Origin of the sequence: Elioraea sp., from assembly GCF_022842375.1 — a bacterium.
GTDB lineage: Bacteria > Pseudomonadota > Alphaproteobacteria > Acetobacterales > Acetobacteraceae > Elioraea_A.
In genome coordinates this window covers 1-56,482 of sequence record NZ_JALHPR010000014.1, presented here as the reverse complement: position 1 = coordinate 56,482, position 56,482 = coordinate 1, and the positions used below count along the sequence as shown (strand labels likewise).

The window sequence follows — 56,482 nt, the reverse complement described above, 5'->3', positions numbered from 1 at the left end:
TCGCCGCCCCCGTCGACGGCACGGTCGCGCGCGTCGACGTTGCGGCCGGCGACCAGGTCGAGGAGGGGATGGAACTCGTGAAACTGGAGGCCGCTACAGCATCCGCCCCAGGATGATCTTCTGCACGTCCGACGTGCCCTCGTAGATCTGGCAGACGCGCACGTCGCGATAGATGCGCTCGACGGGATAATCGGCGAGGTATCCGTAGCCGCCGAGCGTCTGGATCGCCGCCGAGCACACCGCTTCCGCCACCTCGGAGGCGAACAGCTTCGCCATGCAGGCGGCTTCCAGCGCAGGTTCGCCGGCATCCTTCAGGCGGCAGGCGTGGTGGGTGAGCTGCCGTGCGGCCTCGAGCTTCGTCCTGGCCTCGACCAGGCGGAACTGCACCGCCTGGTGGCGGATGATCGGCTCGCCGAACGACTGCCGCTCCTTGGCGTAGGCGATGGCGTAGTCGAGCGCGGCGCGGGCCATGCCGAGGCTCTGCGCGGCGATCCCGATGCGGCCCGCCTCGAGCGTCGACAGCGCGATGCGATAGCCTTCGCCGGGCGCACCGATCATCGCATCCCCAGGCACCATCATGCTCTCGAAATGGAGCGAGCACGTATCGGACGCGTGCTGGCCGAGCTTCTCCTCCGTGCGCGCGACCACGAAGCCCTTCGCATCGGTCGGAACGATGAAGCAGGAGATTCCCTTCTTGCCGGCGGCGGGATCGGTTACGGCAAACAGCACGCACACCTTCGCGATGCGTCCGTTCGAGATGAACTGCTTCGCCCCGTCGATCACCCAGCCGCCATCCGTTCGAACCGCCCGCGTGCGCAGCGCCGAGGCGTCCGAGCCCGCCTGGGGTTCGGTGAGCGCGAAACAGGAGATAGCCTCGCCCGATGCCATCGGGCGCAGCCAGTGCTCCTTCTGTGCCTCGGTACCGAAACGTTCCAGGATCAGGCAGGTTGGGGAATTGTGCACGGAAAGCACGGTGGAGACCGAGCCGTCGCCGGCCGCGATTTCCTCGAGCGCCATGGCGTAGGTGAGATAGTCGAGCCCCGCGCCGCCCCAGTCGGGAGAGACGGTCGCGCCGAGGAAGCCGAGCGCGCCAAGCTCCTCCAGGATCTCGGGCTCCACCGCACCGGCGCGGGCCCGCGCGTCGGCGCCGGGCGCGAGCTTCTCGGCAGCGAAGGCCCGGGCAGTCTCGACCACCATGGTGCGCGTATCGGCGATATCAGCCGGGGTGCGATCAAGCATCGTCGTCTCCGTCCCTTTTCCGTTGTTGTTTCCCGGAACCGAGTTGCAGTCTAGAGCAGTTCGACGGCCACCGCCGTCGCTTCTCCCCCGCCGATGCAGACAGCCGCAACCCCGCGCTTCAGCCCCTCGCGCCGGAGGGCGGCGAGCAGCGTGACGAGGATGCGCGCCCCCGAGGCGCCGATCGGGTGGCCCACGGCGCAGGCCCCACCGCGGATGTTCACCTTCTCGGGAGGGAGGCCGAGCGCGCGTTCCGCCGCAAGCACCACCACCGCGAAGGCCTCGTTGATCTCGAACAGGTCGACATCGTCGATCGTCCAGCCAGCGCGGTCGAGCACCTTGCGGATCGCCTCGACCGGCGCGGTGGTGAACCAGGCAGGCGCCTGGGCGTGGGTTGCCATGGCGATGATGCGTGCGAGCGGGCGAAGGCCGCGCGCCTCCGCATCCTCCTCGCGCGCGAGAACGAGGGCGGCCGCGCCATCGCTGATCGAGGAGGAGTTTGCCGCCGTCACCGTGCCGCCGTCGCGGAAGGCGGCGCGCAGCGTCGGGATCTTGGCCGGATCGGCCCGGCGCGGCTGTTCGTCGAGCGAAACGAGGATGTCGCCCTTGCGGCCGGGGACGGAGATCGGCGCGATCTCGTCGGCCAGCGCGCCGTTGCCGCCTGCTGCGAGAGCGCGCTCGAGGCTGCGTGTCGCGAATGCGTCCTGGTCGGCCCGCGAGATGCCGAGGGAGGCGGCGGTGTCCTCGGCGAAGGTGCCCATCAGCCGGCCGGGGGCATACGCGTCCTCGAGCCCGTCGAGCGCCATGTGGTCGAGCACCTGGCCGTGGCCGAACTTCATGCCGCCGCGCGCTTTCGGCAGCAGGTAGGGCGCGTTGCTCATGCTCTCCATCCCGCCGGCGACGAGGATGCCGTCGTCGCCCGCCGCAAGCGCTTGGGCAGCGTTCATCACCGCCTGCATGCCGCTGCCGCACATCTTGTTCAGCGTGGTGCAGGGAACCGCCTCACCGAGGCCGGCGGCGAAGGCAGCCTGGCGTGCCGGCGCCTGGCCGATGCCGGCGGAGAGGACGTTGCCCATCGTGACACCCGTCACCTGGTCGGCCTGCACACGGGCGCGGGAGAGGGCGGCGGCGATCGCGTGCCCGCCGAGTTTCGGTGCCGCGAGCGGCGAAAGCTCGCCGAGCAGGCCGCCGATCGGGGTGCGCGCGGCACCAAGGATGACGATGGGGGATGACATGCGGTGTTCCTTCACTCAGCGGCCAGCGCCTGGTGCGGCGCGGCAAGGCGATCGAGAAGCGCGCGGCGGGCGGGTTCGGCCTTCGCGTGGCTCGCCTGCTTCACCGGGCCGAAGCCGCGCACCGAGAACGGGTGCCGAGCCAGCGCTGTTGCCGCGTCGCGCGTGGCGGGTGAGAGGGACGCGATCGCCTGCTCCATGTCGGCCTCGTAGCGGGCGATCATCTCGCGTTCCAGCCTGCGGTCATCCTGCCGTGCGAAGAGGTCGAGCGCGGTGCCGCGCAGCACCTTGCCGCGCGCGAGCAGGCGGAACATCGGCAGCATCAGCCAGCCGGGCAGCGCGATCTTGCGGCGGCGGCCCGTGGCGGGCTCGGTGCCGAGCCAGGGCAGTGGCGGGGAAAGGTGGAACCTCGGCGACCCGCCCTCGGTGGTCGCCGCAAGGTCCGCCAGGAAATCAGGGTCGGTGTGCAGGCGCGCGACCTCGTACTCGTCCTTGACCGCAAGCACGTGGAAATAGCCCTCAGCGACCGCCCGCGCGAACGGCCCCGCAGCGCCGAGGGCGGTGGCTTCGGCTGACGCCGCACGGCCCACGAGCGCGCGATAGCGTTGCGAGAGACGATCGTTCTGGTAGCGGGTGAGTTCCGCGCAGCGATCCTCGACGAAGGGATCGAGCGTGGCGGGCGTCGTCGTGCGCGACAGCACGGCATCGGCGAGGGTGGGGTCGGCGGCGAGTGCACGGCCCCAGAGAAAGGCGCGGTGGTTGACGGCCACCGCAGTGCCGTTGAGCGCGATCGCCTCGGTGAGTGCTGCTTCGCCGACGGGGACGAGCCCGCGCTGCCAGGCCGCACCCAGCAGCAGCGTGTTCATTGCCATCGCATCGCCGAACAGCGCCTCGGCCACCTGTGCTGCCTCGATCCACGCGGCTTCGGTCGCGGCGGCGGCAAGGGCCGTGCGGTGGCCGCTGGCATCGAGCGTGACGTCGGGGTCACGCACGAAGGCAGCAACGGCGGGAAGGGCCGCATTGCCGACGACGGCACCGTTGCGCGAAACGCGGCTGATCACGTCGCGCCCCGCAGCGACCGCAAGGTCGCCGGCAAGCAGCAGGTCGGCGCGGCCAACCGGCACGCGGGCAACGTCGAGCATCGTGTCATCGGGCGCGATCTGCACGTGGGCCACGACCGCGCCGTTCTTCTGCGCAAGCCCGGTGAAGTCGAGCGTGCGCACCGAACGCCCCTCGATATGCGCTGCCATCGCAACGACGGCACCCGTGGTGACGATGCCGCCGCCGCCGACGCCGGCGAACAGCGCGCGCCACGGCCTGTCGAGCGCAGGCACATGCGGTGCCGGAACGCGGTCGGCAAGCGAGGCCTCGAGTTCGGCGAGGTGCGGGGCGGGCACGTGCCGGCGTGCGCCCTCGACCGTCACGAAGGAGGGGCAGAACCCCTTGAGGCACGAGAGATCGGTGTTGCAGGCGGAAGGGGAAACGCGGCGCTTGCGACCGAAGGGCGTCTCCACGGGCTCGATCGCCACGCAGTTCGACTGCACGGTGCAATCGCCGCAATTCTCGCAGACGCGCGGGTTGATCAGCACCGTGGTGACCGGCGTGGCCATCGCGCCGCGCTTGCGCTTGCGGCGCTTCTCGGTCGCGCAGATCTGGTCGTAGATGATCGCCGAAACGCCGTCATGCTCTCGGAACGATCGCTGCACGGCGTCGAGCTTCTCGCGCGTGTGCCGCTCAACACCTGGGGGAAGGGCGCGCGCGGCGGGAAGGCGTGCGGCATCATCGGCGACGACCGCGATCCGCCGCACGCCCTCGGCGGCGAGCTGGTGGGCAACCTGTGCCACCGTCGGCCCGCCATCGACGGGCTGGCCGCCGGTCATCGCGACCGCGCTGTTGTAGAGGATCTTGTAGGTCATCCGCGTGCCGGCTGCCACGGCCTGGCGGATCGCAAGAAGGCCTGAATGCTGGTAGGTGCCGTCGCCCATGTTCACGAAGAGATGCGGCAGCTCCGTGAACGGCGCGAGGCCGACCCAGGTGGCACCCTCGGCACCCATCTGCGTGACGGTGCGCGCGCGGCCGACCTCGCCGAGCGCCAGGGTGTGACAGCCGATGCCGCCCATCGCGATGCTGCCCTCGGGCACGACGGTCGAGCTGTTGTGCGGGCAGCCGGCGCAGAAGAACGGGGCGCGCTTCAGCGCATCGGCCAGCGCCGGCACGTGCGGTGCGGGGGCGGTGACGGCAACGCCGAGCACCCCGAGCAGCTTTGCGAGCGCACCCGCGACGATCGTCGGATCGAGTTCACCCGCCTCGGGCAGCAGCGGCGCACCGTCGAGCCCCGCCTTGCCGGCAATGGCTGGGCGCGCATCGGCAGGAAGGTTGTAGAGCGCCTCGCGCAACTGGCGTTCGACGATGCTGCGCTTCTCCTCGATCACGATCAGCGCACGCTTGCCTGCGGCGAAGCGGCCGATGCCGTCGGTCTCCAGCGGCCATGACATCGCGACCTTGTAGAGCGCGATGCCGGCTTCCGCCGCGCGCGCTGGCGTGAGCCCGAGATCGTCGAGCGCGCGCAGCACATCGAGATGCGCCTTGCCGGCGGTGACGATGCCGATGCGGGCATCCGCGCGGCCGAACACCAGGCGGTCAAGGTTATTGGCGCGCGCCCAGGCGCGGGCGGCGGGCAGCCGCTCCTCCAGCACGCGGCGTTCGAGCTCCGCCCGCTGTGCCGGCCATTGCAGGCGCGGATCGGCGTTCAGCCCGTGTGGCGGCAGCGCGATGTCTGGTGCGAAGAACGAATGATCCTCAGGCAGAACGAAGGTCGCCGCACCCTCCACCGTCTCGGCGATCGTCTTCATCGCGACCCAGAGGCCGGAGAAGCGGCTCATCGCATAGGCGGCGAGGCCGAGGGGAACGATCTCGTCCACCCCGGCCGGCTGGAAGACGGGGATCATCACGGCCTCGAACACCATGTCGGTCTGGTGCGGCAGGACGGAGGATTGCGCGGCGTGATCGTCACCGGCGAAGGCGACGACGCCGCCATGCCTGGCGGTGCCGAAGGTGTTGACGTGCCGCAGCGCATCGGCGGAGCGATCGACGCCAGGCCCCTTGCCGTACCAGAGGCCGAACACGCCCTGGTGCTTCGCACCTGGGAAGGCGGCCGCCTGCTGCGTGCCCCAGAGCATGGTCGCGGCGAGGTCCTCGTTCAGCCCGGGCTCGAACCGGATGCGGTGGGCGTCGAGCAGCTTCCGCCGCCGCCACAGCTCCTGGTCGACCCCGCCGAGGGGGGAGCCGCGATAGCCGGAGACGAGGCCGGCGGTGTCGAGCCCGGCGGCACGGTCGCGCCGCGCCTGTTCGAGCAGCAGCCGCACGATCGCCTGCGTGCCTGTCATGAGGATGGGCGCGTCGAGCTCGACGAACCGGCTCTCGAGCGTGACCGTATGCCTGCCTGACGTTGCATCCATCGGCGAACGACCTCCCAGCCTCGTGGTCGCGTTTAGGTCAACGATGCTAACCTAACCCAATCATCCCGCTCATGTGGCTGCCAAGTGGCACCGGCGCGCGCAGCATAAAGAGCCTGGCGGGCTTTCGCACGAAACGGTGTTTCGCGCCCTTCACCATACGGCGGGACGTGGCATGATCCATTAACGGTACGAAAGCCCCTGGAGGCGCTGATGACCACGCTCGCGGCGAACTGGACGATCGAGGACGCGCTGGCCGAGGAGGAGCGGGGCTTTTCCGCCGCCAACCCTGCCTCCCGCGCGCGCGCGACGGCGGCCGCCGCCGTCATGCCCGGCGGCAACACGCGGACGGTGCTGCACTACACGCCCTTTCCGCTGGCCTTCGCCAAGGGAGTGGGAGCGACCCTGACCGACCTCGACGGGCACACCTATCGCGACTATCTCGGCGAATACTCCGCCGGCCTGTACGGCCATTCGCCCGGGCCGATCCTCGCGGCGGCGCGCGCGGCGATCTCCGACGGCATCGTGCTCGGCGGTCCGAACATGTACGAGGCGCGCCTGGCCGCGGCGATCGCCGAGCGTTTCCCCTCGGTCGAGCGCATCCGCTTCACCAACAGCGGCACGGAGGCGAACCTGATGGCGCTCGTCACCGCCCGCGCGGCGACGGGGCGCTCACGCATCCTCGGCTTTGCCGGCGGCTATCACGGTGGCGTTCTCGTGTTCAAGCCGGGCATGGCGACGAACGTGCCGTTCGACCTGGCCCTTGCCCGCTACAACGACATCGCCTCCGTCGAGGCGGCGCTCGCGCCTGACCCGGCGGCGTTCGCTGCCGTGATCGTCGAGCCGGTGATGGGCTCTGGCGGGTCGCTGCCGGCGGATGGCGACTTCCTGAGGGCACTGCGCGAGATCACCGCGCGGCACGGCATCGTGCTCATCCTCGACGAGGTGATGACGAGCCGCCTCGGCCCGGGCGGCATGCAGGGGCGGCTTGGCATCCGCCCCGACCTGACCACCTTCGGCAAGTATCTCGGCGGCGGCTTCAGCTTCGGTGCGTTCGGCGGGGCTGACCACCTGATGGGCCGCTACGACCCTTACCGCCCCGACGCACTCTCCCATGCCGGCACGTTCAACAACAACGTCACCTCCATGGCCGCTGGGCTTGCGGGGCTGACGCATCTGTTCACGCCCGCGGCAGCCGAGGCGTTGACGGCGCGCGGCGAGGCGCTGAAGGCAGCGGTGAACCAGGCGGCCGAGGCAGCCGACGCGCCGGTGCGGATGACCGGCTTCGGCTCCATGCTCGGGCTCCACCCGACCGACCGGCCGATCGTGCGGCCCGAGGACGTTCCGGATGCGAAAGCCTCGCGCGCGCTGCTCCATCTCGCACTGCTCGCGCGCGGCATCTACATCGCCCGCCGCGGCTACGTCTCGCTGTCGCTGCCGCAGAACGCGGCTGACGATGCCGCCTTCGCCGCCGCCGTGGCCGATGCCGTGACGGTGCACGGCCGCGTGCTCAGGGAGAACGCGTGATGGACGCGCCCGTGACCGAAGGCATGGCGCGCATTGTCCAGCCAGGCGAGGCACCGGGCTTCTGGCAGCCGGTGCCGGCGAACGGCTATGTCGAATGCCTGCTCGACCCTTCGACCGTCACGTCCGACACGCCGTTCGCGATGGGGCGGCAGACGGTGGATGTCGGTTGCCACGTGCGCGAACACACGCATGACCGGCATGAGGAGATCATCCACTTCATCGCGGGTGAGGCGACGGTGATGCTCGATGGCGTTGCCCACCCCGCCGTTCCCGGCACCACGGTGTTCCTCGGCAAGGGGCGTCGGCACGCCTTCATCAACGCGGGCGATGTGCCGTTCACCTTCGTCTGGTTCCTGATGCCATCGGGGCTCGAGCGGTTCTTCGCCGCGATCGGACGCCCGCGCGAGGCGGGTGAGCCGGCACCCGCGCCGTTCCCCCGGCCGGCCGACGTGGCCGAGATCGAGCGGCGCACCGTGTTCGGCTGGGCCGACCAGACGGTGCAGAAGCCGGGAGCATGACGGGAACTGGTGCCCGGTGAGGGATTTGAACCCCCGACCTTCGGTTTACAAAACCGCTGCACTACCACTGTGCTAACCGGGCTTCCGATCATGTCTCTATGGGGCACCGCAGCCGTTTGCAAGCGCTCCGGCGCAGCCGCGCGGGCGCGGCGCGGCCGCTGAGATGGCGGCGCTCGGCGCATTCCTCCCGATCGCCGCCATCCTGGCGCTGATGCTTGGCGCGCGGTGGGCCGCCGGGCCTGCGGGGCTTGTCGGACTTGCGATCGCGGTGCCGGTTGCGATCCTGGGCTTCGGCTGGCGTGGCCCGGTGGAGGCGGGCGGCCTCGTTCCGGCGCTCATCGGCATCGGTGCCGAGGCAAGCTTCACCGCGCTCACCATCCTCTGGATCGTGCTTCCGGCGCTGTTGTTGCATGAAGTGCAGATGGGCTCCGGGGCGACGGAGACGCTTCGGCGCGCACTCGCCCGTCTGTCCGATGATCCACGCGTGGCCGCGCTGCTGATCGCCTGGTTCTTCGCGCTGTTCGTCGAGGGCGCCGCTGGGTTCGGCACGCCGGTAGCACTTGCAGCGCCGCTGCTGGTCGCCGTGGGGTTCGCGCCCGTCCAGGCAGTGTCGCTCGCGCTCATCGGCCATGCGGTCGGGGTGTCGTTCGGTGCCGTCGGCACGCCGGTGCTGCCGCAACTGGCCGCAACCGGGCTTTCGCCCCGCGCGCTGGCCGGCATGACGGCGGGGCTGCACGCTGTCCTCGGCTGGGCCATGGCGCTGATCGTGTACCGGCTTGCCTCGGCCGCGGGGGGAAAGGCGGGGCTCGTCGCCCCGGCCATTGCCGCTGCCGCCTTCCTGCTTCCCTTTGTCGCGATCGCGGTTCTCGTCGGGCCGGAGTTGCCGACGCTGGGCGGCGCGCTGATCGGCGGGCTCGTGTTCGCGGCATGGGTCCGCCGGCGCGGTGACGCGGTGGGGCAGGCGGCGCCCTCGCGACGCGCCCTTGTCATGGCCGCGCTGCCCTATCTCCTGCTGCTCGCAGCGATCCTTGCGACGCGGCTTCTGCCGCCGCTGCGCGAGGCGCTGGCGGAGCGGACGGTCGCCTGGTCCCTGGCTGGCGGGTTCGGAGGCAGCATCCAGCCGCTCTCCCACCCCGGGACGCTGCTGATGCTCGGGCTTGCCCTGGCGCTGATGCTGCGCGGCGAGCGGCTGGCGGTCGTGACGGACGCGGCGGGGCGGGCAGGACGGCGGGTGCCGGCTGTCCTGCTGGCGCTGCTCGCCATGCTGGGGCTGGCGCGGCTGATGGTCCATGCCGGGCTGGTCGACGTGCTGGCCGATGGCGCCGCCGCCCTGGTTGGCCCGGCCTGGCCGCTTCTGGCGCCGGGGGCGGGCGTGCTCGGTACCTTCGTCACCGGTTCTGCCACCGCCTCGAACATCCTGCTGTCGGATTTCCAGCGCGCGACGGCAGAAGCCCTCGGTCTGCCGCTCCTGCCGCTGACGGCCGCGCAGGGCGTCGGGGCTGCGATCGGCAACATCATCTGCCCGCACAACATCGTCGCCGGCGCCGCGACGGTGGGGCTTGTCGGACGCGACACCGCGCGCGTGCTGCGCATGACGATGCCTGCCGCACTGCTCTACACCGCGCTCGCCGGCGCGCTGGTGGCCGCGCTCATCGCGCTGGGCCGTTTCGGCTGACGCATGCTGGGCCGACGCAGGGGTCAGCCCGGGGGGGGCGCGCCGGCATGCTCGGCCGCGATCGCCTGGAGCGTCATGCCACGGTCGATCCCGCCCATTTGGTCGGCCAGCCCCTCGCGGCGCAGCAGGTCGCGCACCCGCCCGCGCGCCTCGACGATGGCGAAGCGGATGTCGCGCCGCGCCAGCACCTCATGCAGCTTCCTGAGCATCCCCGCGCCGGCCATGTCCATCATCGGCGAGGCGGAGAGGTCACACACCACGAGCCGCGTGCCGCCCACGGGTGCAGCGTCAATATGCGCGAGCACGGCATCGCGCACCACCTCGGCGTTGGTGTAGAGAAGCGACGCCTCGGGCCGGAAGGCGACCATCCCCGGGATCGGCTCGTTCTCCGGATGGCGCGCGATGTCGCCGAAGGTGCTGCTCCCCGGCATGCGCGCGAGGAAAGCCACGTGCGGGCGGCTCGAATAGGCGAGCAGCATCAGGATCGAGGCGAGTGCCGCGAGCAGGATGCCTTGCAAAATCCCGAGCAGCAGGACGCCGACGAGCGCGACGATGGCGGCGGCGAAATCGGACTTGCTCACCCGCCACAGCCGGCGAAGGGCGGTGATGTCGATCAGCCCCGCGACGGCGGTGAGCACGATCGCCGCGAGCGCGGCCTTCGGCAGGTTCGCGAGCAGCCCGGTGAGGAACAGCAACGACAGCGCGAGCGTGGCCGACGCGACGACGAGGGCGATCGGTGTTTTCGCCCCCGCCTGCTCGCTGACGGCCGATTGCGAAAGCCCGCCGGCGACGGGATAGCCATGGCCGAACGCGGCGAACAGGTTCGCCGCGCCGATGCCGAGGAATTCCTGGCGTGGATCGAGCGCGTAGCCGTGCTTCTCCGCGAAGCTCCGCGCCGCGGAGACGCCCTCGATATAGGCGAGCAGCAGGCAGCCGGCCGCGAGCGGGAAAATGCCCTCGACATCGACAAGCCTGATGCCTGGCAGGCCGAGGGCGGGAAGACCGGAGGGGATCGTCCCGGTTACCGCCACACCGTGTGCGGCAAGCCCGAACAGCGCGACGACGAGGATCGACAGGGCCACGACCGCGAGCCCGACGGGCCTGCCCGGCAGCAACCGCGCGCCGGCCACGAGCAGCACGAGCGCGGCTACGCCGAGCGCGAGCGTCAGTGCGCTGACCGAGCCGAGCTGTCCCGCGAGGGCGATGACGCGCGTGATCACCGTATGCCCGCCGCCGGGCACGCCGAACAGCGAGGGCAACTGCGTCAGCGCGATCGTGATGCCCGCGCCTGCCTTGAAGCCGACCAGCACGCTGTCGCTGATGAGCTTGACGAGCGCGCTCAGCCGCAGCGCCCATCCGACCAGGCACAGCAGCGCGACGGCAAAGCCCGCGAGCGTCGCGATCTCGGCCGCGCGCGCCATGTCGCCGCCTGCCATCGCGGCGACATTGGCGCCGACCATCAGAGAGATCGCCGAGGTCGGCCCGACGGCGAGATGCCGCGATGAGCCGAGCAATGCATAGCCGAGCCCGCCCAGCATGTAGCCATAGACGCCCACCTGCGGCGGCAGGCCTGCCAGAGTTGCGTAGGCGAGTGCCACGGGGATCGCATAGGCCGCGAGCGTGATGCCGGCGACGAGGTCTGCCGTGAGCCATGCGGGGCGGTAGCCACGTAGCCATGTGAGCGGTGGGAACAGGCCGGGTCGTCGCGTCGCGTCCGCTGTGGTTTCAGCCAACCCCGGGCCCTCCGCGCGCTGCATCGGTCACGTTACGGGCGACGGCGTTGCCGCGGCATTGTCGCAGATCAATCGCGCGCCCGGCCCTTGGCGGCATTCGTCGCTACGGCGCCACGGTGAAGCCCCGGTATCCCTCGGCCGCGACCGTGTCGCAGACCGCGCGGTAGCGGCCGAGGCCCCCGAGATAGGGCATGAACACGCGCGGCTTGCCCGGCACGTTGGCGCCGAGATACCAGGAGGAGGCCGCCGTCGGGTAGAGCGTGGCGTTTGCCACCTCGGCGACATGCGCGCCCCAGGTGTCGGCCGCGTCCGGCGTCGCCTCGATGCGTGCGAGGCCCTCCGCGCGGAGCCAGGCGATGCAGCCGGCGATCCAGTCGACATGCTGTTCGATCGCCACCGGCATGTTCGTCAGCACCGAGGGGCTGCCCGGGCCGGTGATGGTGAACAGGTTGGGAAAGCCCGGCACGCCGAGGCCGAGATGCGTGCGCGGGCCCTCCGCCCAGGCATCCTTCAGCCGCGTACCGCCGCGTCCGGCGATGTCGATCCTCAGCAGCGGGCCCGTCATCGCGTCGAAGCCGGTGGCGAACACGATGATGTCGAGCGGCACCACCCCCGCACGCGTCTCCACGCCCTCGGCCACGATGCGCGTGATGGGTGTCGCCCGGATATCGACGAGGCGCACGTTGTCGCGGTTGAAGGTCTCGAAATACTCCGTGTCGATCGGTGGGCGCTTGGTCGCGAAGGGGTGGTCGAATGCCGTCAGAGCCGCCGCGGTCGCCGGGTCCTTCACGATGCCGCGGATCTTCTCGCGGATGAAGGCCGAGGCTTCGTCGTTCGCCGCACGGTCCACCATCATGTCGCGGAAGCTCGCGCGGAAGCTGAGGCCGCCCGCGTTCCAGGCCTGTTCGTAGATGGCCCGCCGCTGCTCGTCGCTCACCTCGAACGTGCCGCGATCGGCCGGCACGTACGGGTGGCCGTTGGTGTTGCTGCGCATCCGTGCCTTGAGCGAGGGCCAGGCCTCCTTGATCCGATTGCGGAACGTCTCGTCGAGCGGATGGTTCTGTGCCGGAACGGAATAGTTGGGCGTGCGCTGGAACACGGTGAGGTGGGCTGCCTCTGCCGCGATCACCGGGGCAGCCTGGATGCCCGTGCTGCCCGTGCCGATGAGCCCGACGCGCTTGCCCGTGAAGTCCACCCCCGCCTCGGGCCAGTTTCCGGTGTGAACCCAGGTGCCGCCGAAGTGCTCGAGGCCGGGAATGTCGGGAATGTTGGCGGCGGAGAGGCAGCCGACGGCGGTGATGAGGAAGCGGGCGGCATAGCGCTCGCCCGCCTCGGTCGTCACCAGCCAGCGTGACGCGGCCTCGTCGAAGCGCGCCGCGGTCACGCGCGTGTCGAGGCGGATCGACCGGCGAAGGTCGAACCGGTCGGCGACGTGGTTGAGGTAGCGCAGGATCTCGGGCTGGCGCGGATAGCGTTCCGACCACTGCCACGCGCGCACGAGATCGTCATCGAACTGGAAGCAGTATGACCAGCTCTCGGAATCGCACCGCGCGCCGGGGTAGCGGTTCCAGTACCAGGTGCCGCCGACGCCGCTGGCGGCCTCGAGCGCCACCACGTCGAGGCCCTGGCGGTCACGCAGCAGGTGGATGGCATAGAGCCCGGCGAAGCCAGCGCCGATGATCAGCGCATCAAGGCTGCGCACCTCGCCGTCTGCAGGCGCTGGGGGGAATGTGGCAAGGTCTGGTTCGGTATCCGGCATCGTGCACCTCGGCGGCGTCGCGCATTCGCTCGCGGCATCGTCGCGCCGGGCGCTTCGCGCGTCGAGGGGGATGTCGCGTTCATCCCGCCGGTGGGATTGGCTCGAGCGGGTAGGGCACGCGGCCCTTGGTGAAGGTGATGTGATGGAGGTCGAGCCCGCTGCCGCCGGCGCGGAATCCCTCGATCACGCCTTCGAGATAGTAGGTCCAGATCCTGCGGAAGCGTTCGGTGAAGCGCACGGGGTCGATCGCCACGATGGCATCCCACGAGGCCTCGACATTCGCGAGCCACGCTTCCGCCGTGCGCTGGTAGTGCCAGCCGAGTTCCTCGAGCCGCACGACATGCAGCCCCGCGTCATCGAGCAGGTCGAGCGCGCGCGGCAGGCTCGGCACCGCGCCGCCGGGGAAGATGTACTTGATGGTGAGATACTCGGTCGGGAACTGCGCCATGTAGCTCGTCGTCGAGATCAGGCCGATGCCGCCGGGCTTCAGCGCGGTGGCGATGCCCTCGATCCATGTCTTCTGGCAGGTGTGGCCCGCGTGCTCGTAGACGCCGACGGAGAGGTAGCGGTCATACGCCCCAGGCTCGGCGGCGAGATCGCGGTGATCCTTCTCGACGATCGTCACGCGGCCCGTGAGGCCGCGCGCTGCGATCCGTTCGGCCATGACGCGGTTCTGCTCGGGCACAAGGCCGTAGTTCACGACCTCGACGCCATGATGCTCGGCGGCATGAAGCGCCATCTCGCCCCAGCCCGAGCCGACTTCGACAAGGCGCTGCCCCGGTGCGAGGCGAAGCTTGCGGCAGATTGCCTCGCAGCGGTTCGCCTGCGCCTCGGCGAGCGTGGTCGTCGCGTCGTGCCAGAGCCCTTCTGCGTAGAGGCAGGCCTCGCCCAGCATCAGGTGGAAGAACGCGTGCGGCATCCCGTAATGGTGCCGCGCATTCGCCTGCGCGCGCGCCCTGTCGCGGTTGTCGTCGCGCGCCTCGAGGCGGCGTCGCATGAGTGTGAGCAGGGGGTTGGCCCCGTACCGATACGCGCTGCCATACGCGAGGCGCATCAGAAGCCCTGCGGGCCGCTCGCCGACGAGGTCGATCTCTGCGTCGAACCAGGCCTCGAAGAAGCCGACATAGCCGAGCAGCACGGTATTCCGCTCGGCGCGCGCCGTCCTGAAGACGATGGTCAGCGCCGGCGTGCCGGGGCGGCTCTGCCACGTGCTCGCATCAGCGAACACGGCGCGGAGGATGGTATCCTGGCCGCGTGCGATGCGCTCGAAAAGGGCGCGGAGGATGCGCTTCATCACCGCCTCCTGCACTCCGCGCGAGCATAGGCCGCGGCGGGGGAGGGCGGAAGGGGCAGCAGCGGGCGCGCAGGGGGAGCGCCCGCGCGGGATCAGCCCTTCGGAATGCCGGTCATGCGGGCGAACACGCGGCGCTGCTCGGTGTCGGCGGCCGGCGCGGCGCCGCGCACCTGGCTCTCGCGCACCACGCGCTCATGGCCGTCGGTGGCGTTCTTCACGCGGTACTCGCGATCGCTGCTGTCATTGGGAAGCTGGCGCACGACGGTGTAGACGCCGGGCGGTGCCGCGCCGTCATGGCGGCCATGACCGAGCTCGACGCGCTGGCCGATGGCGAAGCGGTGCTGCGACATGGGATATGATCCTTCGTTATGAAAGCAAAACGGGGCCGGCATTGCTGCCGGCCCCGCTCCAAGCGTCAGGCTGGTCCCTGGAAGCGTAGGACTCAGGCCCGCTTGAGGTTGCCGGCAGAGGTCTTGCCCTGGCCGCCGCGGACGAGCTCGTACTCGAGCTTGTCGCCCTCGCGCGGCTCGGACATGCCCGAGCGCTGGACATCCGAGATGTGCAGGAAGACGTCCTTCGTGCCGTCATCGGGCTGGATGAAGCCGAAGCCCTTGGTTGCGTTGAACCATTTCACTGTGCCAACAGGCATGGTGGTATTCCGTTCATGGTGAGTGCACGGCAACGGTGCCGTGCGACGATCAGGCGTCGAGGGGGAACGGAAACCAGGCTCGGCGCTCGATCATGAGCTTGGAGAGCAGGCCGAACCGATCAGCGTCTGATGACACCGAACATGGGCGCTTCGAGCTGCGAGGGCAAGCCCAATCGGCGCGGGCAACGCAGGGTTGCGCGCGCTCGTCAGGAGATGCCGCCGGCAAAGCCGCGCGTGAGTTCGCGGTGGACGAGGCCGACGAGGCAGCGGATCGGCAGCACGATTGCGGGAGGCGCGCGGCCCGACGGTCGAACGGCGAGGGCACGGCGGGACGCCCCGGGCCCTGCAGCGTGACGCCGCGGCTACCGGCATCGTAACGACTCCATGCGCGCCGGACACGCTCACCTCCCCCGGGCACGCTCACCTCGTCCGTGCGATCGGTACGACAAGAAAACATCGTCACGTTGCCGATGAAGGCAGTCGCGAAGCGGGAAGGGCCGGCAGCATCATGGCGGATGCAGCAGGGGAGAGGCATGATCGGTGCGCGCGACCGTCGGTGGGCGCGCCGCGCTGGTCCGGCCCCACCCACAGGGTGCCGCGGGGTGCTGACATCCGTGCCGCCGTCCGGTTGCTCTCGTCTGAAGCCGGGCTGCGCTACGTCAATGCGGCGACGGCGTGCCTGGGGCCAGGCTGTCCTTGTCAGTGGCCCTGATGAGGAGGCTTTCCGTGACACGAATCCAGACTGCCGCTGCCGCGTTCTGCATCGCCATCGCCGCCGCCCCCTCTGCCGCACCTGCGCAGGTTTCGCCCGGAACACTCACGCCCGGAACGCAGGTCGGCGAGGTGGTCAAGCGACTGTTGGTCAGCCCCGGCGACTGGTTGATGAACTGGCCGGATACGGCGGCACACTACGTCACCGCCAATGCTGCGCTGACCTTCGAGGAGCGCGACGGCGCGCTCATCGTTCTGATCCGCAACCTCCTCAGAAACATCGGTTGCGAGAAGCCCGTGGTTGTCACCGGTGATCGCGTCACGTTCGATGGCTGCATCGAGCGCAATATCAGCCTCCGCTTCACGCCCGACGATCCCGTCTTCCCTTTCCGCGGCGAGAGCCCGCAGCGGTGGTACACGCTCAGGCCGTACTAGACGCCGTCTCGTCTGCCAGCCGCGTACCGACGACGTCGCATGTCCTGCGCCCGTGATCAGGCGCCATGGGCGCCGAACATGGATCGGATGGCACGTGCGTTACTGTGCCGGCCAGCACGGCAGCCAGCCGGCGGCACGCCACTCAGCGCGTGGGGGCGGTCTCGAGGAGGGCGTCGCGCTCCGCCGCGGCAGGCGCGGTGGGCAGGTAGCGCTCGACCAGGTAGAGAGGCCGTGCCTTCACCTCGTTGAAGACGCGGCCGAGATACTCCCCGATCACGCCGAGCGTCATCAGCTGCACCCCGCCCAGGAACAGCACCACCGCCATGACCGACGGATAGCCAGGCACCGGGTTGCCGAAGAGCAGGGTGCGCACGACGATCTGCCCGCCGAACAGGATGGCGAACACCGCGACCGCGAGGCCGAGATAGGTCGCGATCTTGAGCGGCATCACCGTGAACGAGGTGATGCCCTCCAGCGCCAGGTTCCAGAGCTTCCAGTAGTTCCACTTGGTGGTGCCGGCGGCGCGCGGCGCGCGGTCGTACAGCACGGCCTTGGAGGGGAAGCCCACCCAGGCGAACAGCCCCTTCATGAACCGGTGCTGCTCGCGCAGCTTCAGCAGCGCATCGACGGCGCGGCGGCTCATCAGCCGGAAATCGCCGGTGTTGCGCGGGATCTGCACGCGCCCGCCGATGTTCTGCATCAGCCGGTAGAACAGGCTCGCCGTCGCGCGCTTCACGGCAGTCTCGCCCTCGCGCACGCGGCGCTGGGCGTAGACGACGTCGAACCCCTCGCGCCAGCCGGCGACGAGCTCGGGGATCACCTCGGGCGGGTCCTGGAGGTCGACATCGGTCACCACCACCGCGGCACCCCGGGCATGGTCGAGCCCGGCGGTCATGGCGATCTCCTTGCCGAAATTGCGGCTGAGGTTCACCACCGCAACGTTGCCGTTGCGTTCACGAAGCTCCTCGAGGATGGCAAGGCTCCTGTCGCGGGAGCCGTCATTGACGTAGACGACCTCCCACGGCTCGCCGAGCGCGCCCATCACCGTGGCGAGGCGGCCATGGAACTGTGCGACAACCTCCTCCTCGTTGTAGAGGGGGACGACGATGGAGAAGGTCGGCGCGGTGTGTGGGGCGTTGGGCATGGGCAAGGATGTCATGGTGCGTGGAACCAACTCAACATCGGGTCCGTGCAGTCTAGGCCACAATCAGGGCGCTCATGAGGCGGGTCCCCCATGAGGCGGGTCACATGAGGCGTGTCCAGCGGGTGCCGGAGGTGCTGCGGCGCGGGCCTGCCTCGCTGGTGGCGGTCGCGCTTGTGCTCGGCGTGGCGGCGGTGCTGCTCGCTGCCGCTGCCTTCCTGCGTTCCGCCGAGTACGACGAGGGCTACAGCCTGCTGCTGACGGCAGGCACGGTCCGGCCTGACTGGCCAACCGTCCCCTTCCTGGCCGGCGAGGCGCGGGCGATCTACGCCGGCAGCACGAGCCTTCCCGGCATCCTGAGTGCACTCCGCGGCACCGATGTGCACCCGCCGCTCTATTTCTGGCTGCTCTCGCTCTGGCGCGATCTCGTGGGCATGGAGCTGTTCGCCGCCAGGCTGCTGTCGGTCGTGCTCACGCTCGCCGCGCTCGCGCTCGTCGCACCCCTCGCCGTGCGGGCCGGTGCGCCGCCGGTCGCGGCGATGCTGGTCTGCCTGCTGTCCTACGCCTTCGCCTATACCGGCATCATCGCGCGCGGCTTTGCCCTTGCGCAGGTGTTGACGCTCGCCGCCGCCCTGCTCGCGCTCGCCCAGACGCGCGGTGCGGATGGCGCGCGGGCCACGCCGGGCCTCGCTGGGGCCGTGCTGGTCGGTGCCTTCGCCGGGCTCGCGACCATGGCGAACTACCTCGCCCTGTTCTGTGCCGCTGCCGTGCTGGCCTGGCACGCGCTGTTCGTCGGGCTTCGCCGGCCGTGGCATCTGGTGGCGTCCGCCCTGCCGTTTCTCGCCGCCCAGGCGGTGAACCTGCCGCTGTTCCTCGCGCAGGACAGGCGGACGGGACAGTTCCCGCCCTTCAGCATCGAAGGGGCGGCGATGCGCAGCGCGCAGTGGCTCGCGGCCTCGGTGTTCGGCGGCACGCCGCTGCAGGTCGATGCGCCCTTCTCCTGGGCGATCGGGGCCGCCATCGGCCTTCTGCTGCTGCTGCTCGCGGTCGCGATCCTGGCGACGCTGGGCGCAGCGTTGGCCTGGCCCGAGGGGCTGCTCGTGTGGGGTGCGGGCGTCGCACCGGCGATCGGGCTCGTGGCACTCGGGGCGCTGTTCGGCAACCTGCCGTTGGAGCTGCGCTACTACGCCTTCGGCAGCCCGTTCATCGCCATCCTGATCGCCGGCAGCCTTGCCGCCGTGGCCGAGCGGGGCTTTCCCACCGCCGCGCGGGCGCTGCTCGCCGCCATGCTGCTCGCGCAGGCAGCCGGCATCGCCGGCCTCGGCTTCGGGCAGGGAACGATGCAGCCCGCGCGTGCCGTCGCGCGCAATGCCGCACCGCTGCTGGGCGAGGGAACGATCATTGCGGTCGCGCATGGCAACGACGGTGTTGGCATCGCCGGCGCGCTGATCCTCGAACTGCCGGCGGAGGCGCGCGTCCTCGTCATCCGCCGCGGCGACAGTGCCGACAGCATCCGCTCACGCCTTGCCCCTTTCGTCCGCGCGATCATCGTCACGACCGAGGGCGACAGCGACAGCCGCGAGGAGGTGCCGCTGATGCTGGGTGCTGTCGCCGGTGATCCCGCGTGGCGGCTCGCCGGCGAGGGCTATCGTCAGCGCGTCTTCTCGCGCTGAGCCTCGGGCCCGTCCGGCGTATCTCCGGTGACGGACAGGCCGAGCCAGCGCCGCAGCATGACGTAGCCGACGCCGAGCAGCGTGGGGCCGAGGAAGATGCCGATGAGCCCCATCGCGATCAGCCCGCCGAGCACACCGATCAGCATGAGCAGCAGCGGCAGCTTCGCCCCGCGGCTGATCAGGATCGGGCGGAGGAAGTTGTCCACCGTCTGCACCACGCCGGCCATCCAGGCGAGCATGAGGATCGCGGTCAGCGTGTCGCCCGTGGTGTAGATCCAGATGACGACGGGAAGCCACACGGGCAGCGGCCCGATCTGGATGATGCCGAACACGAGGACGGCAACGGCAAGCAGCACCGGGGCGGGCGTTCCCGCCACCGCGAAGCCGATGCCGGCGAGCAGCGCCTGGGCCGCCGCCGTGCCGATCACGCCCGCCGAGACGCCGCGGATGGCGCGCGTGGCGACGGTCAGCGCTTCCGTCCCCTCAGCCCCGCCGAGACGTGCGGCAAGCCGCCCGGCCATGCCCGCCGCTGACGGCCCCTGCGCGTAGAGCACCGCGGTGGCGATCGCGACCAGCACGAATTGCAGCACCGTCGCCCCCACCCCGGTCAGGCTCGCAAGCAGCCAGGTGCCGACGGCGGGCGCGATCCGTGCCGCGACATCGCCCGCCGCACTCGCATCCTCGCCGAGGTGGCGCCAGGTCTCGGCGATCCTCTCGCCCACCAGCGGCAGGCCGGCGACGAAGCCGGGCGCCTCGCGCGGCAGCCGCACGTAGAGGTCACTGGCCATGGCGCGCAGCCGCGGTAGCCCGTCCGTCACCGCATCGACGAGCGAGATCGCCGGCAGCACGACGAGCGCGATCATCGCCAGCGCCAGCAGCGTCGCCACGAGGCCGCGACGGCCCCCGAGTTTAGCCGTGACCCATTCGAGCGGGCGCCACAGCGTCACGACGATGACGGCTGACCAAACCAGTGCAGGGATGAAGGGAGCGACGATGAACAGGCACGCGAACAGCAGCAGGATCGGCAGGCCATAGCCCATCGCCTGCTCGAACTTGGCGATTCGCAGCCGTGCCGGTTCGATCTGGGGCGCTGGATGTCCTTGTGTCGAAGGCGTCTCGCCGTTGCCGCTCATGCCTGCCTCCGCCGCCCGCATGGGCGCGGGCGCGGGATTGGAGCCCGCGCAACCCTCACCTGTCCACGCCTGCCGTTGAGCGGGGCGGCCAGACGCGTCACGTTGCCTGCCATGGCGCTCCAGGAAACCGCCCATTTGCGCGAGGTCGTCGTGTTCCTCGCTGCCGCCGGTACCATGGTGCCGTTGATGCGGCGCCTGCGCGTCAGTCCCGTTCTCGGCTGGCTCGCGGCCGGACTCGTGCTCGGGCCGCACGGCGTTGCCCGATTCGCGGGCGACATGCCCGTTCTCGGCCTCGTCAGCATCGCGGAGTGGAGCGCGATCGAACCGCTGGCGGAGATCGGCGTGCTGTTCCTGCTGTTCTCGATCGGGCTCGAGCTCAGCTTCATCAGGCTCTGGGCAATGCGGCGGCTGGTGTTCGGCCTCGGCGGCGCGCAGGTGCTGGTGTCGGGCGGCGTGATCGCGGCGATCGCCTGGGGCTTCGGCAACGGCCCTGCCGCGGCGATCGTGCTCGGCGCCTGCCTCGCCCTGTCGTCCACCGCCATCGTGATGCAGATGCTGATCGAACAGCGGCGGATCGCGACCGAGCTCGGCCGCAGCACCTTTGCTGTCCTGCTGATGCAGGACCTGGCGGTGGTGCCGATCCTGTTCCTCGTCGGCGTGCTCGGGGCGCGGTCCGGCGGCAACCCGTTCATGTCGCTGCTTGCCTCACTGGCAGCAGGGGCTGCCGTGGTCGCGGCAATCTGGCTCGGCGGGCGGCTTCTGCTGGGCAAGCTCTTCCGCGCCGTCGGCGGTGCGCGAAGCCCCGAACTCTTCATGGCGGTGATGCTGCTGGCTGTCCTGGGCGCTGCCTGGGCGACGGCGGCGGCGGGGCTGTCGACGGCGCTCGGCGCCTTCCTCGCCGGGCTGCTGATCGCGGAAACCGAGTTCCGCCACCAGGTCGAGGCCGATCTGGAACCGTTCAAGGGCCTGCTGCTCGGCATGTTCTTCATGTCCGTCGGCATGACGATCGACCCGGGCGCCGTGCTGGCCGCACCGGTGCTGCTGCCTGCCGCAACGGTCGGGCTGATCGCCGTGAAGGCCGCGGTGATGTTCCCGACATGCCTTGCCTTCGGCCTGCCGCGCGCGATCGCGGCCGAGGCCTCTCTCCTGCTCGGCCAGGGGGGGGAGTTCGCCTTCATCGTCATCGCGCTGGCCCAGCGCCTCGGCCTCGTGCCGGAGGAGACGGCGCAGTTCATGCTGCTGGTCGCGAGCCTGACGATGGCGGCGACGCCCCTGATGGCAGCGCTCGGGCGGCGCCTCGCGGCGTCGATGTCCTCGCCCGGTGCCGTGGCAGCGGCGGCAGAGCCTGACGAGGACCTTGCCGGGCATGTCATCATCGCCGGTTACGGCCGCGTCGGCGAGATGCTCGGGCGGGTGCTGGACGAAGAGGGTGCGCCGTGGATCGCTCTTGACCTCGATGTCGATGCCGTTGCCCGGCATCGCGCCGAGGGGCGGGCGGTGTTCTACGCCGATGCCGCCCGCGCCGAGGTGCTGCGCCGCGCGGGGGCCGGCGGCGCGCGGGCGCTGGTTCTCACCATGGACAGCCACGCGGCGGTGCAGCGGGCGCTGTCGACGGCCAAGCAGGGCTGGCCCGGCCTTGCCGTGATCGCCCGGGCGCGCGACCCCGCGCATGCCGCGCGGCTGACCGAACTCGGCGCGGAGCGTGCGGTTCCGGAGACCGTCGAGGCGGCCCTGGCACTCGCAGGCTCGACGCTCGCCACGCTCGGCATGCCGGACGAGGCAACGGCAGAGGCGCTCGCCCGCGAGAGGGCCCGCCAAGCTTAGGTCGGGTGAGACCACGCTGGGGGCTTGGCGAACCCCCCCTTGCGGCCACATGCTGTATGCCACGCCACACACCCGGGGAGACCGACCATGAAGTTCGGCCTGAGCCAGCCGATGCGCCGTGTCGAGGATCCGCGCCTCCTGCGCGGCAACGGCCGGTACACCGACGACATCAGCCTCCCCGGCCAGGCCTTCGGCGTGGTGCTGCGCAGCCCCCATGCCCATGCCGCGATCACGGGCATCGACAAGGCGCCGGCGCTCGCAGTGCCGGGCGTGCTGGCCGTCTATACCGGGCCTGACCTGCGCGCGATGGGGCTGGGCGACGTCCCCTGCGCCATCCCACTCAAGAACCGCGACGGCTCCGCCCGCGCGGAGACGCCGCGGCCCGCTCTCGCCATCGGCCATGTCCGGCATGTCGGCGATCCGGTGGCCTTCGTGGTGGCCGACACGTACCAGGCCGCCAAGGACGGCGCCGAGGCGATCGCGGTCGACTATGACATCCTGCCGTCCGCGACCGACCTTGCCACCGCGATGAACCCCGGCCAGCCGCAGGTGTGGGACAGCGCGAAGGGCAATCTCTGTTTTGATTGGGAAACGGGCGACCGGGCCGAGACCGACAGGCTGTTCGCCTCCGCCGCGCATGTCGCGAAGCTGACGGTGGTCAACAACCGCGTCGTCGTCGCCTCGATGGAGGGCCGCGGTGCGGTGGCCGAGCATGACAAGGACAGCGGCCGCTTCACGCTGCATACCTGCACGCAGGGCTCGTGGCTCGTCCGCCGCCTGATGGCCGAAGAGGTCTTCAAGCTGCCGCAGGAGCAGTTCCGCGTCATCACCCCCGATGTCGGCGGCGGCTTCGGCATGAAGCTCTACCTCTACCCAGAACATGTGATGGTGACGGTCGCGGCGCGCGACGTCGGCCGCCCGGTGAAGTGGATCTCCGACCGCTCCGAGGCGTTCCTGTCCGACACCCATGGCCGCGACAACATCACGTCCGGCGAGCTCGCGGTGGACAAGGACGGGCGGTTCCTCGCGCTCAGGACGAAGACGCTTGCCAACATGGGCGCCTATCTTTCCACCTTCGCGCCGTTCATCCCGACGGGCGCGGGCTCCAAGGTGCTGCCGAGCGTGTACGGCTTCCGTGCGATCCACGTGAACGTGCTCGGCGTGGTGACGAACACCGTGCCGGTCGATGCCTATCGCGGTGCCGGGCGGCCCGAGGCGAACTACCTGGTCGAGCGGCTCATCGACAGTGCCGCGCGTGAGCTCGGCATCGACCGTGTCGAACTCCGCAAGCGCAACATCGTGCCGCCCTCCGCCATGCCGTGGAAGACGCCGACGGGGGCGACCTATGACAGCGGTGATTTCGTCACCGTCATGGATGCCGCGCTGAAGAAGGCCGACTGGGCCGGCTTCGCGCAGCGGAAGCAGGAGGCGGCCCGCCGCGGCAAGCGGCGCGGCATCGGCCTTGCCTACTATCTCGAGGCGACGGGCGGGGCGCCGAGCGAACGGGCCGAGATCCGCTTCGCCGATGACGGCATGGTCGACGTCCTGGTCGGCACGCAGTCGACCGGCCAGGGCCACGAGACCGCCTACATCATGCTGACGGCGAGCGAGCTCGGCATCCCGCACGACCGCATCCGCGTGCTTCAAGGCGACTCCGACTCCGCTCCGAGCGGAGGCGGTACCGGGGGAGCGCGCAGCCTCTACTCCGAGGGCACGGCCATCCTCGCCACCACCGCGACGGTGGTGGAGAAGGGCAAGCAGGCAGCGTCCGAGGTGCTGGAGGCTGCGGTGCCAGACATCGTGTTCGAGAACGGCACCTTCTCCGTCATCGGCACCGACCGTGGCATGGGCATCCTCGAGCTTGCCGAGACGCAGCGGAAGAAGGCAGCGTCCGGCCTCGACGCGACGCTGCTCGATGCCGCCGAGGTGGCCGAGATCCCGGCGCACACCTTCCCGAACGGCTGCCACATCGCCGAGGTGGAGATCGACCCGGCGACCGGCGTCCTCGATATCGCGCGCTATCTCGTGGTCGACGACGTGGGCCATGCCATCAACCCGCTGATCGTGCGCGGCCAGGTGCATGGCGGCGTGGCGCAGGGCATCGGCCAGGCGGTGTACGAGAACACCGTGTACGACCCCGAGAGCGGCCAGCTCGTCGCGGGTTCGTTCATGGACTACTGCCTGCCGCGCGCCGATGACCTGCCCGACATCGAGGTCGACCTCATCGAGATCCCGTGCACCACGAATCCGCTCGGCGTGAAGGGCGCCGGCGAGGCCGGCGCGGTCGGCAGCCCGCCGGCGGTGATGAACGCGGTGATCGATGCGCTGGCCGAGGATGGCGTGACGCACATGGACATGCCGGTGACGCCCGAGCGCCTCTGGCGCGCGCTGTCGGCGGCGAAGGCAGCCTGAGCAACGACGGCCTGAGCGAGGACAGGGCGGCGCTCGCGCTCGAGGACCTGGCCGCGGGGCAGGTCTACCGGAGCGCGAGCGCCGTGATCGACGGAGCCGCGATCACCGCCTTCGCGGCCGCCTGGGACCCGCAGCCCTTCCACCTCGATTCCGCCGCTGCGTCAGCGAGCATCTTCGGCGGGCTTGCGGCCAGCGGCTGGCACACCGCCTGCCACTCGATGCGGCTGTTCGTCGATGGGCCGCTGCGCATCGCGGGCGGGCTCGTCGGGGCGGGCGTCGAGCAGCTGCGCTGGCCGGTCCCGACGCGGCCAGGCGATATCCTCCACGTCGAGACGGAGGTGCTGTCGGTGCGCCCCTCGGCGTCGAAGCCCGATCGCGGCTTGGTGCGCATCCGGAACGTCACGCTGAACCAGCGCGGCGAGGTGGCGCAGGAGATGATCGCCACGCTCGTGGTGCCGCGCCGTGACGCGGGTGGACAGCCCGCCGGGCCTTGAGCAAAGTCCGCCGCAACAGCAACGGGAGAACAGGCCATGGCCGAACCGCGCTTCCTGCACACGATGATCAGGGTCGGCGACCTCGAGCGGTCGATCGAATTCTACACCAAGCACCTCGGCATGAAGGAGCTTCGCCGCAACGACGTGCCGGACGGCAAGTACACGCTCGCCTTCGTCGGCTACGGCGACGAGAAGAGCAGCGCGGTGATCGAGCTCACCTACAACTACGGCGTCGACAAGTACGAGCCGGGCACGGCGTTCGGCCATCTCGCGATCGGCGTTCCCGACATCTACGCCACCTGTGAGGCGCTCAGGAAAGGCGGGGCCAGGATCACGCGCGAGCCTGGGCCGGTGAAGTTCGGCACCACCGTGATTGCCTTCGTCGAGGACCCCGACGGCTACAAGATCGAGCTGATCGAGCGAAAGTAGCTCACGCGCGCTTCGCCCCGGCACGCCGTGATTCGGTGATGGCATCGGATCGCGCGTGGCCGAGGCAGGCGGCGAGCACCACGCCCGCGCCCGCGAGTTCGAGCGCGCCCGGGAACGTCGCGAAGAACACCGCGTCATAGATCACCGCCCACAGCATCGCCGTGAAGTCATACGGCGCGAGCCGTGCGGGCGAGGCGACGCGGATCGCGGCGGCAAGGGCAAGGTTGCCCGCAGCCCATAGCGTGCCGGTGAGGGAGAGCAGCCCTGCATCGGGGAGCGTCGGCATCGTCCAGTCGACGGCCGCGAACGGGCCGATCGCGATGATGCCGAGCAGTGCCGGGATCGCCATCCCCTCCGCCAGCCGCGTCTCGGACCCGAGCCTGCGCGTGACCACCATCAGCATCGCGTAGGCGAAGGTGCCGGCCCCGGCGGCGAGATAGCCAACCACGTCGCCGCGCCCGGACAGGCCCTGCGCGAGTGCCAGTGCGACGCCCGCGAAGCCGAGCGTGGCCCAGCCCCAGGCAGCGCGCGACACACGCTCACCCAGCATCAGCCTGACGAGGGCGAGTGTCACGAAGGGCGCCGAGAAGAACACGACATAGGCATCGAACAGCGGCAGGCGCGCGAAGGCGACGAAGAAGGTGAGGCCCGAGCAGTGGATCAGCGCGCCACGGATGAGCTGGAGCCTGAGCCGCGCGCGCGACATCCCGCCCGCACGGATGATCTGCACTGCCGCTGGCGGGCCCATCAGCAGGAGTGCGACCGTACAGCGCCAGGTGATCACCTGCGAAGCGCTGTGGCCCGACGACAGCAGCTTCATCGCCACGTCATTGGCCGAGAACAGCGCGATGGCGAGGATGATGAGCAGAGGCCCGAGAAGGCTCCCGCGCGCGGTGACGTTTCCCATGCGCGCCCGTCATGCCCGCCCCCCGGCCCCCAGGCAAGCGAGTGTCGGGGCAAGCGTGTGTCCTGGTGGGCTGGCGCGGCGGCGCCGGCGCTGGCAGATAGGGGACCGCATGACACCTGCCATCGCCTCATCCCTGATGCCGCTCACGCGGCTGCTTGACCCCGAGACCGCCCATCTCCTTGCGCTGCGCGCGCTGAAGGCGGGGCTGGCGGGGCGCATCACCGCGCCGGCCCTGCCGGTCGAGGCGATGGGGCTTCGCTTCCCCAACCCGCTCGGCCTCGCCGCGGGATTCGACAAGAATGCCGTGGCGGCCCGGCCGCTGCTGGACCTGGGCTTCGGCTTCGTCGAGGTCGGCACGATCACGCCACGGCCGCAGGTGGGCAACCCGCGCCCGCGCCTGTTCCGACTCCCCAAGGACGATGCGGTGATCAACCGCAACGGCTTCAACAACGAGGGGTGGGACGTCGTGTCGGCCCGCCTCGCGGCATTGCGCGGCGAAGGCGCGCTTTCCGGCCCGCTCGGCGTGAATGTCGGCATCAACAAGGACTGCGACGACGCCGCGCGCGACTATGGCCTCATGGTCGAGGGTGGTGCGCGGTACGGCGACTATGTCACGGTCAACATCTCATCCCCCAATACGCCGGGTTTGCGCGACCTCCAGGCGGCAGGGCGGCTGGCCGAGCTTCTCGCCGCCGCACGTGCGGGCCTCGCGCGCGCGGGCAAGTCGGTACCCGTCCTGGTGAAGATCGCACCTGACCTTGACCGCGAGGCGCTCGGGCCGATCATCGAGACGGCGCTCGCCGAAGGGGCGGCGGGGCTGATCATCAGCAACACGACGATCGCACGGCCGGCCTCGCTGCGCGGGCGGAACAAGGGCGAGACGGGTGGCCTCTCCGGCCGCCCCCTCTTTGCGCCGTCCACCGCGCTGCTGCGTGCCGCCGCGCGGATCGCTGCCGGCCGTCTCGTCCTCGTCGGCGCGGGCGGGGTGGCGAGCGGGGCGGATGCGTATGCGAAGCTCCGCGCCGGCGCGACGCTCGTTCAGCTCTACACTGCCATGGCCTATGCCGGGCCTGCGCTGCCCGCGCGCATCGTTGCCGAGCTCGCAGCACTTCTCGCGCGCGACGGGTTCACGCGGATCGACCAGGCCATCGGCGCCGACAAGGACATTCACGATGCATGACGTGCAGCCGAGGCTCAGCGTTCTCGCGGGCTTCGCTCCGCTTGCGGAACGATACGACGGCTTCATCCTCGACCTCTGGGGCGTGGTGCATGACGGGGTGCAGCCGTACCCCGGTGCGGTCGATTGCCTGGCGCGGATGAAGGCGGCCGGCAAGCGGTCGGTGCTGCTGTCCAACGCTCCGCGGCGGGCGGCGGCAGCACAGGCCGCGATGCGCGCGATGGGCATCGCCGATGACCTCTATGACGGCATCCTCACTTCCGGCGAGGCGACGCACCTGGCGTTGCGTGACCGTGACGATCCCTGGTTCGCGGCCCTCGGCACGCGCGTGTTCCATCTCGGGCCGGAGCGTGACCGCAACGTGATCGAGGGCCTGCCTCTCACCCGCGTCGGGACGCCGGCCGAGGCGGACTTCGTGCTGAACACCGGGCCCGATGACCATCAGTCCGGGCAGAGTGTCGCGGATTTCGCCTCTGTTCTCGGTGCCTGCCATGCGGCGAAGCTGCCGATGATCTGCGCCAACCCGGACCTCGAGGTGATCCGCGGCGGCGTGCGCGTGATCTGCGCCGGTGCGCTGGCGCAGGAATATGCAGCGATGGGCGGCGATGTGCGCAGCCTCGGCAAGCCCGACCCCGCGATCTATCCGCGCGTGTTCGCCTTGCTAGGCCTCGCGCCTGATCGCATCCTCGCGGTCGGCGATGCGCTGCGCACCGACATCGCGGGTGCGAAGGCCGTCGGCATCGCCTCCGCGTGGGTGCTCGGCGGCATCCATGCCGAGGAACTCGGCCTTGCCGAGGGCGAGCTGCCCGATGCTGCCGCGGCGACGGCGCGCGCCGCGGCCGACGGGCTTTCGCCCACTGCCGTGCTTCCCGCCTTCCGCTGGTAGCGTCGCACGCCGCAATTGGCTAGCGTTGGGCATGGCTGATCCGACGCCGCAGGCGGCCCCCCCGCCGGCCTGGTTGCTCGTGCTCATCACCGCGATCGGGCCACTCAGCCTGCAGATCGTCGTACCCGCCATTCCCGGCCTCGCGGCGAGCTTCGCCGTGCCGGCCGCGACGGCGCAGCTCACGCTCACCGTCTACCTGCTCGGCGTCGCGGTGGGCCAGCTCGCCTACGGGCCGCTGTCGGATCGTTACGGCAGGCGGCCGATGGCGATTGCGGGGCTGGTCATCTTCCTCGCCGCCTCCGTGCTCGGCACGCTGGCGCAATCGATCGGCGGGCTGATCGCCGCCCGCGCGCTGCAGGCGATCGGTGCCTGTTCCGGCATGGTGCTGGCACGCGCGATGATCCGCGACTGCTACCCGCGTGACCGTTCCGCATCCGTCATGGCCTACGTGTTCATGGGCATGACGGTTGCCCCGATGCTCGCCCCCATCATGGGTGCGCTGCTCGATGATGCGTTCGGCTGGCGGTCGCTGATGGTGCTGCCCGGTCTTGCCGGTCTCGTGCTGCTCATCGCGGTGCTGCTGCGGCTGCCGGAAACGCTCAGGCACGAGCAGGGCACGCAGCATGGCGGGTTCGGCAGCGTCGTGGCGTCGAGCCTGGTGCTGCTCCGCACGCCTGCGTTTGGCGTCTATGCCGGGTGCTTCGCGACATCGTCCGCCGTGTTCTTCGCCTTCCTCGGCGGTGCGCCCTTCGTCGTCGTGCGCGGCCTCGGCCTGCCGGCGACGGCCTATGGCCTCGGCTTCATGCTGGTCTCGCTGGCCTACGCGGCGGGGAACTTCGTCACCGCAAGGCTCGCGGTCAGGCTCGGCGTGATCAAACTGCTGTCGCTTGGAACGGCCGTCACCTTCGTCTCGGCCGGTCTCGCGCTGGCGCTGATCCTGCTCCGCCCACCCTCGCTCGTGAACCTGTTCGCCCCGGCGATGCTGATGGCGCTCGGCAATGGCGTGGCGCAGGCGAACGCGATGGCAGCTGCCGTCAGCGTGCGGCCACAGTCGGCGGGTGCGGCATCGGGGCTCTCGGGCGCGATCCAGATGGCGGCGGGGGCGGTGGCGACGGTCGCGGTCGCGGCACTCGAAACGGGCAGCGGCGTGGCGACGGCTGCGCTGATGCTGGCCTTCGCCACGCTCTGCCAGGCGATCCTGGTCGCCGGGCGCCGCGGGAGTGCCTCAGGCCCGGCCGGCGGCCCCTGACAGCAGCAGCGGGTCGACCTTCAGCATCGAGAGCGCGCCGCGCCACATCGCACCAGGTTCGCCCGCGAAGACGAACGCCTCGTCCGCCGGCACCGAAAGCCAGGCGTTCTGCAGGATCTCCTCGTCGAGCTGCCCCGCCCCCCAGCCGGCATAGCCGAGCGCGAGCATGCCCTGCCTCGGCCCCTCGCCACGGGCGAAGGCGCGCAGCACGTCGATCGAGGAGGAGAGGGCGAAGCGGCCATCGACCTTCAGCGAACCGTCCCGCACCCAGTCGGTCGTGTGCAGCACGAATCCCTTGCCGGTCTCGACAGGCCCGCCGGCATGCATGCGGATGCGGCGGGCGGGAGGGGCGGGAGCGACCTTCAGTTGTTCGAGCAGCGCATCGAAAGTGAGCCCATCGAGCGGGCGGTTGATGACGATGCCCATGGCACTGTCGGCGGTGTGCGCGCAGATGAACACGACGGCCTGGGCGAATCGCGGGTCGCGCATCGCTGGCATCGCGACCAGGAGCTGGCCGGTCAGGTAGCCTTCGCCACCATCATGTTCGCGTGTCATCCTGGCCTCGCCCATGGTGGGGATGTTGGCGTGTTCGTCGCCGAGGGCAAGTGCGGCAGGGCACGCCGGAGCCCTCCCTGGTCAATCCGGCGCGAGCGGGGCTGGACGCCGCTTGTCCTCGCCCGCGCACCCGGCCAGGGTCAAGCGCGATGAGAACACACTCCAGCACAACCATTCCGCGTGCCGCGTTTGCCGTCGCGCTGCTCTCCGCGGCGATCCTGGGCGCTGGTGGCATGGGCCCTGGTGACGCCACAGCCGGGCCCGCCTCCTGGGTGCAGGGTGACGAGGCCGAGTTCGCGCTGCTCTCCGCCGAGACGGCGGTGGCACCTGGGGCAGGCACCGCCTCTCTCGCGCTCGCGGTGCGGATCGCCGAGGGCTGGCACATCTACTGGCGCACGCCCGGTGCCGCAGGCCTGCCGCCGCAGCTCGACTGGGCGGGAAGCGACAACCTTGCCGACGTCACGATGCAATGGCCTGCGCCGATGCGCTTCGAAAGCTTCGGCCAGCAAAGCTACGGCTACCGCGACGAGGTGCTGTTTCCGGTCACGGCCACTCTTGCACGGCCTGGCGAGGCGCTCGCGGCCAGGCTCTCCGTCGCCTACCTGATCTGCCGCGAGGTGTGCATCCCGGGCGAGGCGACGCTCAGCCTCGATCTCCCGGCGGGGGCGCCGGCACCGACGGCGGAAGCGGCGCTGATCGCCCTGTCGCACACCCGCCTGCCGGGCGATGCGGCGTCACGCGGGCTCGCTCTCAGCGCCCGGTCGGAACCGCGCGGGCTCTCGGTGATCGTGCGCGGCGCCGCCCCCTTCGCCGCCCCTGATCTCTTCCTCGAATGGCCGCTCGCGCCGGGGCAGCGCCGGCCTGACCTGCCGCGTCCCGTCGTGACGCTGGCCGATGGTGGGCGCGAGGCCCACTTCGCGATCACCGTCCACCCGCCGCTGGTGCGGCCCGGCACGGTGCTGCGCGTGACCGTGACCGACGGCGACCGTGCGGCGGAAGGTTCCGTCACGATCGCGCCTGCCGTCCCCTGAATCCGGGCGCCTGCCCCCCGGCTCTCCCCCTGGCGTTTCCGCGCCACCGCGCTATACCGACGATCGAGGGACGGGCGCCCGGATACGTGGGGCGCGCCACAAGGAGAGGCGAGCGATGACGATCAAGGTCGGTGACAGCATTCCGGCGATGAAGCTGATGCAGGCAACGGCAGAGGGCCCGCGCGAGGTCGACACGGCGGAGCTGTTCGCCGGCAAGACGGCGGTCCTCTTCGCCGTTCCGGGGGCATTCACGCCGACCTGCAGCGCCAAGCACCTGCCCGGCTTCGTCACGAATATCGACGCGATGAAGGCCAAGGGCGTCGACCTCATCGTGTGCATGGCGGTGAACGATGCGTTCGTGATGGGCGCCTGGGCAAAGGACCAGTCGGTCGGCGAGAAGATCGTCATGCTCGCCGACGGATCGGGCGCCTTCACCAAGGCGATGGGCCTCGAGCTTGACCTGATCGCCCGCGGCCTCGGTGTACGCAGCCAGCGCTTTGCCCTCGTGGCGAAGGACGGGAAGGTGACGCACCTGGCCGTCGAGGCCCCCGGTGGGTTTGAGGTGAGCAAGGCGGAAGCCGTTCTCGCGGCCCTTTGAGCCGCCGGAACGATCCGTTGCGCGCCGGCCAGGCGGCCTTCCGCCTGAACCTCGCCCTCTCGGCGATGGCCTGGCAGGCGGCGTTCGTGGTGCCGGCGCGGCTGCAGATGATGGCGCTCGGCCTCGTCTCGCCGAAGCCTGGCGACATGGGCGAGATGACGCTGATGGTGGCGGAGAAATTCGCCGCCGTGGCGCAGGGGGCGGGGGCCGCGACGGCGCGGGCGATGGCGGGCGGCGACCCCGTTTCCGTCGCCATGGCGGCGATCGGCCCGGCCCGCCGCGCGGTGCGGGCGAACGCCAAGCGCCTGGCGAAGGGGTAAGGGGGGCGCCCTGCCCCCCGCCCACCCCTCAGGCCGCGCGGACCGAGGACCGCTCCTTCAGGATGTCGAGCATCAACGCGGCGACGTTCGCTGACGAGGCAGGGTTCTGCCCCGTCACGAGCATTCCGTCGCGCACGGCATAGGGCTGGAAATCGGCCCCGCCCTCGAACTTCGCTCCTGTCTCGCGAAGCCGCGTCTCGAGCAGGAACGGCACGGTGCCGCCGAGGCCCGATGCCTTCTCCTCGCTGTCGGTGAAGCCGTTGACGCGCCTGCCGCGCACGATCGGCAGCCCATCGGCCCCCTTCGCGTCGATGAGGCCTGCCGGGCCGTGGCACACCGCCCCGACCGCACCGCCGGCATCGAAGATCGCGCCGATCACGCGGGCGAGTGCGGTGTTGCCCGGCAGGTCCCACATCGTCCCGTGGCCGCCGGGGAGGAACACGGCGTCGTACGCGCCGGCCTTGGCCGCCTCGATCGGCAGCGTGCGTGACAGCGAGGCGGCTGCGTCCTTGTCGGCGAGGAAGCGGGTGACGGCCTCGTGGTTCTCCTTCAGGCTTTCCGGGTCATGCGGCGGCTTGCCGCCCGCGATGCTGGCGAGGTCGACGCTGTGGCCGGCGTCGCGAAAGGCCCAGTAGGGAACCGCGAGCTCCTCGAAATAGAACCCCGTGGCCTTGCCGGTATTGCCGAGCGTTGCGTGGCTCGTCAGCACGATCAGGATCCGTGCCATGGTCTCGTGCTCCGTCATGGTTGCGTCAGGAATAAACGGTGGGAGCGGGCATTGGTTGCGGCCCGCGGCCACGATGCTGTGCCCAGACTCGACAGCCGCAACGTTTGCACCGCAGACTGTTCCGATGACGGATGGAACGGATGTCGCAGGGAACGCCGCCGGAGACGATTCCGCCGCGCGGACGTCGCGGCTCGATGCCCTGCTCGCGACCCGGCTTGCCGCTGCCCTGCCCGGTCTCGCGGCGATGCAGGCGAAGTACCGCGCGCGCTGCGGTGGCGGCCTTGTCGCCGCGATCGTCGTGATGGTGCTCTCCCTCTCGGTCGAGGCGATCGGTCTCGCGGCCTTCGCGTTCGTGGGCATCCTGGTGGCCGGGTCAGCGCTTGTGTATTACGCCGGCGTCTACCGCGCCGCGGCGCGCGATGCCGTGACCCCGCTCGTGTGCGATGCGATCGGCGGCATGACCCGCACCGGCTCCGCGGCGCATGAGGTGCTTGGCCGCCTGCGCAGCCTGCCGATTGTCGCCCCCTTCGCGCACCACACGCTCGATGACGTGTTCAGCGGCAGCCATCACGGGACGGATTTCGTCCTGGCCGAGATCAGGCTGTTCAACATGAGCACGCGCACGACCGGCACGGGCCAGAACCGCACGACCACGACGAAGGAGAGCACGGTCTTCAAGGGCCTGCTGTTCCTCATCGAAACGCCCGCCGCCATCCCAACGCGGATCATTCTCCGCGGCCCGCGCATTCCCTTGGTGTGCGACTGGCGGCCGGCCGCCTCCATCCTCGAACGTCTCGGCTTCCGCCGCATCGCGGTGCCTGATGCCGGCTTCTCCCGCCACCTGACCCTCTGGGCGGAGGATGGCGAGGCAGCGCTTGGCGTGATCGGCCCTGGCCTTGCCGGGACGCTCGCGCGGCTGGCTGCCACAGCTGGCTGGCGCAGGCTCGATGCCGGTTTCTCAGGCACGCGGTTCATCCTGCTGCTGCCGAAGGGCGGCAACAGCTTCACCGTCGGCGGCCTGTTCCGCCCGGTGGAGCGGCTGGGCGAGGAGGCGCATGCGCTGATGGACGAGATCATGGTCGTCCACCGGCTGATCGATGTGCTGGAGGGACGGGCGGGCTAGCCCTGCGCCAGTCCCTCTCGCGCGGCGGTGGCCAGCACGTCGGCGCGTTCGTTCATCACGTCGCCGGCATGGCCGCGCACCCACTTCCATTCCACCTCGTGGCGCTTCTGGGCCTCGAGCAGTTGCTTCCAGAGGTCCATGTTGGCGACGGGGTCGCGCGCCGCGTTGCGCCAGTTGTTGCGCACCCAGCCCTTCACCCAGCGCGTCACGCCGTTGCGCACATACTCGCTGTCGGTATGGATCACGATGTGCGACGGGCGCTTCAGCGCCTCCAGCACGGCGATGGCGGCGGTGAGTTCCATGCGGTTGTTCGTGGTCTGCGGATTGGCGCCCGAGAGCTCCTTCTCATGACCGTTCCAGCAGAGGATGGCGCCCCACCCGCCAGGCCCCGGGTTCGGCTTGCAGCCGCCATCGGTCCAGGCTTCGATCCGAACGGGAGCCGCTTCAGTCAAGCCCGTAATCCCTCTCGCTCCGCGCCGCGCGATGGAAGCGCAGCTTGCGCGCGTACTCCAGCGGGTCCTTCGGCGTCACGAACGCGCCGGGCGGGTGGTGCAGCCAGTCATGCAGCCGCGTCAGCAGGAAGCGCAGCGCGGCACCGGCGGCAAGCGTTGGCAGTGCGGCGCGCTCGGCCGCCGTGAAGGGGCGACGGGCGGTGTAGCCACCGAGCAGCAGCTTCGCCTTCGTCACGTTGAAAGACGCGTCCGGCTCGAAGCACCAGGCGTTCAGGCACACGGCCACGTCGTAGGCGTAGAGGTCGGTGCAGGCGAAGTAGAAATCGATCAGGCCCGAGAGCCGGTCGCCCAGGAAGAACACGTTGTCGGGGAACAGGTCGGCGTGGATATGGCCCTTCGGCAATCCTTCCGGCCACGCACCGAGGATGGCCTCGAGCGCTGCTTCGATCTCCCCGCCAAGGCCGGGGCGCACCTCGTCCGCCCGGCCGGCACAGCGCGCGTAGAGCGGCCGCCAGCCAGATGGCCCGAGCGCATTGGCGCGGGTGAGCGCGAAGCCCTCGCCGGCCGCATGCAGCGTGGCGAGAGCGGTGCCGACCGCGCCGCAATGCTCGTTCCGCACACGGCGTGGCCATACGCCCGGCAGGAAGGTCTGCACCGCCGCGGGGCGGCCGCAGAGGGTGCGCGAGAGGGCGCCATCACGCGCCGCGACCGGCAGCGGGCAGGTGAGGCCATGCGCGGCGAGATGCGTCATCAGCCCGAGGTAGTAGGGCAGGTCGGCAGGGTCGACCCGCTTCTCGTAGAGGGTGAGGACGTATTGGCCCGCGGTCGTCAGCAGCAGGTAGTTGCTGTTCTCCACGCCCTCGGCGATGCCCTTGAACGAGATCGCGCCGCCGATGTCGTAGGCGGCGAGGAAATCGGCAAGCGCCTCGTCGGACACCTCGGTATAGACGGCCATGAAGGGAGCCTCAGGCCGTGGCGAGTGCTGGCGGAAGCCGGAACACAACGTCCTCCTCCGCCACCCGCACCTCCTCGACCGTGACGGAGAAGCGCGTGCGGAGATGGTCGATCAGCTCATCGACCAGCAGCTCGGGGGCGGAGGCGCCGGCGGTGAGGCCGAGGATCGCGACGCTGCCGAGCGTATCGAGGTCGAGCTCGCGCGCACGCTGCACCATCATCGCCCGCGGGCAGCCGGAGCGCGAGGCCACCTCGACCAGGCGGAGGGAGTTGGAGCTGTTCGGCGCGCCGATCACGATCACCATGTCGGCCCCCGGCGCGATCGCCTTCACGGCGGCCTGGCGGTTCGTCGTCGCGTAGCAGATGTCCTCCCGCCGCGGGCCCTCGATCGCGGGGAAGCGCGTGCGCAGGGCGGCGATGATCTCGGCCGTGTCGTCGACCGACAGCGTCGTCTGCGTGATGTAGGCGAGGTGGCTCGCCGCGGGCACGGGCACGGTCATCGCACCGGCCACATCCTCGACCAGCGTCACGGCACCCGGCGGCAGCTGCCCCATCGTGCCGATCACCTCCGGGTGGCCTTCGTGGCCGATCAGGATCAGGTGTCGGTCGGCGGCGAAGTGCTTCTCCGCCTCGCGGTGCACCTTGGTCACGAGCGGGCAGGTGGCGTCGAGCTGGTAGAGGCCGCGCGCCTCGGCATCGGCTGGCACCGCCTTGGGCACGCCATGGGCCGAGAACACGACGGGCACATGGTCACGATGGTCGCGCGCCGGCACCTCGCCGAGCTCCTCGACGAACACGGCTCCCTTCGCCTCGAGGCTCTCGACCACGAAGCGGTTGTGCACGATCTCATGCCGCACGTAGACCGGCGGGCCGAAGCGGCGCAGCGCCTCCTCGACGATCTTGATCGCGCGGTCGACGCCGGCGCAGAAGCCGCGCGGGCCGGCGAGCCTCACCGTGAGGGCGGGGCGCTGGTCGGCGGATTGATCCACAGGGAGTACTTCGCGCATCGGTTGTTGCCGCTGTTGCTGGGCCTGCGCATAGTGCCGCGCGGAGCGGTGAGCGCACAAGCGAGGGTGAGCGGGCGGATGAGCGAGGCTGGAACGGCTGATGGCGCGGGCGACGGCAGGATGGCCAAGCCGGTCGTGGCGCAAGCGGCACCCTACGGCGTGGATGTGAAGGCCGGCGAGAAGTATTTCTGGTGCTCCTGCGGCCTCTCCGCGACGCAGCCTTTCTGCGACGGCGCACACAAGGGAACCGGCCTCAAGCCGATGATCTGGCGGGCCGAGAAGGACGACACGGTCTGGTTCTGCGGCTGCAAGGCGACGAAGGAGACGCCGTTCTGCGACGGCAGCCACACCGGGCTCTCGGCCGATGCGCGCTAGGCTCCTTCTCCCCCTCGCTGCCCTCGCGCTCGCGGGCTGCGAGACGCTCGGCCTCAGCTCGGGCGGCACGGGCGAGGCGCCGCGCGCTTCCTCGCTGCGCGCCGATTGCCCGAATGTCGGGTCGCCGACCGACACGGCCGACCTGGTGCGCTTCCGCACCCCCGATTCGCGCGACCTGACCGACCTCGTCGTCGCTGCCCGGATCACGACGCTCGATGGCTCCTGCCGCTTCGTCGACCGCCAGACGGCCGTGGAGGTGACGCTGACGATGGGGCTCGAGATCGCGCGCGGGCCAGCCGCGACCGGACGCACCCTGTCGCTCCCCTACTTCGTCGCGGTGGCGACGGACGGTGAGCGCATCCTCGACAAGGCCGTCTACGCGATCGCTGCCGAGTTCCCCGCCAACACGCAGCGGCTGCGCGTGCGCGGCGAGGAGATCCGCCTCACCCTGCCGGTGAGCGAGGCGCAGCGCGCCGCCGGATATTCGGTGTTCGTCGGCTTCCAGCTGACCGAACAGGAACTGGCGCTGAACCGCTCCCGCATCGCGGCGCGCTGAGCCTCCCCGCCCGCCGCATCTCCACCCTCCAACGCCCACGGACCACCCGGCGTGCCGGGCATGCCAGCCATGCGTTCGCGTTCGTATTGCGATTGATTCTCATTTGCGGATAGCCTCGGGTCAACCGCACCGGGGAGAGATGCATGCCCGTCACCGCCTTCGACCAGGACAACCTCGTTTCCAGCCGCGCCGAGGATGGCGCGTTGATGCTCGACCCGGCCTTCATCAATGCCTGGGGGCTTGCCATCCGCCCGGCCGGTGCAGGCGGGCATTGGTGGATCACCAACACCGACACCAGCCGCGTGACGCTCTATGTCGGCGACAGCCCCACGGTGCCATTCACGCAGGACGGGCTTTCTGTTCTGGGCGTTCCCGGTGCGCCGGGGGGAGAGCCGATCACCATCGCGATCGACCCGCCCAGCATCAATGGCACTCCGCTGCCCGCGCCGAGCCCGACGCCCGCCACCGTCATGCCCCCCTCGAACCCCACGGGGCAGGTGTTCAGCGGCAGCGTGACCGACTTCCTGGTCGACGGCACGAGCCTGACGGGTGCTGCGCTCGACGACGCGCCGGCGCGGTTCATTACGGTGAGCGAGGATGGAACGATCGCCGCCTGGGGCGAGTTCGGCGCCACGCCAGCGCAGCGCATGGATGCCTTCGCGGTGGTGATCGACAACTCCGCCACCGGCGCCGTCTACAAGGGCGTGACGGTCAGCGCCGACAGCGGCAGCGGCCTGTTCCTCTACGCGGCGAATTTCCCGGGCAACGCCATCGAGGTCTATGACGGCGCGTGGGCCAGGGTGGCCACCGACGGCTTCGTGCTGACCGAGGCGCCAGGCGGGCGTGACCCAGCCCTCTACGCCCCCTTCAACATCGAGCGGGTGACGGATGCCGCGCGCGGCGAGGAGGTGCTGATCGTCGCCTACGCCAAGCTCGCCAACGCTGCCGAAGGCGAGGAGGAGTCAACGGACGGTTTCATCGCCAAGTACACGCTGGATGGCGAGCTCATCGCCACCTCCGATGCCGATGGGCTGTTCAACGCGCCCTGGGGCGTTGCCCTCGCCCCGGCTGAGTGGGGCGATTTCGACGGCGCGCTGCTCGTCGGCAATTTCGGTGACGGCCGCATCCTCGCCCTCGACGCCGAGACGCTGGCATTCGAAGGATTCCTGACGGAAGCAACCGGCGCGCCCATCGTGATCGACGGGCTGTGGGACCTGATCTTCGGCAACGGCGAGAGCCTCGGTGCCGCCGACCGACTCTATTTCGCGGCGGGGCCCGAGGAGGAGACGGAGGGGCTGTTCGGCTCGCTGGCGATCGCCGAGACCGGGGCCTCCGTCGGTCCCCGCGTCACGATGCCCGTCACGGGCGTGCTGCTCGCCGACCAGGGCGACAGCGCAATCGCGGGCAGCGGCAAGGTGCTGCTGCTGCGCGACCTCGATGGCGACGGCAGGGCTACGGGCGCGGGCGAAGTCACGGTGTTCTTCGACCACACCAACGCATCCGGCCTCGCCTCGCCAACGGAGAGCGTGTTCACGCTGCTGCAGGCCTCGGATCGTTCGGTCTATGCGGGCGATGGCATCACCGATGCCGTCTATCGCCTGGTCGACCGAAACAGGGACGGCGATGCGAACGACGCAGGCGAGGCGACGCTGTGGTTCTCGCAGGCGAACGCGGCAGGCTTCACGCTGCCGACGCCGAACGGCCTCGCTGAGGGGCCTGACGGGGCGATCTACATCGTCAATGCCGGCGTCGCGTCACGGCCGAGCGACTCGATCTACCGCACCGTCGACCTCAACGATGACGGCGATGCGAACGACGAAGGCGAGGCGACGCTCTGGCTCAACCTCCAGACGGTGGTCGCCACCTCCTCGCCCTTTGAGCTCGTGTTCTCTGGCAACGTCGCCTACCTGCTCGACCCGTCCGGCGCCGCCCCCGACACGATCTGGCGGATCGAGGATCGTGACGGAAGCGGCATGATCGAGGCGGCGACCGAGGTGACGGCCTTTGCCGTGAAGGAAACCGCCTTCGGCGCGCCGCTCGACTTCGCCCTCGGCCAGGATGGCGGGACGCTCCTGGTATGGGAATGGCTCGACAGTGCCCGCACGTCGTGGAGCCTGTACGGCCTCACCGATCTCGACGGCTCCGGTGCGATCGACCAGGCCCGGGAATCGGTCGAGCTTTGGAACTCGACGCTGCTGCCGGAGGGGTTCACGCCCTTCGCCGGCTTCGCCGTGGCCGGCGACGGGCTGGGCAACATCGTTCTGACATCGAACGGGGCTGCGCCCGGCCAGCGCTTCGTCGTCGCACTCGAGGACCGCAACGGCGACGGGCTCTATTCCGCTGACGAGACGACAATCCTCGCCTCCGCGGTCGACACACCCGATACGCTCCATCGCCCCCGCGCGGTCGAGTTCTTCGAGGGGCCGGTCGCTGCATCGAACACCGCGCTGGGTGCTGGCAACCATTTCTCGCTCTTCCTCAAGGACGGCGTCGTCTATGCGGCCGGGGAGAACATCGAGGCGCAGCTCTCGCTCCGCGAGGAAGGCTTCGACATTCCCGCCCCCGTGCCCATCGCGCTGCCGGACGGCTTCGAGGGCGAGATCGTTTCGGTGTCAGCGGGCCTGGTGCATGGCAGCCTGCTGACCGCCGATGGCGCTCTCTATACCTGGGGCTTCGGCAATTTCGGCCGCCTCGGGCATGGCGACCAGGAGAACCGCACGGTCGCCACACGGGTCGAGGCGCTGGCGGATGAGACCGTTGTCGTCGCCACCCACGGCAACGGTGCGTCCTACGCCATCACCGACACCGGCGCTCTCTACGCCTGGGGGCAGAACAGCAACGGCCAGCTCGGCATGGGCGACCTGACGAACAGGCTCGAGCCTGCGCGGGTGGAGGTGCTGGCTGGCAAAACGATCGTCGCCATCGCCACCGGCACGTCCCACACGCTGGCGCTGACGGCGGATGGCGAGGTCCTTGCCTGGGGTGCGAACCGGCAGGGGCAGCTCGGCTCTCCCGATGCGCTCTCTGGATCGGGCGCGCCGCTGACTCGCGTCACCACGCCGGTGAAGGTCGAGGGGCTGCCCGACAACGTGGTGTCGATCAGCGCATCGACGCTCACCTCCTACGCCATCACCGCCGATGGGCGCGTGTTCGGCTGGGGCGAGGGCCGCTTCGGCCAGCTCCTGCAGGGCACCGACAACGGCGACGGCACCTTTGACCCCGCGTCCGCCAACGTGCTCGTGCCGGTCGAGCTCACCGGGCTTCCGGGCAACGTCGTCGATGTGAAGGGGGGCGCACGCTGGGCCGTCGCGCTGACGGAAGATGGCGATGTCTACGCCTGGGGCCCGAATGACGAGGGCCCGACCGGCGGGCTCGACGGCGACCAGGCAGCGGAGAGCGATGCTTCGTTCCACCCGACCAAGATCGCCGCCCTCGATGCCGCCTTCATCGTCGAGATCGCGACGGGGCCGAACCACGTGATGGCGCGCGCCGCCGATGGCCGCATGTTCACTTTCGGCGCCAACAGCGATGGCCGTCTCGGCTACGTGACGGAGGGGCTGACCACGACGCCCGCCATGGTGCAGTTCCCCGCCGATGCCGCGCCCTGGCTCGTGACGGCGGAGCCTTACGACAACGCAACGGGCGTGGTGCGCAACGGCCCGATCACGCTCACCTTCACCGAGGCGGTCATGCGCGGCGAGGGCACGATCACGCTCGCCAATCTCGATGACCCGTCGGCCTCCATCACGGTCGACGTGACGGATGCGTCCCTCGTGGCGATCAATGGCAGGGTGGTGACGCTCACCCTCCCCGAGGTGCTCGGGCCGGTGACGCGCTACGCCATCAGCATCACGGAAGGGGCCTTCCGCGATGGCGCGGGCCAGGCCTATGCCGGCATCGACGCCGATGACGCGGCGAGCTTCAACATCCGCACCGGGGCGGGCGTCACGGTCGCCCCCGTCTCGACCGCTGCGCTGAAGGTGAGCCAGGAGGGCGGCGGCACGCCGCCCGGGACGTTGCAGGGCGGTGCGCTGCTCGACCCGGCAGCACTCGGCGCCGTCGAGACCGCGCCGATCACCCTCGGCGGCACCACCTGGGCGAGGATCGAGAACGAGGGGGTGTGGAACGGGCTCAAGAACCTCGCCCTCGACGGGTTCGACGCCGCCTGGGGCGATCACCTGCTCGTCGCCAACTTCGTCGATGTGCGCCTCGACCTCGCCGACGCCGGCAACACCGACCTCACGCTCACCGTTGTCGGCGCCAAGCGCGGGGAAATCGAGACGGCGGCAGGCGACGATGACGTGACGGTGCTGCTGCACAGCAACACGAGCGATTGGTCGAACGTGACGGTCATCAAGACCGGTGCGGGGGATGACGTGATCACGCTCGGCACCGTCGGGGCCTCGGGGCTCGATGACCTGCTTCTGGCCGACAACGCTGCGCCGGCGAACGGCTCGTTCTGGAACGGCCGCTATGACGGGCGCTTCTCCACCGTCACGGTCGAGGCCGGGGCGGGGGATGACGTCATCATCGCCGACGGGCGGATGAACCTCACCGCCTTCGGGGGCGAGGGTGATGACCGGCTGGTGGCCGGCCGCGGGCGTGACCTGCTGTCGGGCGGGGAGGGCGATGACGTGTTCGTGCTCTCCGCCACCACCGGGCAGGGCGACGTCATCCTCGACTTCGCGGGTGCGGGCGACGAGGGGGGCGATCAGCTCGAACTCGCCGGCTTCGGGGCGGGCGCCGCGCTCAACCACCTCGGCGGCGGCCTCTGGCTCGCCTCCGGCGCGGCGGGAGAGGCGTCGTTCATGCTGCTGGCCGGCGGTGCCGCCGTCACGGCCCTGGTGGCGGAGGACTATGCGTTCGTATGAGCCATCGATGACCGGGGCCGGTTCAGGCAAAGACGCCGCTTGAACCGGCCCCTTGAACAACCTGGGCCATTGGTGCACATACGACGGGTTCAAACCCCCCCGTGCGGGAGAGAGCGAGGAACGGCAGCGATGCCCGCCCTTGCCGCCGAAGGCGCAACCGGCCCCCGGAAACGCTCAGGCACAAAGGACCGCTTCGGGGTGACGAATCTCTGGAAAGCCGGCACCAGCGTTTGCGGTGTCGCACCGACGGAGTAAGGGCGCAGGCCATCAGGCGCCCGAATCTCTCAGGTCACGGGACAGAGGGGGGTCGTGCCGCCGGCGTCGTGCCGGGGGAAGCGACCATGTCCTCGGGGGTTTCGTGACAGACCATTCTGTGAACGGCCAGTTGAACACCACGCCGCTGGATGCCCTTCACCGTTCGCTCGGCGCGCGGATGGTGCCCTTCGCTGGCTACGCCATGCCGGTGCAGTACCCGGCCGGCATCATGGCCGAGCATGCCGCCTGCCGCGACAAGGCGGCGCTGTTCGATGTCAGCCACATGGGCCAGGGCGTTCTGCGCGGCGAGGGCGCTGCCGCGGCCCTCGAGGCGCTGACGGCGGCCGATGTGCAGATCCTGAAGCCCGGGCGACAGAAATACGCCCTGCTGACCTCGCCCGAGGGCGGCATCCTCGACGATTTCATGGTCGCCAACCGCGGCGATCACCTGTTTCTCGTGGTCAACGCCGCCTGCAAGGATGCCGACTTCGCCCACATCGCCGCGCACATGCCAGGCGGCGTCAGGCTCGAACGGTGGGAGGATCGGGCGCTGCTCGCGTTGCAGGGCCCCGCGGCCGAGGGCGTGATGGCACGCATGGGCGGCGTGGAGGCAGCGTCGCTCCCCTTCATGGGCATCGTCGAGACCACGGTTGCCGGTATCCCCGTGCTCGCCTCGCGCTCGGGCTACAGTGGCGAGGATGGGTTCGAGATCTCGGTCGCCGCCGACAAGGCCGAGGCGCTGGCCAAGGCCCTGCTGGCCGATGCCGACGTCGCCCCCGCCGGGCTTGGCGCGCGCGACAGCCTTCGTCTCGAGGCCGGATTGTGCCTCTACGGCAACGATATCGACACGACGACGAGCCCGGTCGAGGCAGCGCTGGTGTGGACCATCGGCAAGCGGCGGCGAAGCGAGTGGAATTTCGCCGGGGCTGAGCGCATCCGCGCGGAGCTCGAATCGGGCCCGAAGCGGCTTCGCGTCGGCATCCGCCCCGATGGCCGCGCGCCTGCCCGCGCGCACACGACGATCATCGCCGCCGATGGCAGGCCGATCGGTGAGGTCACGTCAGGCGGGTTCGGCCCGACACTCGCCGCCCCCATTGCCATGGGCTATGTCGCCACCCCCTTTGCCGCCGATGGCACGGCCATCGAGTTGATGGTGCGCGGCAAGCCGTTGCCCGCCCGAGTCACTTCCACGCCCTTCGTCCCGCACCGCTACAAGCGCTGAACCAGGAGCCACCCGAATGAGCGAGATCCGTTTCTCCAAGGACCATGAGTGGGTGCGCTTCGAAGGCGATGTCGCGACCATCGGCATCTCCGACCATGCGCAGACCGCGCTCGGCGATATCGTATTCGTCGAGCTCCCCGAGGTTGGGCGCGAGGTCGAGGCGGGCGAGGCCTGCGCGGTGGTCGAGAGCGTGAAGGCGGCGTCCGACATCTACGCCCCGCTCGCCGGCCGCATCGTCGAGGTGAACGCGGGGCTGACCGACAACCCAGGCCTGGTGAACGCAGAGCCGTTGGGCGATGGCTGGTTCTTCCGCATCGAGCCGAAGGACGGAGCGGAGCCGGAAGCCCTGATGGACGAGGCCGCCTACGCCGCCTTCCTCGAGACGCTGTGAACGGGAGAGACGCCATGAACGCCTTCGCAGAATTCGAGAGCCTCTCCGCCCATGACGGGTTCGTCTCCCGCCACATCGCACCCTCGGGCGCCGAGCAGGCAGCGATGCTCGCCACCCTCGGCCTCGCTGACCGCGCCGCGCTCGTGTCGAAAACCGTTCCGGCCTCGATCCGCACCCACGCGGCGATGGCGATCCCGCCCGCGCGCAGCGAGGCAGAGGTGCTGGCCGAGCTCGCCGCGCTGGCGGCCGAGAACCGCAGCGACATCCGCAGCCTGATCGGGCTTGGCTATCACGGCACGCATGTGCCGCCCGTCATCCTCCGCAACGTTCTCGAGAACCCCGGCTGGTACACCGCCTACACGCCCTACCAGGCGGAGATCGCGCAGGGCCGCCTCGAGGCGCTGCTGAACTACCAGACCGTGATCACCGACCTCACCGGCATGGAAATCGCCAACGCCTCGCTGCTCGACGAGGGCACGGCGGCGGCGGAGGCGATGTCGCTCGCGCTGCACGCGCAGAAGGGGTCGAGCAAACTCTTCCTCGTCGCCGATGACTGCCATCCGCAGACGCTCGCGGTGGTGGAAACCCGCGCGCGGCCGCTCGGCGTCACGGTGCGTCGCGTTGGCTTCGCCGGGCTTGCCGAGGCGTGCGCCGGGAAGCCCTTCGGCATGCTCGTGCAGAACCCCTCGACGACCGGCGAGATCCGCGACCTCACGGCGGTTCTCGCCGCTGCCAAGGGCGCGGGCGCGATGGCGATCGTCGCGGCCGACCTGCTGTCGCTCACGCTCATGAAGCCGCCCGGCGAGATGGGGGCGGACGTCGTCGTCGGCTCGGCCCAGCGCTTCGGCGTGCCGTTCGGCTATGGCGGGCCGCACGCGGCGTTCTTCGCCACGCGCGATGCGTTCAAGCGGCAGATGCCCGGCCGCCTCGTGGGCGTATCCGTCGATGCCGCCGGGCGGCCCGCGCTCAGGCTCGCGCTGCAGACGCGCGAGCAGCACATCCGCCGCGAGAAGGCGACGTCGAACATCTGCACCGCGCAGGTGCTGCTCGCGGTCATGGCGGGGATGTACGCGGTGTGGCACGGGCCCGAGGGCCTCGTTCGCATCGCGAAACGCTGCAACCTCGCCGCGCGCCTCGTCGCAGATGCGGCACGCGGCCTGGGCTTCGCCCCGCGGCACGCGGCCTTCTTCGATACCGTCACGCTCGACTGCGGTGCGAAGGCCGATGCGGTGATGGCGGCGGCGCTCGCGAAGGGCATGAATCTCCGCCGTGTGTCGGCCACCGATGTCGGCATCGCGATGGACGAGACGGTGACGCGGGCCGACATCGACGCGCTGGTCGCCGCCCTCGCCGAAGCCTCGGGCGGTGCAGCACCTGCCGTGATGCCCTCGGCCCCCGCCTCGATCCCGGGCACGCTCTCACGCAGCAGCGGCTTCCTCCGCCAGGCGGTGTTCTCCTCGCACCACGCCGAGCATGAGATGCTGCGCTACCTCAAGCGGCTCGAGGACAAGGACGTGGCGCTGAACCGCTCCATGATCCCGCTCGGCTCCTGCACGATGAAGCTGAACGCAACGGCCGAGATGATCCCGGTGACGCTGCCGGGCTTCGGCGGCATCCACCCCTTCGCACCGGCCGACCAGGCGCAGGGCTACCGCACGCTCATCACGCGGCTGGAACAGTGGCTGTGTGCGGCGACCGGCTTCGCCGCCGTCTCGCTCCAGCCCAACGCTGGCAGCGCGGGCGAGTATGCGGGGTTGCTCGCCATCCGCGGCTGGCATGAGAGCCGCGGCGACACCCATCGCGACATCTGCCTCATCCCCACCTCGGCGCACGGCACCAACCCGGCGTCGGCCGTCATGGCCGGCTTCCGCGTCGTCGCGGTGGCCTGCGACAAGGACGGCAACGTCGACATCGCCGATCTGCGCGCGAAGGCCGAGGCGAACGCGGTGAAGCTCGCGGCGCTGATGGTCACCTACCCCTCGACGCACGGCGTGTTCGAGGAGGGCATCGCCGAGATCTGCGCGATCGTCCACGCCCAAGGCGGCCAGGTCTACATGGATGGCGCCAACATGAACGCGCAGGTGGGGCTGACCAGCCCTGCGGCGATCGGTGCCGACGTGTGCCACCTCAACCTGCACAAGACGTTCTGCATCCCCCACGGCGGCGGTGGCCCCGGCGTCGGGCCGATCGGGGTCGCGGCGCATCTCGCACCGTTCCTGCCGAACCACCCGCTGGTCGAGGGTGCCGGGCCCGCGACAGGCCCCGGCCCGGTGGCGAGCGCACCCTGGGGCAGCGCCGGAATCCTGCCGATCCCCTACGCCTATATCGCGATGATGGGCGAGGCCGGCGTGCGCGAGGCGACCGAGGTCGCGATCCTCAACGCCAACTACATCGCGCACCGTCTGGCACCCCACTACCCGATCCTCTATCGCGGTGCAGAGGGGTTCGTGGCGCATGAGTGCATCATCGACTGCCGCGGCTTCCAGGCCTCGGCCGGCGTGATGGTGGAGGACATCGCCAAGCGCCTGCAGGACTACGGGTTTCACGCGCCCACCATGTCCTGGCCCGTCGCGGGCACGCTGATGATCGAGCCGACGGAGAGCGAGGCGAAGTCCGAGCTCGACCGGTTCTGCGACGCGATGATCGCGATCAGGAGCGAGATCGCGGCCGTGGAGGAGCGTCGCTGGCCGGTCGGCGACAACCCGCTGAAGAACGCGCCGCACACGGCAGAAGAAATCACCGCCGAGACGTGGACGCACCCCTACTCGCGCGAGGTGGCGGCGATGCCGCTGCCCTTCGTGGCGGCAGCGAAATACTGGCCGCCCGTCAAGCGCGTCGACAACGTCTATGGCGATCGCAACCTCGTCTGCACCTGCGAGCCGATGGAGAGCTACGCCGAGGCGGCGGAGTGAGCGCCAACACCGTCGTCCCGGTCGCGCCGGAGCATCGGCCGGCCTGGGGGCGCCTCTATGCCGGCTATGCCGCGTTCTACAAGGTCGAGCAGACCGAGGCGATGCGCGACACGGTATGGGGCTGGCTGATGGACCCTGCGCACGAGGTGAACGGCCTCGTGGCACTCGGTGCGTCGGGGGAGCCCGTGGGGCTTGCGCATTACCGCCCCTATGCGCGGCCCTTGCGCGGCGGCTATGGCGGGTTCCTCGATGACCTGTTCGTCGACCCCGCGCAGCGTGGCCAGCGCATCGCCGATACGTTGATCGAAGCGGTGGCAGCGCTCGGGCGCGAGAAGGGCTGGGGCGTGATCCGCTGGATTACGGCCGATGACAACTACCGCGGCCGCGGCGTGTATGACCGCCTGGCGACGCGGACGATGTGGATCACCTACGACAAGATGCTATAGCGCGAGGCGGCGCCCCCGTGTGGGAGGCGCCGCCGCTTTGCCCTACTGGCGAACCCGCACGAAGCGCAGCGGGAACTGGTTGTCGGCGAGCTGCGCGAGGTCGATGTTCTGCTTCGCCGCCCACACCAGCGTCTGCTGGTGCAGCGGGATGTAGGCGACGTCGTCCTTCACGATCTGCAGGCCCTCGGCGATCAGCGCGTTGCGCTTCGCCTGGTCGGTCTCGATCGCGATGCGGTCGATCAGCTCATCGAGCTTCGGGTTCGCATAGCCGCCGTTGTTGAACACGCCGCGCCGCCCGTCGCCCCGCGAGCCCGCGAGGTTGTAGAGGACGTTGTGCGCGTCATACGTGTTGGGCGTCCAGCCGAGCATGTAGAACGACGTGTTGTAGCCGGGCCCATTCACCTCGGCGAAGAAGCGCGCACGCGTCTGCGCCACGAGCGTCACGCGAACCCCCACGCGCGCCAGCATGGAGGTGACGGCCTGGCAGATCGCCTCGTCGTTCACGTAGCGGTCGTTCGGGCAGTCGAGCGTCACGCCGAAGCCCTGCGGGTAGCCGGCCTCGGTGAGCAGGCGGCGCGAGGCATCGGGGTCGAACGGCAGGCGCTGGTCGAGGGCCTGGCTGAACCCGTTCACACCGGGCCCGAGCAGCAGCCCGGTGTTGCGCGACTGGCCGCGCATCGTCCGGCTCGCGATCGCCTGCATGTCGATCGCCTGGTAGAAGGCGCGGCGGACGCGGATGTCCTGGAACGGGTTCTTGCCCTTCACGTCCGACTTCAGCAGCTCGGGCCGAAGCTGGTCCATGCCGAGGTAGATCGTGCGCAGCTCCGGCCCCTGGTGCAGGCGAAGCCCCGGCGCGCGGCCGATCCGCTCCATGTCCTGCGGCGGCACGGTGTAGATCATGTCGACCTCGCCCGAGAGCAGGGCGGCGACGCGCGTGGCATCGTTGCTGATGACGTTGAACTCGACGCGGGTGAGGTTGTGCTCCACCCGGTCCCACCAGCCCGGGTTCGGCTCGAGCACCGTGCGGCGATCGGGCTCGCGCGAGACCAGGCGGAACGGGCCCGTGCCGTTGGCATTGCGGGTGGCGAAGTTCTCCTCACGCCGTGTCAGCTCCGCGGCGTTCACCGCGTTGTTCTTCTCGGCCCAGATCTTGGACATGATCTGCCAGGAGGTGATCTCCTCGAGGAAGATCGGGTTCGGCACGCGGGTGACGAACTCGACCGTGAGATCGTCGACCTTCCGCACCTCCTTCACCGAGGCGAGGAAGGAGGCGATGTTCGACCCGGGCCCCGTGGCGCGCTGGAAGCTGAACACCACGTCGTCGGCGGTGAACGGCGAGCCGTCATGGAAGCGCACGTTGGGGCGGAGGGCGAAGCGCCAGACGTCGGGCGCCGGCTGGCTCCACGAGACGGAGAGCGAGGGCTCGACCTTCAGGTTGCGGTCACGCCTGACCAGCGGCTCCATCATGTTCTGCGTGAAGGTCAGCAGGAACGTCTCCTGCCGCGTGTAGCTGTCCATGCTGTTGGCGTCGCCGTCATTCGCCCAGCGGAACACGTTGGCGTCCGCTGGCGCGGCAAGGCCGAGCGCGAACGCACTGAGGAACGCGCCCGAAAGAAGTGCCCGTCGCATCGTCGATGTCTCCCGTTGCCGAGCCGCGCGACCGATGCCGCCGCCCCCGTTGGCGCAACGATGAAGAGAGGCGGGGGCAGAGGCAAGCCTCCACGCGAAAACCTGCCGCGGCCGCATTTCATTTCACGAACGAAAATGCCCCGGCAGTGCCGGGGCGTAGACGCAACCAAACGATGGTTCCCAACAGTCAGGCTTTGTGGCTGCCCGTCATGCCGTCGGCGTGACCAGGGTCAGCGCGATCGCGTTCTGTGCCACGCCGGCGGCCGTCGCGCGCGGCAGCGGCCGTTTGTCCTTGGTCTTGAGCGTCGCAAGGCCAGTGAAGAACTTCGTCCGATCGGCCGTGTACTGTGGCGCAAGCTCGAGCGCCATGTTGCCGGCGTCCTCGAAGCTCGACCACATGAACGGCATGGTGAGAGGGTTCGTCTTGACGATGAATTGCAGGAGCATGATCAGGTCGGCGCTCGTTGCGTTCGGCGACTTCGCGATGTAGTCAGCGATATCCTTCCAGTAGGCTTCTGATGTCTCCGCTTTCTTCTCTGCCGCGAACGCCATCAGCTTCGCCGTCACCTCGTCAGGCAGGCCGAGGCCATCGAGTGACTTGCCGGTCATCGCCTTGTACAACCCCTCGAACATCTGCATCAGCATGGGACCGAATAGCGTCAGGCCGGTGACGAGGTACATGAACTTCGAGCCCGCCCACTCTTTTTGATCGGCCGGCTTCTTATTGTCTGGCTCGGAATCCTTCTTGTTGTTCTCGTCGCTATCAAGGATTTCCTTGACCTTTTTTTCGGCTTTATCCTTTGTCTCGGACCTCTTTGGTTTTGCGGCTTTCTCGACCGGGTCGCGGACGGGCTTGCTCCGAACCTCGTCCATCTCCGGCGCGATGAGGGTCGACTTGCCAAGCTTGTCGCTGAGCTCGGAGACCTTCTGCGAAAGTTCGGTCATCCGCCTTGTGAGCTCGACGGTCTGGCGTGACCTGATCTCGCGGAGCTTATCTTCCTCTTCTCCAATTCGCTCATTGGCTTCTTCCTCGGTCTTGGGCTCTTCCTCGAACTTGACTTCGCGTTCAATTGCCATTTTCTGCCTCCTGCTTTCACGGACAGGTCCAGGTCCAGAACTGGTCGCCTTCCTTGAGTTCGCCCTGCGATGGGGATGGCTTCGTGTCAGCCCGGCCGCGCGCATAGAGGCGGGGCTTGAGGTCGTTCGGGCCGATCGCGAGCAGGAGAGAGGCTCCGCTAGGCACGTCGAGCCAGTCCGTCTCGGGGCCGATGGGTGATTCGCCCTTACCGTCTGCGTCGCAGTAGGCGAAGCAGTACCGCTTGCCGGCGCCGGCCGACGCGCCGGTTGCCTGTGGTGGCGGGGCCTTTGGCGGCACGACTGCCACCGGAGGCGGTACGAGCGGCGGCAACGCCGGGACCGGCGGCAGGCCGAGCGTTGCGTCAAGGACGGTGTCGATGACGCGCTCGGTGACGTTGTCGGGCAGCATCAGCGCCACCTCTGCCTCGTCGGGCGGCTCGTGTGTCGGTGGCAACGGAGAGGGAGGCTTACTCTCACGCACGATCCTGTACACGACGCGCGTCTGGGTAAGCCTTGCCGTCGTCTCGTCGCACGGCACGGTCAGGCGTGGCACAGCCGTGCCGCCCGGCGAGGCTTCCCAGGGCGACCAGACGATCGGGCTGGTCTTGTCACCGTGCTGGAACTGCACCCCCCAGGCGACGGCGTTTCCCTTCGCCACGTTCCAATAACCGGCGACGCCGACGTCGGTCCAGGCAACGCTGATGGCGGAGCGCGGAGGCTGCGGTGCGAGATCACTCGCCTGGTCCACCTGGTCGTGGAGCTGTGCATAGATCTTCCTGACACTGGCCATGTCGGTGTCGAACTGCGCCAGCACGGTGTTCCTGTAGCCTTCGAGCGCGGCCTGCACGCTGCTTAGCTTGCAGATCCAATACGGTTGCGGGTTACCGCGCGTCGAGCCAGGAGGAAGCGGATGGAAACGGAGTTCATCCGTTTCCATGTGCTGCTTCTGGTCGCTGATGATTGGATCGAGAATGTAGTGTGACTCTTCGGAGTGCGAAAAAACCCAGTACGAATTCGAACCATCCGTCTTCACCTCAAGGACGTCTGATCGCTTCTTCCTGAGGGCCGCGATGAACGCCTCGCACGTCTTTCGCTCGTCGCCATCAGGACCACAGTACTGGTTGACGAAATTCACGAGATCGTCGTAGTCGGCACGAAGGTCGCCTTTTGCCTTGCGCAGTTCAGCAGCCGCGCTTCGATCGCCCCTGCGCGTCCGCTTTGCCAGGACCGCAACGATGCCGCCAGACAGTTCGACGATGACCTTGCGGGCGATGACGAGGCCAAGCAGGAGGTTCATGTAGGCCGACACTGCCGCCACCCCGGCCGCGTAGCCCGCCGCGTCGGCGATGGCGACATCGAGAAGGCCGTTCAGTTCCTTCACCGGGTCGGTCCCGACCTGCAGCATGGCATTGAAGCTGTTCTTCGCCTTGGCGAGGGCATTCGCCTCGTAGTCCGACCCCTTGGCCGATTCCCAGTCGCGCAGCACGAGGTCGACGCCACTCTTGATCGCCGCGAGCCGGGCCTTGGCAGCGCCGAGGCTTGCCGCGTTGCCGATCTGGTCCGGCAGCGCGGCAATGGCGTCGAGAATGATCTTGTCCTTGTCTGGCGCCGGCGGTGTCGGCAGCAGCATCGCGAAGATCTGCAGGCCGACCATGACGAAGGGGCCGGCGGGCGGCGGGATGGCCATGGACACGGTGCTGGCGAGTTCCGCACCTTGTCGCAGCGCGCTGAATGGATCGGCCAACGTCCACCCCTCCCTTCAGGTTGAAGTCTCCTGTCTTCGTTCCCAATACGGTAGCAGAACGGTATCGCAACGCAAGGATCTTTGCGCAACGAAGGAGATGCGCCAGGTAGAGACGTGCATTCGCGAGTACAACGGTGCAAACGCAAACGCCCCGGACGATGCCGGGGCGTCAACGCAGCCGATCGGGGAAAAAGGTCAGTGCAACTTCTGGGGAATGTCGGCGATCGCGGCGTCGACCAGCGAGGCGTGGCCGTCCTGCGTCAGCCCCGACGCGATCAGGTTCCGCGCGGCAGCGATCGCGACATCGGCCGCTGCGTTGCGCACTGCGGCGGCGGCCTCGGCTTCGGCCGCGGCGATGCGGTCGAGCGCCATCTTCTCGCGCCGCTTCAGCGCGACGTCGAGCTCGACGCGGGCTGCCTCCGTCACGCGCGCCGCCTCCTCGCGGGCATGGGCAAGAAGGGCGGCTGCCTCCTTCTCGGCATCGGCCCGCGCAGCCTCGGCGCGCTTCAGCATCGCCTCGGCCTCGGTGCGAAGCCGCTGCGCTTCGTCGATCTCCGCCTTGATGCGGGCGGAGCGTGCATCGAGCCCGCTGAGGAAACGGCCGATCAGCGGCTTCCACGCCAGCGCAATGAAGATGACGAAGGAGATCGCGACCCAGAATTTCGGATCAGACATGGTGTTCGCCCCTTCGTTCCGCTCAGCGCCGCTGGCCGGCGGCGAGTGCTGCATCGACGGCAGCGACCACCGCGCCCGCATCCGGCATCAGCCCGGTGAGCTTGGCGGTCGCTTCCGCCGCTGCCTCGGCGGCGATGGTGCGCACGGCACCGAGCGCCTGGTCCTTGGCTGCGGTGATGCGCGCCTCCGCCGCGGCAAGGTCTGCCGCGAGCCGTGAGCCGAGATCGGCCTCCGCCTTCACGGCCTCGGCCTTCGCCGCATCGACGGCAGCCCGCAGTGCGGCCTGCGCCTCGGCGCGTGCCTTCTGCCCGGCCTTCTCCTGCGCGGCGATTGCGGCATCGGCGTCAGCCTTCAGCGCGCGCGCGGTCTCGAGGTCGGCGGTGATCGCCGCCTCCCGGTCCGCGAGCACCCGTGCGATGGGCGGCAGAGCCACCTTCGACAGGAGCACGTAGAGCGCGCCGAAAATCACCAGGAGCCAGAGCACCTGGGTGAGCACCAGCGGGTTGGCGAAATCGAGCTGCGGCATCCGAACCTCCCGGTCGCGATCGATGGCCCGCCCCATCCGCGCCGGTCCCGCGTGGCGCCCAATGGCGCGCCACGCGGGCGGCAGGATCAGGCGACCAGGATCAGGCGAAAAGGATCAGGAAGGCGATCAGCAGCGCGAACAGCGCGACGGCTTCCGTGAGCGCGAAGCCGAGAATGCCGATCGGGAACACCGCGTCGCGGGCGGCCGGGTTGCGTGCCACCGCGGTGATCAGCGACGAGAAGATGTTGCCGATGCCGAGACCCACGCCGAACAGCGCGATGACAGCAATACCGGCCCCGAGGGCCTTCGCGGCGGCGACTTCCATCTGAGTATCCCTTTCCTTGAGAGCGAAGAGTGTTGCGAGGTGGCTGAACGAGTGACTGACGGGCCGTTGTTGCAGTGCAGGTGGGGTTCAGTGCAGGTGGACGGCGTCGTGCAGGTAGATGCAGGTCAGGATGGCGAACACATAGGCCTGCAGGAAGGCGACGAGGAACTCGAACCCGACCAGTGCGACGTTGAGCGCGAGCGGGGCGGCGGCACCGATGATGCCGATGCCGCCCAGGCTGCCGAGCAGCACCACGAAGGTGGCGAACACCTTCAGCATGACGTGCCCGGCGACCATGTTGGCGAACAGACGCACCGAGAGGCTCACCACGCGGGAGAGGTAGGAGATGATCTCGACCGGGATGATGATCGGCGCGAGCGCGATCGGCGCGCCCTCGGGGAAGAAGTAGCCGAAGAACTTCATGCCGTGGATGGCCAGCGCCACCGCGGTGATCAGGATGAACACCACGAGCGCGAGCGTGAACGTCACCGCGATGTGGCTCGTGAAGGTGAACGAGTACGGCACCATGCCGAGCAGGTTGCCGAACAGCACGAACATGAAGAGCGTGAACACGAAGGGGAAGAACTTCCGCCCCTCATGCCCGACCTGCTCATCGACCATCCCGTGCACGAACTGGTAGGAGACCTCGGCGAGGCCCTGCAGGCGGCCGGGAACGCGCGCGCGCGGCTGCATGCCGAGCACCATGAGCGCCGAGATCGCGACACCCGCGATCAGCATGTAGAGATTGCTGTTGGTGAAGCCGGCAACGATGGGCGTGAGCTCGAACTGGCTCAGCGCATCGATCGTCTTGCCTTCAACCGCCATCACGCCCCCCGGCAGTCATCATCGCCGGCACCCCATGGCGCCGGCGCGTTGACCTGACCCTTCTACCTTCGCCGTCCCAGCATCAGCCGGTAGACGTTCGTCACGCCCGCCGCACCGCCCAGGAACAATCCCGCGACGAGGAACAGGGGGCGGGTTCCGGCCCACCAGTCGGCCGCGAGCCCAAGCCCGACGCCGACCACGAGGGCCGAAGCCACCTCGAGCCCGGCACGAAGGCCAAGGCCCCAGGGGCTGCCTGCCTGACGACCTGCGTTCTCGGGCCTGTCGAGGCCCTGCTTCGCACGCGCCGCTGCAAGTCGTGCCTCGAACGAGGCATCCTTCGCGGCGTCGCCCGGCGCGCGTTTGTCCGGATCGTCCAACCCATGCTCCTTCGTTCGGCGGAAGCGCCGCCCGGAAGGCGCGGGCTACCTAGCCGCCGGGCAGGGGGGTGTCAAGAAACTGCGTGCTGCGCTGCGGCGGATCATGCTCGATGCGCCGCGGCCGTCATGATCGCAGCCCCGCGTGCGGCCTGTCACACGCGATCGCAGGCAAGAGGCGCGACCCTCGCTGCGATCGTCACGCCCATCGCCGGAGAATACCATGCCCGCCCCTCTTTACATCCATCTCGACCTCGCCGAGCTTGCCGCACTCGAGCAGGTGATGCAGGACAGAGCCAGCGGACTGATCGTCCGCGGCCCGGTGTTCAGCAGCGACTTGGGCAGGCCCGCGAAGCTGTGCGAGGCGGTGCGAGCGCTGTTCGCGCCGCTTGGCGATGCCGTCTTTATCCGGCTGGGGGACGGAACGGGCAGCGACAGATTCCTCAAGGCCGATTTCGCCTGGAACGCAGATCCTGACATCGGCGGCGTCTCTGCCGAGGGGCTGGGGCGAACCAAGCTCGGGCCCTTCAACCGACGCGCGGCGGACGCCAACCGCCCCGTGACGGGCTACATCTTCGAAGGTGTGATCGGCTCCTGGATCGGCGAACTGCTCGGCGGGGCGACGATCTCGGCAACCAACGTCTTCGCCTGCTTCATCGCCCATGAACTTGGCCACCAACTGGGCGTCGGCCATGTCCAGGCGAAGGACGACATCATGTTCGCCTGGAAAGGCCAGACGCTGGCCGACCGCAAGCAGTATCTGCGGCTGGCCAACGATGTCAGGCTGGGCTTCACACCTGCCCAGGTGGCGACGATGAAGGCGACGATCGCGAAGCCTTGACGGGTTACTCCGCCGCCATCGGTGGGGCGACGAAGCCCTCAGCGACCGTGAGATCGACCGAGACGAGGCGGGAGATGCCGCGCTCGGGCATCGTCACGCCGTAGAGCCGGTCCATCCGCGCCATGGTCAGGCGGTGGTGCGTGACGACGAGGAAGCGCGTGCCGGTCTGCCTCGCGATCTCGTCCAGCATGCCGCAGAAGCGGCCGACATTCGCGTCGTCGAGCGGTGCGTCCACCTCGTCCAGCACGCAGATCGGCGCTGGGTTGGTGAGGAACACCGCGAAGATGAGGGAAAGCGCCGTGAGCGCCTGCTCGCCGCCCGACAGCAGGCTCAGCGTCGTCAGCTTCTTGCCTGGCGGGGAGGCCATGATCTCGAGGCCGGCCTCGAGCGGATCGTCCGAGTCGACCATCTTCAGGTGTGCCGCCCCGCCGCCGAACAGGCGCGTGAACAGGTCCTGGAAGTGGCGGTCGACCTCGGCGAAGCAGGCCATCAGCCGCTCGCGCCCCTCGCGGTTCAGCGCCCCGATCGCCCCGCGCAGCTTGGCGATCGCGGCCGTCAGGTCATCGCGCTCGGCGTGCAGCGTGGCGATGCGCTGCTCGACCTCCTCCGCCTCGCGCTCGGCGGCGAGGTTGACGGGGCCCATCTGGTCACGCTCGCGCGTCAGGCGCTCGAGCTTCCTCGCCGCCGTCTGCTCCGCCTCGGCATAGGGCTCGGCCACCGGCACGTCCCGCAGCAGCGCCTCGACCGTCAGCCCGAGTCGTTCGACGAGGTCGCGCGCGAGGTCGGTGGCGGTGGCCTCGGCCTGCGTCACGGCCCCTTCGGCGCGGACGCGGGATTCGCGGGCAAGTGCCAGCGCAGCCTCGGTCTCGCGCATCGCGCGGCCCGAGACGCTCGCCTCCTGCTCGGCGCGGTTGAGCATGTCGGCGGAGGTGTTGCGCGCTGCCTCGGTGGAGGCGAGCAGCGTCTGCGCCTCGCTGCGTGCGACGGCGAGCCGCCCCGGCGCGTCGACCAGCGCAGCCGCCTCCTGCTCGGCCTCGGTGCGGCGTGCTGCAAGTTCCGCCCCGCGCGTGCCGGCACCAGCGGCGCGGCCGGCCCAGGCCTCGCGTTCGCGCGCGATCGCGG

The 56,482-nt window shown here is 69.7% G+C and carries 49 protein-coding genes, 1 tRNA gene, 1 pseudogene and 1 riboswitch (1 of these 52 cut by a window edge); of the genes and pseudogenes, 25 read left to right on the top strand and 26 right to left on the bottom strand.

Features of this window, described 5'->3' with window-relative positions:
- Positions 1-116, top strand: partial view of a biotin carboxylase N-terminal domain-containing protein gene (locus Q0C38_RS13210; protein WP_291297568.1) — the final stretch only. 1,864 nt of this gene lie to the left of the window's left edge; 116 of the gene's 1,980 nt are visible here — the last part of the coding sequence; its start codon lies off the left edge, out of view; it ends in the stop codon at positions 114-116.
- Here the strand turns inward: Q0C38_RS13210 and Q0C38_RS13205 are convergent.
- The 3 genes from Q0C38_RS13205 to Q0C38_RS13195 are packed head-to-tail and all read right to left on the bottom strand — an operon-like array spanning position 94 to position 5,926.
- Complete coding sequence (locus tag Q0C38_RS13205) at positions 94-1,239, bottom strand: acyl-CoA dehydrogenase family protein (protein WP_291297567.1); 1,146 nt, start codon at positions 1,237-1,239, stop codon at positions 94-96. The genes Q0C38_RS13210 and Q0C38_RS13205 overlap by 23 nt on opposite strands.
- A gap of 50 nt (positions 1,240-1,289) precedes the next feature.
- Positions 1,290-2,471, bottom strand: coding sequence for an acetyl-CoA C-acyltransferase (locus Q0C38_RS13200; RefSeq protein ID WP_291297566.1), 1,182 nt, complete (start codon positions 2,469-2,471; stop codon positions 1,290-1,292).
- Positions 2,472-2,482: 11 nt separating this feature from the next.
- On the bottom strand, positions 2,483-5,926 hold the full coding sequence (locus Q0C38_RS13195; RefSeq protein WP_291297565.1) for an indolepyruvate ferredoxin oxidoreductase family protein: 3,444 nt from the start codon (positions 5,924-5,926) through the stop codon (positions 2,483-2,485).
- 210 nt (positions 5,927-6,136) lie between these two features.
- On the opposite strand from Q0C38_RS13195, the gene Q0C38_RS13190 reads away from it, so the two are divergent.
- Both Q0C38_RS13190 and Q0C38_RS13185 read left to right on the top strand, forming a co-directional pair.
- On the top strand, positions 6,137-7,450 hold the full coding sequence (locus Q0C38_RS13190) for an aminotransferase class III-fold pyridoxal phosphate-dependent enzyme (protein ID WP_291297564.1): 1,314 nt from the start codon (positions 6,137-6,139) through the stop codon (positions 7,448-7,450).
- A complete protein-coding gene (locus tag Q0C38_RS13185; protein ID WP_291297563.1) occupies positions 7,450-7,968 on the top strand; it encodes a cupin domain-containing protein in 519 nt (172 codons plus the stop codon). The genes Q0C38_RS13190 and Q0C38_RS13185 overlap by 1 nt, the downstream gene beginning before the upstream one ends.
- Before the next feature lie 7 nt (positions 7,969-7,975).
- Here Q0C38_RS13185 and Q0C38_RS13180 read toward each other — a convergent pair.
- Positions 7,976-8,050 (bottom strand) — tRNA-Thr (locus tag Q0C38_RS13180).
- Between the two features lie 81 nt (positions 8,051-8,131).
- Here Q0C38_RS13180 and Q0C38_RS13175 point away from each other — a divergent pair.
- Positions 8,132-9,643, top strand: coding sequence for an L-lactate permease (locus Q0C38_RS13175; RefSeq protein ID WP_291297562.1), 1,512 nt, complete (start codon positions 8,132-8,134; stop codon positions 9,641-9,643).
- 23 nt (positions 9,644-9,666) lie between these two features.
- Here Q0C38_RS13175 and Q0C38_RS13170 read toward each other — a convergent pair whose 3' ends face one another.
- The 5 genes from Q0C38_RS13170 to Q0C38_RS13150 all read right to left on the bottom strand — a co-directional run bounded on the left by Q0C38_RS13170 (position 9,667) and on the right by Q0C38_RS13150 (position 15,078).
- Positions 9,667-11,400, bottom strand: a complete 1,734-nt coding sequence (locus Q0C38_RS13170; RefSeq protein ID WP_291297561.1) for a SulP family inorganic anion transporter — start codon at positions 11,398-11,400, stop codon at positions 9,667-9,669.
- Between the two features lie 79 nt (positions 11,401-11,479).
- The gene (locus Q0C38_RS13165) at positions 11,480-13,078 is read right to left on the bottom strand and encodes an NAD(P)/FAD-dependent oxidoreductase (RefSeq protein ID WP_291297560.1); all 1,599 of its coding nucleotides are present in this window, start codon (positions 13,076-13,078) and stop codon (positions 11,480-11,482) included.
- Positions 13,079-13,214: 136 nt separating this feature from the next.
- On the bottom strand, positions 13,215-14,429 hold the full coding sequence (locus Q0C38_RS13160; protein WP_291297559.1) for a cyclopropane-fatty-acyl-phospholipid synthase family protein: 1,215 nt from the start codon (positions 14,427-14,429) through the stop codon (positions 13,215-13,217).
- Positions 14,430-14,521: 92 nt separating this feature from the next.
- The gene (locus tag Q0C38_RS13155; RefSeq protein WP_291297558.1) at positions 14,522-14,779 is read right to left on the bottom strand and encodes a hypothetical protein; all 258 of its coding nucleotides are present in this window, start codon (positions 14,777-14,779) and stop codon (positions 14,522-14,524) included.
- A 92-nt stretch (positions 14,780-14,871) separates the two neighbouring features.
- Positions 14,872-15,078: a cold-shock protein gene (locus Q0C38_RS13150; protein ID WP_291297557.1), complete on the bottom strand. Its 207-nt coding sequence runs from the start codon at positions 15,076-15,078 to the stop codon at positions 14,872-14,874.
- A 726-nt stretch (positions 15,079-15,804) separates the two neighbouring features.
- On the opposite strand from Q0C38_RS13150, the gene Q0C38_RS13145 reads away from it, so the two are divergent.
- A complete protein-coding gene (locus tag Q0C38_RS13145; RefSeq protein WP_291297556.1) occupies positions 15,805-16,224 on the top strand; it encodes a hypothetical protein in 420 nt (139 codons plus the stop codon).
- 142 nt (positions 16,225-16,366) lie between these two features.
- Here the strand turns inward: Q0C38_RS13145 and Q0C38_RS13140 are convergent, their stop codons facing one another.
- Complete coding sequence (locus Q0C38_RS13140) at positions 16,367-17,368, bottom strand: glycosyltransferase family 2 protein (RefSeq protein WP_291297555.1); 1,002 nt, start codon at positions 17,366-17,368, stop codon at positions 16,367-16,369.
- A gap of 104 nt (positions 17,369-17,472) precedes the next feature.
- On the opposite strand from Q0C38_RS13140, the gene Q0C38_RS13135 reads away from it, so the two are divergent.
- A complete protein-coding gene (locus Q0C38_RS13135; protein ID WP_291297554.1) occupies positions 17,473-19,038 on the top strand; it encodes a glycosyltransferase family 39 protein in 1,566 nt (521 codons plus the stop codon).
- Here Q0C38_RS13135 and Q0C38_RS13130 read toward each other — a convergent pair.
- On the bottom strand, positions 19,017-20,171 hold the full coding sequence (locus Q0C38_RS13130; RefSeq protein WP_291297553.1) for an AI-2E family transporter: 1,155 nt from the start codon (positions 20,169-20,171) through the stop codon (positions 19,017-19,019). The two genes, Q0C38_RS13135 and Q0C38_RS13130, sit on opposite strands and share 22 nt — an antisense overlap.
- A 111-nt stretch (positions 20,172-20,282) precedes the next feature.
- On the opposite strand from Q0C38_RS13130, the gene Q0C38_RS13125 reads away from it, so the two are divergent.
- The 4 genes from Q0C38_RS13125 to gloA all read left to right on the top strand — a co-directional run bounded on the left by Q0C38_RS13125 (position 20,283) and on the right by gloA (position 25,330).
- On the top strand, positions 20,283-21,995 hold the full coding sequence (locus Q0C38_RS13125; RefSeq protein ID WP_291297552.1) for a cation:proton antiporter: 1,713 nt from the start codon (positions 20,283-20,285) through the stop codon (positions 21,993-21,995).
- A gap of 87 nt (positions 21,996-22,082) precedes the next feature.
- Positions 22,083-24,407 (top strand): xanthine dehydrogenase family protein molybdopterin-binding subunit, encoded by a 2,325-nt coding sequence (locus tag Q0C38_RS13120; RefSeq protein WP_291297551.1) that lies wholly within the window; start codon positions 22,083-22,085, stop codon positions 24,405-24,407.
- Positions 24,374-24,901 carry a MaoC family dehydratase gene (locus Q0C38_RS13115; RefSeq protein ID WP_366937266.1) on the top strand — a complete coding sequence of 176 codons (528 nt, stop codon included), beginning with the start codon at positions 24,374-24,376 and terminating at the stop codon, positions 24,899-24,901. The genes Q0C38_RS13120 and Q0C38_RS13115 overlap by 34 nt, the downstream gene beginning before the upstream one ends.
- Before the next feature lie 36 nt (positions 24,902-24,937).
- Positions 24,938-25,330, top strand: coding sequence for a lactoylglutathione lyase (gene gloA, locus Q0C38_RS13110; RefSeq protein WP_291297550.1), 393 nt, complete (start codon positions 24,938-24,940; stop codon positions 25,328-25,330).
- 1 nt (position 25,331) lies between these two features.
- Here the strand turns inward: gloA and Q0C38_RS13105 are convergent, their stop codons facing one another.
- Positions 25,332-26,237: a DMT family transporter gene (locus Q0C38_RS13105; RefSeq protein WP_291297549.1), complete on the bottom strand. Its 906-nt coding sequence runs from the start codon at positions 26,235-26,237 to the stop codon at positions 25,332-25,334.
- Between the two features lie 109 nt (positions 26,238-26,346).
- Here Q0C38_RS13105 and Q0C38_RS13100 point away from each other — a divergent pair, with 109 nt between their 5' ends.
- From Q0C38_RS13100 to Q0C38_RS13090, 3 genes are read left to right on the top strand one after another with little or no spacing between them, the layout of a single operon-like run.
- Positions 26,347-27,417: a quinone-dependent dihydroorotate dehydrogenase gene (locus Q0C38_RS13100; protein WP_291297548.1), complete on the top strand. Its 1,071-nt coding sequence runs from the start codon at positions 26,347-26,349 to the stop codon at positions 27,415-27,417.
- Complete coding sequence (locus tag Q0C38_RS13095; RefSeq protein WP_291297547.1) at positions 27,410-28,300, top strand: TIGR01459 family HAD-type hydrolase; 891 nt, start codon at positions 27,410-27,412, stop codon at positions 28,298-28,300. The genes Q0C38_RS13100 and Q0C38_RS13095 overlap by 8 nt, the downstream gene beginning before the upstream one ends.
- A 31-nt stretch (positions 28,301-28,331) precedes the next feature.
- Positions 28,332-29,549: a multidrug effflux MFS transporter gene (locus Q0C38_RS13090; protein WP_291297546.1), complete on the top strand. Its 1,218-nt coding sequence runs from the start codon at positions 28,332-28,334 to the stop codon at positions 29,547-29,549.
- Here the strand turns inward: Q0C38_RS13090 and Q0C38_RS13085 are convergent.
- The gene (locus tag Q0C38_RS13085; protein ID WP_291297545.1) at positions 29,526-30,104 is read right to left on the bottom strand and encodes a YqgE/AlgH family protein; all 579 of its coding nucleotides are present in this window, start codon (positions 30,102-30,104) and stop codon (positions 29,526-29,528) included. The genes Q0C38_RS13090 and Q0C38_RS13085 overlap by 24 nt on opposite strands.
- A gap of 149 nt (positions 30,105-30,253) precedes the next feature.
- On the opposite strand from Q0C38_RS13085, the gene Q0C38_RS13080 reads away from it, so the two are divergent.
- The 3 genes from Q0C38_RS13080 to Q0C38_RS13070 all read left to right on the top strand — a co-directional run bounded on the left by Q0C38_RS13080 (position 30,254) and on the right by Q0C38_RS13070 (position 32,053).
- Positions 30,254-31,135: a protein-disulfide reductase DsbD domain-containing protein gene (locus tag Q0C38_RS13080; protein ID WP_291297544.1), complete on the top strand. Its 882-nt coding sequence runs from the start codon at positions 30,254-30,256 to the stop codon at positions 31,133-31,135.
- 115 nt (positions 31,136-31,250) lie between these two features.
- Entirely contained in the window at positions 31,251-31,733 is a 483-nt protein-coding gene (locus Q0C38_RS13075) for a peroxiredoxin (RefSeq protein WP_291297543.1), read from the top strand.
- Positions 31,730-32,053: a hypothetical protein gene (locus Q0C38_RS13070; protein WP_291297542.1), complete on the top strand. Its 324-nt coding sequence runs from the start codon at positions 31,730-31,732 to the stop codon at positions 32,051-32,053. The genes Q0C38_RS13075 and Q0C38_RS13070 overlap by 4 nt, the downstream gene beginning before the upstream one ends.
- Before the next feature lie 28 nt (positions 32,054-32,081).
- On the opposite strand, the gene Q0C38_RS13065 is transcribed toward Q0C38_RS13070, so the two are convergent.
- Positions 32,082-32,798, bottom strand: a complete 717-nt coding sequence (locus tag Q0C38_RS13065) for a type 1 glutamine amidotransferase domain-containing protein (RefSeq protein ID WP_291297541.1) — start codon at positions 32,796-32,798, stop codon at positions 32,082-32,084.
- Positions 32,799-32,904: 106 nt separating this feature from the next.
- On the opposite strand from Q0C38_RS13065, the gene Q0C38_RS13060 reads away from it, so the two are divergent.
- A complete protein-coding gene (locus Q0C38_RS13060) occupies positions 32,905-33,903 on the top strand; it encodes a hypothetical protein (RefSeq protein ID WP_291297540.1) in 999 nt (332 codons plus the stop codon).
- On the opposite strand, the gene rnhA is transcribed toward Q0C38_RS13060, so the two are convergent.
- Genes rnhA through ispH form a run of 3 tightly spaced genes read right to left on the bottom strand, consistent with a single transcriptional unit; the run spans position 33,900 to position 36,316 of the window.
- Positions 33,900-34,355 carry a ribonuclease HI gene (rnhA, locus tag Q0C38_RS13055; RefSeq protein ID WP_291297539.1) on the bottom strand — a complete coding sequence of 152 codons (456 nt, stop codon included), beginning with the start codon at positions 34,353-34,355 and terminating at the stop codon, positions 33,900-33,902. The genes Q0C38_RS13060 and rnhA overlap by 4 nt on opposite strands.
- A complete protein-coding gene (locus Q0C38_RS13050; RefSeq protein ID WP_291297538.1) occupies positions 34,348-35,310 on the bottom strand; it encodes a homoserine kinase in 963 nt (320 codons plus the stop codon). Before Q0C38_RS13050 ends, rnhA begins: the two co-directional genes overlap by 8 nt.
- Before the next feature lie 10 nt (positions 35,311-35,320).
- On the bottom strand, positions 35,321-36,316 hold the full coding sequence (gene ispH, locus Q0C38_RS13045; protein WP_291297537.1) for a 4-hydroxy-3-methylbut-2-enyl diphosphate reductase: 996 nt from the start codon (positions 36,314-36,316) through the stop codon (positions 35,321-35,323).
- 78 nt (positions 36,317-36,394) lie between these two features.
- On the opposite strand from ispH, the gene Q0C38_RS13040 reads away from it, so the two are divergent.
- From Q0C38_RS13040 to Q0C38_RS13010, 7 genes are all read left to right on the top strand, one after another.
- The gene (locus Q0C38_RS13040; RefSeq protein ID WP_291297536.1) at positions 36,395-36,691 is read left to right on the top strand and encodes a CDGSH iron-sulfur domain-containing protein; all 297 of its coding nucleotides are present in this window, start codon (positions 36,395-36,397) and stop codon (positions 36,689-36,691) included.
- Positions 36,681-37,247, top strand: coding sequence for a hypothetical protein (locus tag Q0C38_RS13035; RefSeq protein WP_291297535.1), 567 nt, complete (start codon positions 36,681-36,683; stop codon positions 37,245-37,247). The genes Q0C38_RS13040 and Q0C38_RS13035 overlap by 11 nt, the downstream gene beginning before the upstream one ends.
- A 143-nt stretch (positions 37,248-37,390) precedes the next feature.
- On the top strand, positions 37,391-42,118 hold the full coding sequence (locus Q0C38_RS13030; RefSeq protein ID WP_291297534.1) for a TIGR03118 family protein: 4,728 nt from the start codon (positions 37,391-37,393) through the stop codon (positions 42,116-42,118).
- A gap of 199 nt (positions 42,119-42,317) precedes the next feature.
- A riboswitch (glycine riboswitch) is annotated at positions 42,318-42,428 on the top strand.
- 48 nt (positions 42,429-42,476) lie between these two features.
- Entirely contained in the window at positions 42,477-43,595 is a 1,119-nt protein-coding gene (gene gcvT / locus Q0C38_RS13025; protein ID WP_291297533.1) for a glycine cleavage system aminomethyltransferase GcvT, read from the top strand.
- Positions 43,596-43,611: 16 nt separating this feature from the next.
- A complete protein-coding gene (gcvH, locus tag Q0C38_RS13020; RefSeq protein WP_291297532.1) occupies positions 43,612-43,986 on the top strand; it encodes a glycine cleavage system protein GcvH in 375 nt (124 codons plus the stop codon).
- 14 nt (positions 43,987-44,000) lie between these two features.
- A complete protein-coding gene (gene gcvP / locus Q0C38_RS13015; RefSeq protein ID WP_291297531.1) occupies positions 44,001-46,898 on the top strand; it encodes an aminomethyl-transferring glycine dehydrogenase in 2,898 nt (965 codons plus the stop codon).
- Positions 46,895-47,344 (top strand): GNAT family N-acetyltransferase, encoded by a 450-nt coding sequence (locus Q0C38_RS13010; protein WP_291297530.1) that lies wholly within the window; start codon positions 46,895-46,897, stop codon positions 47,342-47,344. The genes gcvP and Q0C38_RS13010 overlap by 4 nt, the downstream gene beginning before the upstream one ends.
- A 42-nt stretch (positions 47,345-47,386) precedes the next feature.
- Here the strand turns inward: Q0C38_RS13010 and Q0C38_RS13005 are convergent, their stop codons facing one another.
- The 8 genes from Q0C38_RS13005 to Q0C38_RS12970 all read right to left on the bottom strand — a co-directional run bounded on the left by Q0C38_RS13005 (position 47,387) and on the right by Q0C38_RS12970 (position 54,522).
- Complete coding sequence (locus Q0C38_RS13005) at positions 47,387-48,973, bottom strand: ABC transporter substrate-binding protein (protein ID WP_291297529.1); 1,587 nt, start codon at positions 48,971-48,973, stop codon at positions 47,387-47,389.
- Between the two features lie 207 nt (positions 48,974-49,180).
- A complete protein-coding gene (locus tag Q0C38_RS13000; RefSeq protein WP_291297528.1) occupies positions 49,181-50,050 on the bottom strand; it encodes a hypothetical protein in 870 nt (289 codons plus the stop codon).
- Positions 50,051-50,066: 16 nt separating this feature from the next.
- The gene (locus Q0C38_RS12995; protein ID WP_291297527.1) at positions 50,067-51,794 is read right to left on the bottom strand and encodes a hypothetical protein; all 1,728 of its coding nucleotides are present in this window, start codon (positions 51,792-51,794) and stop codon (positions 50,067-50,069) included.
- A 195-nt stretch (positions 51,795-51,989) separates the two neighbouring features.
- Positions 51,990-52,469, bottom strand: a complete 480-nt coding sequence (locus Q0C38_RS12990; RefSeq protein ID WP_291297526.1) for a F0F1 ATP synthase subunit B — start codon at positions 52,467-52,469, stop codon at positions 51,990-51,992.
- Positions 52,470-52,491: 22 nt separating this feature from the next.
- A complete protein-coding gene (locus Q0C38_RS12985) occupies positions 52,492-52,995 on the bottom strand; it encodes a F0F1 ATP synthase subunit B' (protein ID WP_291297525.1) in 504 nt (167 codons plus the stop codon).
- A 100-nt stretch (positions 52,996-53,095) separates the two neighbouring features.
- Complete coding sequence (locus Q0C38_RS12980; protein WP_291297524.1) at positions 53,096-53,320, bottom strand: ATP synthase subunit C family protein; 225 nt, start codon at positions 53,318-53,320, stop codon at positions 53,096-53,098.
- Positions 53,321-53,407: 87 nt separating this feature from the next.
- Positions 53,408-54,145, bottom strand: coding sequence for a F0F1 ATP synthase subunit A (locus Q0C38_RS12975; RefSeq protein ID WP_291297523.1), 738 nt, complete (start codon positions 54,143-54,145; stop codon positions 53,408-53,410).
- Positions 54,146-54,207: 62 nt separating this feature from the next.
- Positions 54,208-54,522, bottom strand: a complete 315-nt coding sequence (locus Q0C38_RS12970; RefSeq protein WP_291297522.1) for an AtpZ/AtpI family protein — start codon at positions 54,520-54,522, stop codon at positions 54,208-54,210.
- 220 nt (positions 54,523-54,742) lie between these two features.
- Here Q0C38_RS12970 and Q0C38_RS12965 point away from each other — a divergent pair, with 220 nt between their 5' ends.
- Positions 54,743-55,360: a matrixin family metalloprotease gene (locus tag Q0C38_RS12965; RefSeq protein ID WP_291297521.1), complete on the top strand. Its 618-nt coding sequence runs from the start codon at positions 54,743-54,745 to the stop codon at positions 55,358-55,360.
- Between the two features lie 4 nt (positions 55,361-55,364).
- Here Q0C38_RS12965 and Q0C38_RS12960 read toward each other — a convergent pair.
- A pseudogene (locus Q0C38_RS12960) lies at positions 55,365-56,482 on the bottom strand (chromosome partitioning protein ParA); the annotation flags it as partial.

Coding starts and splice junctions, on each gene's coding strand:
- Q0C38_RS13050 (WP_291297538.1), bottom strand. CDS start 35,310: ATGGCCGTCTATACCGAGGTGTCCGACGAGGCGCTTGCCGATTTCCTC.
- Q0C38_RS12975 (WP_291297523.1), bottom strand. CDS start 54,145: ATGGCGGTTGAAGGCAAGACGATCGATGCGCTGAGCCAGTTCGAGCTC.
- Q0C38_RS12985 (WP_291297525.1), bottom strand. CDS start 52,995: ATGCCGCAGCTCGATTTCGCCAACCCGCTGGTGCTCACCCAGGTGCTC.
- Q0C38_RS13175 (WP_291297562.1), top strand. CDS start 8,132: ATGGCGGCGCTCGGCGCATTCCTCCCGATCGCCGCCATCCTGGCGCTG.
- Q0C38_RS13200 (WP_291297566.1), bottom strand. CDS start 2,471: ATGTCATCCCCCATCGTCATCCTTGGTGCCGCGCGCACCCCGATCGGC.
- Q0C38_RS13125 (WP_291297552.1), top strand. CDS start 20,283: ATGGCGCTCCAGGAAACCGCCCATTTGCGCGAGGTCGTCGTGTTCCTC.
- Q0C38_RS13030 (WP_291297534.1), top strand. CDS start 37,391: ATGCCCGTCACCGCCTTCGACCAGGACAACCTCGTTTCCAGCCGCGCC.
- Q0C38_RS13205 (WP_291297567.1), bottom strand. CDS start 1,239: ATGCTTGATCGCACCCCGGCTGATATCGCCGATACGCGCACCATGGTG.
- Q0C38_RS13185 (WP_291297563.1), top strand. CDS start 7,450: ATGGACGCGCCCGTGACCGAAGGCATGGCGCGCATTGTCCAGCCAGGC.
- Q0C38_RS12990 (WP_291297526.1), bottom strand. CDS start 52,469: ATGTCTGATCCGAAATTCTGGGTCGCGATCTCCTTCGTCATCTTCATT.
- Q0C38_RS13005 (WP_291297529.1), bottom strand. CDS start 48,973: ATGCGACGGGCACTTCTTTCGGGCGCGTTCCTCAGTGCGTTCGCGCTC.
- Q0C38_RS13100 (WP_291297548.1), top strand. CDS start 26,347: ATGACACCTGCCATCGCCTCATCCCTGATGCCGCTCACGCGGCTGCTT.
- Q0C38_RS13150 (WP_291297557.1), bottom strand. CDS start 15,078: ATGCCTGTTGGCACAGTGAAATGGTTCAACGCAACCAAGGGCTTCGGC.
- Q0C38_RS13155 (WP_291297558.1), bottom strand. CDS start 14,779: ATGTCGCAGCACCGCTTCGCCATCGGCCAGCGCGTCGAGCTCGGTCAT.
- Q0C38_RS13160 (WP_291297559.1), bottom strand. CDS start 14,429: ATGAAGCGCATCCTCCGCGCCCTTTTCGAGCGCATCGCACGCGGCCAG.
- Q0C38_RS13130 (WP_291297553.1), bottom strand. CDS start 20,171: ATGAGCGGCAACGGCGAGACGCCTTCGACACAAGGACATCCAGCGCCC.
- Q0C38_RS13000 (WP_291297528.1), bottom strand. CDS start 50,050: ATGGCAATTGAACGCGAAGTCAAGTTCGAGGAAGAGCCCAAGACCGAG.
- gcvP (WP_291297531.1), top strand. CDS start 44,001: ATGAACGCCTTCGCAGAATTCGAGAGCCTCTCCGCCCATGACGGGTTC.
- Q0C38_RS13040 (WP_291297536.1), top strand. CDS start 36,395: ATGAGCGAGGCTGGAACGGCTGATGGCGCGGGCGACGGCAGGATGGCC.
- Q0C38_RS13170 (WP_291297561.1), bottom strand. CDS start 11,400: ATGCAGCGCGCGGAGGGCCCGGGGTTGGCTGAAACCACAGCGGACGCG.
- gcvH (WP_291297532.1), top strand. CDS start 43,612: ATGAGCGAGATCCGTTTCTCCAAGGACCATGAGTGGGTGCGCTTCGAA.
- Q0C38_RS13075 (WP_291297543.1), top strand. CDS start 31,251: ATGACGATCAAGGTCGGTGACAGCATTCCGGCGATGAAGCTGATGCAG.
- Q0C38_RS13140 (WP_291297555.1), bottom strand. CDS start 17,368: ATGCCCAACGCCCCACACACCGCGCCGACCTTCTCCATCGTCGTCCCC.
- Q0C38_RS13190 (WP_291297564.1), top strand. CDS start 6,137: ATGACCACGCTCGCGGCGAACTGGACGATCGAGGACGCGCTGGCCGAG.
- Q0C38_RS13065 (WP_291297541.1), bottom strand. CDS start 32,798: ATGACGGAGCACGAGACCATGGCACGGATCCTGATCGTGCTGACGAGC.
- Q0C38_RS13085 (WP_291297545.1), bottom strand. CDS start 30,104: ATGACACGCGAACATGATGGTGGCGAAGGCTACCTGACCGGCCAGCTC.
- Q0C38_RS13035 (WP_291297535.1), top strand. CDS start 36,681: ATGCGCGCTAGGCTCCTTCTCCCCCTCGCTGCCCTCGCGCTCGCGGGC.
- ispH (WP_291297537.1), bottom strand. CDS start 36,316: ATGCGCGAAGTACTCCCTGTGGATCAATCCGCCGACCAGCGCCCCGCC.
- Q0C38_RS13080 (WP_291297544.1), top strand. CDS start 30,254: ATGAGAACACACTCCAGCACAACCATTCCGCGTGCCGCGTTTGCCGTC.
- Q0C38_RS13135 (WP_291297554.1), top strand. CDS start 17,473: ATGAGGCGTGTCCAGCGGGTGCCGGAGGTGCTGCGGCGCGGGCCTGCC.
- gloA (WP_291297550.1), top strand. CDS start 24,938: ATGGCCGAACCGCGCTTCCTGCACACGATGATCAGGGTCGGCGACCTC.
- Q0C38_RS13090 (WP_291297546.1), top strand. CDS start 28,332: ATGGCTGATCCGACGCCGCAGGCGGCCCCCCCGCCGGCCTGGTTGCTC.
- Q0C38_RS13060 (WP_291297540.1), top strand. CDS start 32,905: ATGACGGATGGAACGGATGTCGCAGGGAACGCCGCCGGAGACGATTCC.
- Q0C38_RS12980 (WP_291297524.1), bottom strand. CDS start 53,320: ATGGAAGTCGCCGCCGCGAAGGCCCTCGGGGCCGGTATTGCTGTCATC.
- Q0C38_RS13095 (WP_291297547.1), top strand. CDS start 27,410: ATGCATGACGTGCAGCCGAGGCTCAGCGTTCTCGCGGGCTTCGCTCCG.
- Q0C38_RS13120 (WP_291297551.1), top strand. CDS start 22,083: ATGAAGTTCGGCCTGAGCCAGCCGATGCGCCGTGTCGAGGATCCGCGC.
- Q0C38_RS12965 (WP_291297521.1), top strand. CDS start 54,743: ATGCCCGCCCCTCTTTACATCCATCTCGACCTCGCCGAGCTTGCCGCA.
- Q0C38_RS13105 (WP_291297549.1), bottom strand. CDS start 26,237: ATGGGAAACGTCACCGCGCGCGGGAGCCTTCTCGGGCCTCTGCTCATC.
- Q0C38_RS13195 (WP_291297565.1), bottom strand. CDS start 5,926: ATGGATGCAACGTCAGGCAGGCATACGGTCACGCTCGAGAGCCGGTTC.